Source organism: Flavobacterium sp., assembly GCF_044349645.1.
Lineage (GTDB): Bacteria > Bacteroidota > Bacteroidia > Flavobacteriales > Flavobacteriaceae > Flavobacterium.
Genome location: NZ_JBIKQP010000002.1, coordinates 57,672 through 115,342 on the forward strand (window position 1 = coordinate 57,672; position 57,671 = coordinate 115,342).

A 57,671-nucleotide genomic window follows, 5' to 3' on the forward strand; every position below is an offset into this window, starting at 1 on the left:
TATAAGTGATTAGGGATATTTTTTGTGGTACCTCCAGGGATCGAACCAGGGACACACGGATTTTCAGTCCGTTGCTCTACCATCTGAGCTAAGGTACCTTGCTTAGCGGGGGCAAATATAGTGCGAATTTTAATTTATACAAAACAATTATTAAAAAAAATCAATTCGTACCTTTGCAACATCTAATATTAAATTATGCTTTTAGCAGTCGATATAGGAAATACCAGAATTAAAGTAGCTGTATTTGAGGGTAGTACCCTTTTAGATCAGTTCTATTTTAATATTTCGAATCTTCAAAATGAGCTGCATTTTATTTTAAATAAACATAAAAAAGCATCCGAATTGGTGGTTGCCTCCGTTGGAAACATCCAAAAAGAAGCCTTTTTGGAATTTGAAAGTCAAGTTAAAATTCATTTTATTTCATCTGATTTTCCTTTTCCTTTTACAAATACCTATTCTACAACCAATACCTTAGGAATTGATCGAATGGTTTTGGCGAGTGGTGCCGTTTTAAAATATCCAAATCAGAATCGTTTGGTAATTGACGCTGGGACTTGTATCACCTATGATTTCATTGATGATAGCGACAATTATCTTGGTGGTGCAATTTCACCGGGAATTCGCCTCAGATTTGAATCCTTGCATAATTATACCGCTAAATTGCCATTATTGACTTTAGAATCACTAAAAGTCCAAGATTCAGAATTAGAAAAAATACCATTTATAGGAAACTCAACTTTCGAATCGATAAATTCAGGGGTTATCAATGGCGTTATTAACGAAATTGAAGGTTTTATTTCTCAATATGAAGCCGTTTATCCTAAATTTATTATAATTTTAACTGGTGGAGACGCAGAATTTTTGGCTAAACGATTAAAAAATACCATATTTGCCAATTCAAATTTTCTATTAGAGAGTTTGAACCAAACATTTCAACACAAAATCAAAAATGATTAAAAAATTTATAGTACCCGTTTTTTTATTTTTTACTTTAATTTCATTTGCCCAACAGGGAACTTCCTCTCCATATTCATTTTATGGAATTGGAGATGTAAAATTTAAAGGAACTGCCGAAAATCGTGCAATGGGTGGTTTGACAATTTACTCTGATAGTATTCACTTGAATTTTCAAAACCCAGCCTCTTATTCAAATCTAAAATTAACTACTTTTTCTTTGGGTGGAACCTATTTAACTACCGATTTATCAACTAATAAACAAAGCGAAAAGGCTAGAAGAACAGCTGTAGATTATTTGGCTGTTGGACTCCCTTTAGGAAAATTTGGAGTTGGTTTTGGTTTGATGCCCTATTCTTCTGTAGGTTACAATATTCAATCAAATATAGCTGCAACAGCTACTAATCCCGAAGAAATTAAACAATACTCTGGAACAGGAGGGATAAATAAAGTCTTTTTTGGTGTTGGCTATGCCCTTACAAAAAAATTAAGTGTTGGAATAGATTACAGTTACAACTTTGGAAAAATTCAAACGTATTCATTCCGATTTATTGAAGGAATTCAATATGGAACAAGAGAGAAGAATCTATCAGACATTACAGGAGGAACCTTAACAGCAGGACTTAACTATACTACTCCAATCAATAAGAAATTGAATGGTTTTGCAAGTGTAACCTACTCGCCTGATTCAAAATTAAGTTCATTGAACTCTAGAAATATTGCTACAATTCAATATTCCTCTTCAGGAGCTGAAATCCTTGTTGAGCCATTAGATGTGGATGTTGCCAATACAAATTTGACAATACCTTCAAAATTAGCGGTTGGATTTGGTGTTGGTCAAAATAAAAAATGGATGCTTGGAACAGAAATTACTTTTCAAAAAAGTAGCAGTATGGGGAACAGATTTAATGATATTAATAATGTAAATTATGAAAACTCAACCCGATTTGCACTTGGGGGTTTTTACATTCCTAACTACAATTCCTTTTCAAAGTATTATGAAAAAATAATTTATAGAGGTGGTTTTAGATATGAAAATACCGGGTTGATAATAAACAATACTTCCGTTAAGGATTACGCCGTAACTGCAGGTATTGGATTGCCTCTTATTGGTGTCTTTTCAAATATTAATGTTGGTTTAGAGTATGGACAAAGAGGAACTACCTCGGCTAATTTAGTTCAGGAAAATTATACCAATATTTCAATTGGATTTTCACTTAACGACAAATGGTTTCAAAAAAGACGTTTCTATTAGAATAATAGTAGTCTGATTATTTCAGATTTAAATCGTCCTCAATTATGACTTTCAATAAATTCACAATCAGAAATTTTAGCCTTTTACTTCTAATAGTAACAGCACTATTTTCATGTGAAAGTAATTTTAAGGAAGTGCAAAAACAAAATTTCTCAGAATTTGCTCCTAGCGGCGAGGCAGACGATTTCAATATGAAATATACCGATTCAGGTAAAATAAAGTCAATATTGATTAGCCCTAAAATGTTAGATTATGCTTCTGTAACTTACCCGTTTACAGAATTTCCAAAAGGAATAAACGTAACTTTATTTGATATAAATAATAAAAGAACTTTTGTAACCTCCAATTATGCGGTTTCCTATAAAGTTCCAAATTTAATTGATTTGCAAGGCAATGTGAGAATCACCAATGAAATAGGACAAGTATTAGAAACTTCTCAATTGTATTTTGATCAAAAAAATGAATGGTTTTATACCGAAAAAAAGTTTAAATTTACAGACCCAAAGGGAATATCTTATGGCGAAGGAATTGATTTTAGTAAAGATTTTAAAATTGTAAATTCCCAAAGTATTACCGGAGAAATCGATCAGGCTAATTAATAATTATTTATCATGAAATATTTAAAATACACTCCTTACATTTATCTTTTTGCTTCTATATTTTTTATCTATAAAGCATTAGATGTATGGAACCCAAACACTCAAGAACACCTCCTTTTCTTTGGGATTGCGTCACTTTCTTTGCTAATGTTTTTCTTTAGAAGACATTATGCTAAAAAATTCGAAGCAAGAAAAAATTCAAAATAGTATATGGAAATCACAATTATCATTATCTGTTTGATATTATGTGCGTTTTTCTCTGGGATGGAAATTGCTTTCATTACCTCCAATAAAATATATCTTGAAATAGAAAAAAAACAAGATAATTTCTTGTCTTATATTCTAACTAAATTAACCGAAAAACCATCCCAATTTATTGCTACAATGCTCATTGGATTCAATGTTGCAATAGTAGTATACAGTTTTTTTATGGGCGATTTATTAATGAAATGGTTTGAAACATTGGGAATTGAATTTTCTAGTTTGGTTAATTTATTATTGCAAACAGTACTTTCTACTTTAATTGTATTGTTCACTTCTGAATTTTTACCAAAAGTATTTTTCCAGATTTATGCGAATAGTTTTGTAAAGTTTTTCGCAATTCCTGCCTATATTTTTTATCTCCTTTTTTATGTTGTTTCCACTTTTATAATGTGGATATCGGATACTATTTTGAAACGTTTTTTTAAAACTGAAGGTGATTTTGTGCCCTTATTCTTCAGCAAAGTAGAACTTGGAAATTATATTTCAGAGCAAATGAATCATTTTGAAGACCATGAAAATGTAGATTCTGAAATTCAAATTTTCCAAAACGCACTAGAATTTTCCGGGGTAAAAGCTAGAGATATCATGACTCCAAGAACAGAAATTGCCGGAGTTGATGTACTTGATTCTGTTGATGATTTAAAGAATATGTTTATCAAAACTGGCTATTCAAAAATCATGGTTTACCAAAATTCTTTGGATGATTGCATTGGATATGTTCACTCATTTGAACTATTTAAAAAGCCAAAAACAATAAAATCAATTTTGATTCGCGTAGAATATGTTCCCGAAACAATTTTCATAAAAGAGGCTTTAGATTTACTTATCAAGAAACGAAAAAGTGTAGCAGTTGTTTTAGATGAATATGGTGGAACAGCAGGAATTATGACTATTGAAGATATAGTTGAAGAACTTTTTGGTGAAATAGAAGACGAACACGATTCTGAAGAAATAAGAATTGAGCAAGAAATTGAAGAAGGTGTTTTTCTGTTCTCAGCAAGATTGGATGTTGAATATCTTAATCAAACCTACAAACTCAATATTCCCGAAAGCGATTCTTATGGAACTTTAGGTGGATTTATTGTAGATTATACCAAAGGTATTCCACAAAAAGGAAATAAAATTAGCATTGGAAACTATAATTTTGTTGTTGAAGAAGCTTCAAATAATAAAATTGAATTAGTTAAAATGTCTATAATTGACTAATATTAAAAAAAATAAGGTATTTTATTGCAAAATATAACTATACAACTATTATTATTAAATAGATAATTGTATTTTCGCAGACAGAATTTTAAATAATAAAATAAAAAATGGCAGTTTTACAAAAAATCAGACAACGTTCACTTCTTTTAATACTAGTAATTGGGTTTTGTTTATTAGCATTTATAATTGGTGATCTTTTTAATAGTGGAAATCTTTCAACTACTTCTAATGATGTGGGAAGTGTTAATGGCAAAGCAATTTCATTTGAAGATTTCAGAATCAAAGTAAGTAATGTAGAAAAAAGCGGACAAGGTATTACTGCAACTCAAGCTGCAAATCAAGTTTGGGATCAAGAGGTTTCAATTTCATTATTAACTGCAGAATTTGATAAACTTGGAATTAGAGTGGGTGAAAACCATATAATGGAGATATTTAAAGCAGATCAAAACATTGGTCAAAATCCAACTTTCCTTAATGCTGCTGGAAAATTTGACATTGCAAAATTTAAAGAATTCTTTAAAGCAAACCCTGATCAAGCTCAAAACTTAAAAGACAGAGAAAAAGATGCTGCCCTAAATGCAAAGTTCCAAATCTATAATTCTTTAATCAAAGCAGGGGTTTATACAACTGATAGTGAGGGAAAATTTAAATACGGAATGGAATCCAATAAAGTAAACTTTGATTATGTTTCTGTTTTATTCTCAACAGTTAAAGATAGTGATATTAAAATTTCTGATGAGGAAATTACAAACTACATGAAAACAAACGAGAAAAAATACAAAGCGGAAGAATCTCGTGAAATTCAATACGTTTTAATTGAAGATAAAGCTTCTCCAGAAGACGAAAATGAAGTTAAAACTGCTGTAAACGCATTACTTTCTTCAAGAATTGTTTATAATCAAGCAACTGGAAAAAACGATACATTACCAGGATTTAAAGGTGCTAAAGATGTAATTGATTTTGTAAATGCAAATTCTGATAAACCTTATGATTCAACTTACATAGCTAAAAAAGATTTGCCAGCGCAATTTGCTGAGCAATTATTTAACTTGGCACCTGGTGAAGTTTTCGGACCTTACATGAATAGTAATTATGTATGTCTATCAAAAAATTTAGGTAGAAAAGCGGGAGCAAATGCTAAAGCTTCTCATATCTTAATTAGTTATGAAGGAACTCAAGTAGCTAACAAAAAAGAAAAACGTACTAAAGAACAAGCTAAAGCAAAAGCGGAACTTTTATTATCTCAAGTTCAAGCTAATCCAACTAGTTTTATGATGGTTGCATTAATGAATTCTGATGATTCTTCTTCTCAGCAAGGTGGAGATTTAGGTTATTTTGCTCCAGGTCAAATGGTTAAGCCGTTCAATGATTTCGTGTTTTCTAATCCAGTTGGAAAAATTGGATTGGTAGAAACTGATTTCGGTTACCATATTATTAATGTTACCGATAAACAAGATGCTGTTCGTTTAGCTACAATTGCTCAAAAAATTGAACCTTCTGAAGCGACATCTTCTATAACTTTCACTAAAGCAGGAAAATTTGAAATGGATGCAACTGAAGGTGATTTTGATAAAGTAGCTAAAGCTGCCAAAATTCAAGCAAATCCTACTATTAAAGTAAAAGTAATGGACGAAAGTTTTGGCACACTAGGAAACCAAAGACAAATTGTTCGTTGGGCATTTGAAGGCGAAACTAAAATTGGCGATGTAAAAAGTTTTGAAATAACTAATGTTGGATATGTAATTGCAAAAGTGAAAGCGGTTTTTGAAGCTGGTTTAACTCCAGTTGTAGATGCTAGACCAATGATTGAGCCAATCTTGAAAAACAAGAAAAAAGCAGAGATAATTAAGGCTAAAATGAAAGGTGCTACTTTAGAAGCTATTGCTGCGGCAAATAAAACTCAAGTAAAACCGGCTGTTGATATAACTCTTGAAAATCCTACTTTACCAGGCGTTGGTCAAGAAGCCAAAGTAGTTGGAACTGCTTTCGCATTAAAAGGAGATAAAATTTCTGCACCTATTGATGGAAACTTAGGAGTTTATGTAGTTAAAACTAAAACGGTATTCACTGCACCAGCTTTAAAAAGCTACTCTGATTATGTTGCAAAATTAAAATCTCAAAATGCATCAACTTCATCTAGAATTATTCCAGCTTTGAAAGTGGATGCTAAAATTGAAGACAACAGATCACAGTTCAACTACTAGAAATAGATTAACATAAAAAAAACCCGTCAATTTATTGATGGGTTTTTTTGTATAAAAAAGTCTTGTTTATAAAATCATATCTTTATAGGGCACAATTGTTTTGTAACCTTTGCTTTCAAAATAGTCAGTTGGGTTTTCCTTTGAAACTGCCATTACAAAATCGCCGCCCCAAGCGCCCAAACTTTTTATTGTTCCATCAAAATCAGGAAATGAATTATCCTTTACCGTAGGAAGTTCAAGAATTTCACTCATTACTTTTTCGTGTTTGAATAGCAATTCAGAAAATTCTTCCAATGAATTAGAATTTAATACTGCTAAAATAATTTCGTTTATTATCGGAAAATCAATATCCAAATTCTTCTTGCTTTTATAATAATTCTCAATCGCGGTTTTGCTACTTTGCTTCTTATTTAAGTAAACAAAATAAATGTTTTTCGAAAATTTAGGATTGAAATTTACTTTTTCAACTATTGGCAAACCATTTTTTAATTGGTATAAAATAGGAGTATTATTTTGCGCACAGGCAATGTCATATCCACTTCCTCCAAAACTATTTTTAAGTAACTTAAATGCATCAATTTCTATCCATTGAGCAATATTATTAATTAATGTCGATGAAGTTCCTAAACCCCATAATTTTGGAAATGTAAGCGCCGTAGAAATGGAATAACCTAATGAAGATTTTAAAAAGTCAGATTTTAACAAATAAGCTTCGTATAAAATGTTAATTAACGTATCTCTTTGCGATAATTTATTGGAAGCTTTGAAATTTATGATTTCATTAAAAGAAATAGTTTCTTCAAACCAAATACTATTATCGTTATCAAAACTTGTCCAATGAATTTGACCTAATTTACCCGATGAAACTTTTAAATATTGCCCATATTTTGTTGGCAATGCCAAACTTTTTGCTCCGTCAAGAACTAAATATTCGCCTGTAATTAATAGTTTCCCGTTACTGTAAAAAGTTTTTTCCATTTAATTATTGCAAGGTACCAAGCAATCTATTTTCTTAATTTTTCAATAAAATCAACTGCTGCCGAGTGAGAAACTACGGTGTCTTTAAAGTGATTTTTTATTAAAACGCGTTCTTCATCAGTTACCTGAAATTGATTTAATATATTGTTGAGGTGCATTTTCATATGCCCTTCCTGAATTCCTGTTGTTGTTAAAGAACGTAAAGCAGCAAAATTTTGTGCTAACCCTGCTACGGCAACAACTTCCATAAGTTCCTTCGCTGTAGGTTTTTCAAGCATTTCAAGTGATAATTTTACCATTGGATGAAGTGATGTCAATCCGCCGACAGTTCCTAAAGCCAATGGAATTTCTATCCAAAAACTGAAAATTTCATCTTCAATTTTAGCGTGTGACAAACTCGAGTAACTACCATTTCTTGAAGCATAAGCATGAATGCCAGCTTCAACGGCTCGAAAATCATTTCCCGTTGCTAAAATAACAGCATCAACTCCGTTCATGATTCCTTTATTATGAGTGACCGCTCTGAAAGGTTCTACCTCGGCAATTTGAACTGCTTGAACAAATTTTTCAGCGAAAACTTCTGGGTTCTCAATGTTTGAATCTGATAATTCAGCTACTTTACATGAAACTTCAGCGCGAACAATACAATTAGGAACATAATTCGATAAAATACTCATTACAACTTCAACATTTTTCTCACTTTCGGAAAAATTTGAGTAAGAATTCGCTTCTTCTTTTAGTGTTTTTGCAAATTGTTCTAAACAAGAGTTAATAAAATTGGCTCCCATTGAATCTTTAGTTTCAAATGTAGCGTGTAACTGAAAATAATTAGGGATTAGATTGGTTTTATTTCGAAGTTCAATGGATAAAATTCCACCGCCTCGTTTTTGCATGTTTTTGGTTACACTCTCAGTAGATTCATAAAATTTATTTTGAATTTCCTTAAAGAATTTTTCCAATTTTACAACATCGCCTTTATATATAAAATGTACTTGGCCAATTTTTTCAGTATTTAAAACGCACGCTTTGAACCCGCCACGAGTTGACCAATATTTCGCCGATTTTGATGCTGCAGCAACAACCGAACTTTCCTCAATTACCATCGGAATAGTTTTGTATTTTCCATTGATAAGAAAATTGGGAGCAACGCCTAATGGCAAATAAAAATTGGTGATTGTATTTTCAATGAATTCATCATGCAATTGTTGGATTTTTGAATCTGAATTCCAATATTTTTTTATTATAGAAATAGCTTCATTCGAATTAGAAAAATAGGTATTTGCAATCCAATTTATCTTCTCTTCTTTTGACAATTTTGAAAATCCAGCAATGGCATTATTCATTTGTATAAATTATTAATTCATGCAAATATACATTTTCGTGAATTCTAATAAAATAACTTCCCTATGAAATTACATTTTACGAAAAAAAAGGTGGTGATTTCAGAAATTTTCACTAAAATTGAATGATTTTTAAAAATACTAATTATGAAATTTATTTACAAATTATCTCTATTATTTCTATTTGCCTCTTTTTCAGTTGTAGCTCAACAAAAAATAACAATTGAGTCTATTTATTCAGGTGCTTTTAGAGCAAAAGGGATGGATGATTTACAAGCTTTAAAAAATACAAATCAATATACCGTTTTAAATTTTGATCGAACTTCAAGAAGTTTTCAAATTGACTTATACGATTTTGCAACTCTAAAAAAAGTGGCAACTTTAATTGATACTAAAGACCATAAATCGCTAGAAGGAATTGATAGTTATACCTTTAGTTCTGATGAAAAATCGATCTTAATTGCTAATAATTCAGATCAGATTTTTCGTCGTTCTTTTGTAGCCAACTATTATTTATATGAAATTGCTTCAAAAAAATTAACTCCATTATTTGACTTTAAAATTCAGGAACCTACTTTTTCTCCAGATGGAACCAAAATTGCTTTTGCAAAAGAAAATAACTTGTATGTCTATGACATTGCTTCTAAATCTACTGAGCAAATTTCAACAGACGGAGTTAGAAATTCTATAATTAATGGTATTACGGATTGGGTTTACGAAGAAGAATTTGCATTTGTAAAAGCATTCGATTGGAGTGGTGACAGCAAAAAAATCGCTTACATTAAATTTGACGAAAGTCAAGTGCCAGAATTTTCAATGTCAATGTTCTATAAAGATCTTTATCCGTCGGTTCAAACATTTAAATATCCAAAAGCCGGTGAAAAAAATTCTGAGGTTTCCCTTCATATTTATGATGTTGCTTCTGCAAATACCAAAAATATAGACTTAAAAAATTATTCTGATTTTTATATTGCAAGAATGAAATGGACAAATGACAGCAATGTTCTTTGTGCTCAAATATTAAATCGTCATCAAGATAATTTAGATTTACTTTTTGTAGATGGAACTTCTGGAACTACAAAAGTGGTGTTGAATGAAAAGGACAAAGCGTATGTTGATGTAACGGACAACTTAACATTTTTAAAAGACAAAAGTTTCATTTGGACTAGTGAAAAAGACGGTTTCAATCATATTTATGTTTATGATAAAAATGGGAAATTAAGAAATCAAGTTACAAAAGGAAATTGGGAAGTGACGAATTACTATGGTTTTGACGAAAAAAACCAAACTATTTTTTATCAATCAGTTGAAAATGGTTCTATTAACAGAGACGTTTACAGAATTGGATTAAATGGAAAAAACAAAGTTAGATTGTCATCCAAAACAGGGACAAATAATGCCACTTTTAGTCCGAATTTTCAATATTTCATCACTACTTTTTCAAGCGCAACTCAGCCAACTACCTTTACTTTAAATGATGCTAAAAACGGAAAAGAAATTCAAGTAATTGAAAATAACGAAGCTTTAGCAAATAAAATAAAATCCTATAACCTACCTTCCAAAGAGTTTTTTGTTTTAAAAACAGAAAAAGGAAATGAATTGAATGCATGGATTTTGAAACCTAAAGATTTTGATCCTACAAAAAAATACCCAGTATTTATGTACCAATATTCAGGCCCAGGATCGCAACAAGTGAATAACGATTGGAACTCAACTGACGATTATTGGTTCATGATGTTAACACAACAAGGTTACATTGTGGCTTGTGTTGACGGACGTGGAACAGGATTTAAAGGTGCCGATTTCAAAAAAGTAACCCAAAAAGAATTAGGAAAATACGAAGTAGAAGACCAAATTGATGCTGCCAAAGTAATTGGGAATTATCCATTTGTAGACAAAACAAGAATCGGAATTTTTGGATGGTCGTTTGGTGGTTTTATGGCTTCCAACTGTATTATGAAAGGGAACGATGTATTTAAAATGGCAATTGCAGTTGCTCCAGTTACCAATTGGAGATTTTACGATAGCATTTATACAGAAAGATACATGCAAACTCCAGCGGAAAATGCAAGTGGATACGATGAAAATTCACCTATTAACCATGTAGATAAATTGAAAGGGAAATTTCTTTTAATTCACGGTTCTGGTGATGATAATGTTCATGTTCAGAATTCAATGCAAATGATGGAAGCTTTAATTCAAGCCAATAAACAATTTGATTCACAAATTTATCCGGATAACAATCACGGAATTTACGGCGGTAAAACAAGAATTCAGTTGTACAATAAAATGACGAATTTTATTTATAACAATTTATAGTAGTATATTTAACCTTTAATATTCAATAAAATTAATTAATCTAAATTAACAAATATCAAAAAAATGAGTGAAACAGCAGTAAAATCGTCACATCCAAAAGGACTTTGGGTATTATTTGGAACTGAAATGTGGGAGAGGTTCAATTTTTACGGAATGAGAGCCATCTTAACCTTGTTTATGATTAATGCGCTAATGATGAAAGAGGCCGATGCTTCAATTATTTATGGTGGATTTTTAGGACTTTGTTATTTAACCCCAATGTTAGGTGGATTTATTTCTGATCGTTTTTTTGGAAATAGAAATTGTATTTTACTAGGCGGATTGATGATGGCAATTGGACAATTTCTATTGTTCTTTAGTGCAAGTATTTTTGGTTCCAATTTATCTTTGGCCAATACTCTAATGTGGTCTGCGCTTGGAATTATAATTTTTGGTAATGGTTTTTTTAAACCAAATATTTCATCAATGGTTGGTAGTTTATATCCAAAACAAGAAAAAACAAAACTTGATACGGCTTTTACTATTTTCTATATGGGAATTAACCTTGGTGCATTTTTAGGACAATTAATCTGCCCAATTGTTGGTGATGTTAAAGATTCTGGTGGAATTAGAGATATTCATGCTTTCAAATGGGGGTTTTTAGCAGCGGCAATCGCAATGTTAATTGGAACTGCTGTTTTTTATTTTTTGAAAAACAAATATGTAGTTACTCCTGAAGGAAAACCATTAGGGGGATTACCTTCTAAAAATGATGCTTCAGATTATGAAGAAGGGGAATCCCAAAAAGCAGTTTTTTCTCAAAAAGCATTAATTGGTGCAGTAATAGGATTTTTGGCATTAGGAGTTATTTTCCACTATTTAATTGGTCAGAACTGGATTTATACCGTTATTTATTCAAGTGGTATAACCTTGGCAGGATTAATTATTTCCGATAGTTCATTAACTAAAATTGAAAGAGATAGAATTTTTGTTATTTACATAGTAGCATTCTTTGTTATATTTTTCTGGGCTGCTTTCGAACAAGCCGGATCATCATTGACATTTATTGCAGATAATCAAACAGATAGAAATTTCTTCGGATGGAATATGCCTCCATCAATGGTTCAGATTTTTAATGGTGCATTTGTATTTATTTTTGCATTCCCATTTAGTGTTTTATGGGATTATTTGAGAAGTAAAGGTAAAGAACCAATTTCCCCTGTTAAACAATCTATTGGATTAGCATTAATTGCCGTAAGTTATTTTATTATTGCACATAATGTAAAAGATCTTGGAAATACCGGACTTCTAGGTATTCAATGGTTAATTTTATTATATCTTATTCAAACTTTTGCTGAGTTATGTTTGTCACCAATAGGATTATCTTTGGTGGGAAAATTGTCTCCAAAAAGATTTGCTTCACTTTTATTTGGAGTTTTCTTTTTGTCAAATGCAGCCGGTTATGCACTAGCAGGAACTTTAGGCTCAATTTTGCCTCCAACGGGAGATAAATATATTGCAGCAGAAAAAGCAAATATTGATTTGAAAGCTATTTTAGATGGTGAAAAAGTAGCTGACGGCGCTGAGTTGTTTGCTTTAGCTAAAATGAATTTTGCTAAAGTTAATGATGAAGCTGCTAAAGAAAATAAGCTTGATATTGAGAAAAAAATCAAAAATATTGCTCAAATAAAAAGCGATAAAGAATTAGCTGAAAAAAACAATAAACCATTTGTAAATAATTTTAAAGCAACTGATACAACGTTTACAACTCAAGAATTAGATATTATAAAGAGTAAAAAAGTTATTGTTGCCGAGTACCCTAGTTTCGCTGGGTTTACTATTAAAACATTATTTGATTTCTTTATGGTATTTGTTGTACTTTGTGGTATAGCAGCTGTTATTCTATTCGCATTAACACCAGTATTGAAAAAAATGATGCACGGAGTTCGTTAATCATTATTAAATTTTTTTATATCTTTCAAACCTACAAGAAAACCTTGTAGGTTTGTTTTTTTAAATTAAAAATTATGTGGAAAAGTCATCCTAAAGCACTGCCTTATTTATTTTTATCTGAAATGTGGGAACGTTTTGGTTATTATTTAATGATCGGAATTTTTACTCTTTATCTTAAAGATGTTGAAGCTGGTTTCGCTATGACAGAGAAAGAGGCTTCCGATTTGTATGGAACTTTTATTGCGTTGGTGTTTTTAACTCCGTTTATTGGAGGTTTAGTTGCCGACAGATATCTTGGGTATAAAAAATCAATCGTAATAGGTGGAATAATGATGGGGGCAGGTTATTTTATGATGGGAATTCATAGTTTGACCATGTTATATGTTGCAATGACATTAGTAATTGTTGGAAATGGTTTTTTTAAACCGAATATCTCTACTTTACTCGGTAATTTCTACAATGAAGATCGTTTCAAAGAAAAGAAAGATGAAGGGTACAACATTTTTTATATGGGAATAAATGTTGGCGCTTTCATTTGTAACTTTTTTGGCGCTGCTTTACAAATTTTACTTGGTTGGCAATATGCTTTTATGGCAGCAGGTTTAGGAATGTTTATTGGCGTTATCGTTTTTCTTCTTGGAACAAAACATTATGGTGATAAAACCGAGAAAAAAGGGATTCAAGAAGGCGATATGCCATTTTCTAAAATTGTACTATACATTTTAGTTCCATCAGTGGTATTTGGTATTATTGGCTGGCTAATTAAGGGAGTACAATCAGATATTAATCTTGATAGTGCCATTTTTGGTTCTGATAGTACTGATGCTTTTATTTTTGCGTGTCTCCCAATAGTTTACTTTTATGGGAGTCTTTATTTTAAAGCAAAGCCAGAAGAGAAAAGACCAATCGGAGCTTTGCTTTCTATTTTTGCTGTGGTGATTTTATTTTGGGCTGTTTTCAAATTAAATGGGTCTGCATTAAACACTTGGGCAGACAGATATACCGATAGACAAGTTACAGGAACTACAGAAAAAGTATTTTCTACTTTAGTTCAATCAAAAGAAATAACTTACGAAAAAGCTTCAACAGAATTATACGATGATAAGTTTCGACTTCAAAAAGAAGATGGAGAGGTAATAAAAGTTAATGATTACCCTATTTATTTTAGAAATACGAAAAAAGAGACTTTACCTAAAGAAGGAAGTACAATAAGCGTCTGGGTTACTAGTTTAAGCCAATCAATAAATCCAGGATGGGTAATTATTTTGACGCCTTTGGTAGTTGCTTTTTTTACCTTTTTGAGAAGTAGAAAGAAGGAGCCTTCAACGCCAACAAAAATTGCATTTGGTTTATTAATTTCAGCATTATCTGTATTAGTAATGGTGGCTGCAGTTCACATTGGGAATAACGGTATGGAAAAAGTATCGGTTTGGTGGTTGGTTGCAAATTATGGAATCATAACTATTGGGGAATTATTTCTAAGCCCAATGGGATTGTCAATTGTTTCAAAATTATCGCCAAAAAATATCACTGCATTGATGATGGGTGGATGGTTTTTGGCAACCTCCATCGGAAATAAATTATCTGGTGTTTTAGCCAGCATGTGGGATACTTATGACGACAAAGCCAATTTCTTTTGGGTAAATTTCGGTTTATTAATGTTTGCTACTCTACTAATGTTTGCTTTAGTGAAAAACTTAAATAAAGTAATGAAAGACCACGGAATCAATTAAACTATGGAAAAAGAGATTACATTAGAACAAATTCAGAACTTTAAAGGGAAATATCCAAAACAACTTTGGTATTTATTTTTTAGTGAAATGTGGGAACGATTTTGTTTCTATGGAATGAGAGGAATGTTGGTCATATTTATGGTTGGACATTTAGGGATGAATGAGGAAGTGGCAAATTTACAATATGGCGCAACTCAAGCATGGGTTTATGCATTTACATTTATCGGTGGTCTATTTGCTGATAAAATTCTTGGATTGCGAAAATCTCTTTTTTGGGGTGGGATATTAATGATAATTGGAAGTATAATTTTAGCCATAGATCCTGTAAAATTCTTTTTTGTTGGAATAGGTTTTACAATTGTAGGAACAGGTTTTTTCAAACCAAATATTTCTTCAATGGTTGGTCAATTATACAAAGAGGGTGATAATAGAACTGATGCTGGTTTTTCATTCTTTTATATGGGAGTAAATCTTGGTGCTCTAATTGGAGGTTACATTTGTATAGCAGTTGCTGAAGGGTCTTTATGGCAAAATTTAGTTCCAGAAAACTTACGATGGAATGTAGGTTTTGGGTTTGCTGCTCTTGTAATGATAATCAGTTTATTAACTTTTACGCAAACACAAAAAAGTTTGGGTCCAATAGGATTATCTCCACTTGGGCATATTGAAACATCAAAAAGAAAGACATTCGAATTAGCTACTTTTATTGGCTCATTATTGATTCTTCCAATTATAATTTTGATGGTTGAAAACACCGAATACACAAAATGGTTTATGATTTTTATAGGCCCCGCTTCATTAATTTACTTATTTATTGAAATGAGAAATTTCAGCTTTTCAGAAAATAAGAAGTTATTTGCAGCTATCATTTTTATGTTGTTTTCAATTGTGTTTTGGGCTTTCTTTGAACAAAGTGGCGGTTCGCTTAGTTTGTTTGCTGCCAATAATTTAAATAATACAATTGCTGGTTTCACCTTAAGTCCAAACGGAGTAAATAATTCTGCAAATTCCTTTTTTGTTATCGGTTTTGCAGCATTAGTCGGATTAGCATGGCTTTGGATGAGTAAAAGAAAAATCGAACCAAATACCGTAATCAAATTTGGTTTGGCATTTTTATTCTTAGCTGGCGGTTTTTGGGTGTTTTATTATACTAAATTCTTAGCTGGAGCTGATGGAAGAACCTCTCTTGGGTTATTTACTTTTGGATGGTTTGTAATCACTTTTGGAGAATTGTGTTTATCACCAATTGGGATGTCAGCGATGACAAAACTTTCACCACAAAAAACTCAAGCTGTAATTATGGGAATGTGGTTTTTAGCGAGTGCCTATGGTCAATATTTTGCAGGTATTTTAGGTGCCAATATTGCTAATGCTTCCGAAAGCGCATCAAACATAGATAAATTAAATATATATGCAGTTGGTTATCAACAACTAGCGATTTACGCATTAATAGCAGGAGTAATTTTAATTGTAATTTCACCTTTTATAAAAAAATTAATGCAAGAAGTCAAATAAATTTCCGATATTTCGGCGATAATTAAAGATTCTAAATTTAATATTCATTAAAATGAAAAAAACACTTATAGCGCTATTATTTATTCTTGGTTCTTACGCAATAGAAGCTCAAGAATTAGTTTGGAGTAATAACCTTAGAAATTCTGTTGAAGTTTCTAAGAAAACGAAAAAACCTTTAATGCTTTTCTTCACAGGAAGTGATTGGTGTGGCTGGTGTATTAAGCTTCAAAATGAAGTTTTCAGAACACCGGAATTTGTTAAATGGGCTAATGAAAATGTAGTTCTAGTAGAGCTTGATTTTCCAAGAAGAACCGCTTTAGCTCCAGAAATAACCGAACAAAATAATCAATTGCAGCAGTTTTTTGCCGTTCAAGGATATCCAACTGTTTGGTTTGTAAATGCAACATTAAATGAAGGAAAAATCAATATAGATAAACTAGGAAGTACAGGCTATTTGGCCGGAGGACCAAAAGTTTGGGTTGATAATGCCAATGGTATTTTGAAAAAGTAATATATTATTTTACTTTATAAAATCCCTTTTCAGCAGTAGCATGGAAAGGGATTTTCTTTTTCATGCAAATGGATTTCCAAAGCTGGATAGTAATTTTATAATTGGACGCATCAGCAACAATCAATTTCGGATGGTTTACTTGAATTAATCGCTCTAAATTTATTTTTGGAGACTGCCTTAAAATGATAATATCGGGATTTATTTCTTTTGAATAAATACCAAAACTATCAATTACCATTATCTTTTTATCATTGAAATAATATAAATTTTGCATTTTATTTATCCCTGTTATTGAGCTGTTATTTGCAATTAAGTATGACTTTAATACCGTGTTTGATGCGAGTTTATCAATAGTTCTTTCATTTCCATAAACAGTCACTTTATCACCATTTCTTTCAGTAATTAAAGTGTTTTTCCAACTATTAAAAACAATAAATTCCTTTTGGTTTTGAATTTCCCAACGCGTTATTAATAAAGTTGATTGAAAAAGTAACACACTTATAAAAGCAAATACAATTTTTGGATAAGTCGGTTTTTTAAATAAAATCACAAAAGCAATTATTAAAAGGTACAAACAAAATAAGGACTGCCAATTTATTGGAATATCCTTAATAATAAATTGCTCAAATGACGCCACCAAATTGATAATTTTATTCAAATAATAAATGCAAAATTCCAATGATTTCATAGTCAACATTGGAACAAAATCAAAAGTCGTCATTACCATTACTAGAACTCCCAATCCCATAATTAGAATTAAAAAAGGAATAATAATTAGATTGGTAATAAAAAACAAACCTGGAAATTGATGAAAGTAGTAAATACTTAATGGGAAAGCTCCAATTTGTGCTGCAAATGAAACCGTTAAAATATCCCAAAAGTAAGTTGCGATTTTGTTTTTTGGCATCCATAAATTAGAAATTAAAGGCTGTAGCCAAAGAATAAAAAATAAGGAAAGATAACTTAATTGAAATCCAACATCAAATAAAAAGGAAGGTTGAAAAAACAAAATTAGAAACATGGAAACCAATAAAGTATGAAAAATATTAGTGTTTCTTTTCAAATACATTCCCACAGCAACAAATGTGAACATTGTTACGGATCGAACAACTGAGGGCGAAAGTCCCGCTAATATTGCAAATCCCCAAAGGCTAATGATGATTGTAAATAACCGAATTGTATTTCCTGTTTTATTTTTTGGTAAGGGTTTTAATAAAAATGTTATGAAAAGCAAAATAAATCCGACATGTAATCCAGAAACTGATAATATATGAATTGCTCCAGCGTATTGATAATCTTTCAAAATTTCTTTTGAAATATTTTGTTGCTGTCCTAAAATAAGTGCGTTAACAACTTGTAATTCGTCTTTTGAGAAATTATTTTTTTGGAGGTTGGTAATTATATTATTTCTAATTCGATCGGAGTAATACCAAATATTTTTGTCAATTTTATCGCTAATTTTAATCGAATAAGCGTTGGTATAAATTTGGCCAAAAATGGATTTATTATTTAAATAGCTACCATAATCAAATTGGTTTGGATTCAGTGATTTTTTATTTAAAATGCACTTGCCATAAATCTGAAAGTTACTGCCTATTTGAATCCTAGAATCTCCATTAGCATCATGAATTTGAACTAATATTCTTCCGGAACAACTTTTATTATCTACTTTTTTTACTAATCCAATGTATTTATCAACTTTTGAGTTTCCTTTTAATTTTTCCCTTAAAACCAATTCAACAGAATGATAATCAGTTTCATTTTTTATTAAATGAACATAATTATTTTCGTTATAAATTTCATTATGAATTACATGATTAAAGCAACCAATTTGAAAAAACAAGAGATAGGTGGCTATTCCGAAATATATCTTTTGGATAAAATCCTTCTTTGATAAATATAAAGTGATTATAAAAACAACAAAAAATATTCCAATAAATGTAAAAGTGGTAGAAGGATTTGGATTGAAATAGCTTGAAAATACAATTCCCAATACAAACCAGATTGTGATTTTCATTAAAGGAAATTGAAGTATTTTCATTTTCCTAATGTAGTCAATTTAATCTTACTAAAACGAAGAATAGATTCTATTTACTTGAGCAAATGTTCTTTTATAATAAGGTTCTTTGGTGGAAGATATAATTACCCCTTTTGAAGTTGCAGAATGGATAAATTTAATCTCATCTTCCAAAACTTCCACAACCATTCCTACGTGATTAATAATCTTTCTGCCATTGGTTTTAAAGAAAATTAAATCCCCTTTTCTAATTTCATTAGGATTTAAAACAGAGCCCAATTTTGACATTTGGTTGGAAGAACGTGGTAAAATAAGATCAAATTTGCTGAAGGTATAAAACATTAATCCGGAGCAATCAAAGCCTTCAGGATTTGACCCGCCGCTTCTATATCGAGCGCCTAAATTTTCTGATGCAGCGTTTATTAGTTGCTCAACTAAATAACTCGAATCGGAAGTATTTATAATTAAATCGTCTGAATTTTCATCGGTGCTCAACCTGCTTTTTATGTCTTTTATTGGAGAGATTTCTGTTATTATTGGCTCAGTTTTTTCAATTACCTTCTTTTTTTTCTTTTCTGGTTTAGAAATAACAGCAACCTCAGGCTTCTTGTACAAACCTTGTTTTTCTGCTTCTGATTTAGACGTAACTATTACTGAAGTTGTTTTACAGCTCGTAAATACTAAGAATAAAATGAAAAGTGAAATAAGATTTCTCAAAGTTATTTTTTTTGCAAATTTATGCAATTAATTCTAATCAAATTATTGGAGATTATTTACAATGAGTTTTGCCGTTTTATGACTTGCTCCGCTACCGCCTAATTTCTTTTCTAGGGTGTTATAATTTTCTAAAACTTCAATGCGGTATTTTGAATCAAATAGTTTTTGAAGTTCGATTTTGATGTTTTTAGAACTGCAATTTTCTTGAATTAATTCAGTAACAACTTCTTTGTCCATAATTAAATTCACAAGAGAAATATATTTTAAAGTTACGATCCTTCTTGCAATTTGGTACGAAAGCCAACTCCCTTTATAACACACAACTTCAGGAACTTTAAAAAGGGCAGTTTCCAAGGTTGCAGTGCCGGATGTTACCAATGCTGCATAAGAAACACTTAATAAATCGTAGGTTTTATTTGAAATAAAATGGCAATTATTAGATATTAAAAAAGTAGAGTATAAAGAATATTCTTGACTTGGTGCACCAGCTATTACAAACTGATATTCTGGAAAATCAGCAACAACACTTAGCATTACACTTAACATTTTAGTGATTTCCTGCTTTCTACTTCCTGGTAAAATAGCTATAATTGGCTTGTCACTTAAATTATTTTCTTTTCTGAATTCAATTTCATTTATAGCTGGTCGATTTTGGATAGCATCAATTAATGGATGCCCAACAAATTCAACTTTATACTGATGTTTATTTTCATAAAAGTCTTTTTCGAATGGTAAAATCACGTACATTTTATCAATGTCGCGTTTAATGTCTTTTATTCTATTTTCTTTCCAAGCCCAAATTTGAGGTGAAATATAATAGTGCGTTTTCATTCCTAAGTTTTTCGCCCATTTAGCAATTCTCATATTGAAACCCGGATAATCTATGAAAACTAAAACATCTGGTTGGAATTCTAATATATCTATTTTACAGATTTTAATATTGTTTAAAATTGTTTTTAAATTCAATACTACTTCTAGAAATCCCATGAACGATAAATCACGATAATGTTTTACTAAAGTTCCACCCACAGATTGCATTAAGTCACCACCCCAAAAACGAATTTCTGCGGTTGGATCTTCATTGTATAATGACTTCATCAAATTTGAACCGTGTAAATCCCCTGAAGCTTCTCCTGCAATAATATAGTATTTCATAGGTTAAATCTATAAAAATAATGTGACAATTGTTAATACAATTATGGCTAAAATAATTCCTTTTGCCATTGTTTCTTTTCTCTTTTTTAATAACCCAAAAAACACTCCAATATTTAAAATGGTTCCTAATGTGATTATTTTTCCTAATTCGCCCTCAAATTTCAAGATCTGCAAACCACCAATAAACGAATAAGGAGTAAAGGAAATAATAAATAAGTAACTTCCAATAAATGAAGTTATTAGTCCAATTAATAATCCGTAAAATAAATCTATTTTTTTCATTTAATACCTAATTGAGCTACTATTTTCGATGTAAAAATAGTTAATTTTAATCTGACATTAATGCTTTTGAATCTTTAACAAAAAATTAGAGAATTAGATATTTTGAGTATCTTATTTTTGTATATCTTAGTTAAAAAAAATTAATGAATACATTTTTGAATTTTATGAAAAGGAATTATAAGATATTAGCACTGGTATTAGTAGCTTCTTTATCGCTATGGAGTTTTATTCCAAAGCAAAAAGGAGATCCTGAAAAAGACAAATTATTATTGGAATTATTAACATTTGTTATTGAAAAAGGGCACTATAGTCCAGCTGATATTGATGATAATTTTTCTAAAAGTTTATTTAAAGAATACATTAAAACACTTGACCCTACAAAAAGATTCTTTTTGCAATCAGATATTGATGAATTTTCTGAGTATGAAACTGACTTAGATGATCAAATAAAAAATAAAGATTTAACTTTTTTTGATTTGACTCATACCCGTTTGAAACAACGTATTGAGGAAAGTAAATCCTACTATAAATCAATTTTAGGCCAACCATTTGACTTTAAAGTAGAAGAAGAATTTAATTCCGATTTTGAAAAATTACCTTTCGCAAATTCAGTTTCTGAACTAAAAGAGAAATGGAGGAAGCAACTTAAATTATCTGTATTGTCTTCATTAACAGACCGATTGAAATTGGAAGAAGACATAAAAAATGGAGTAGTTAATGAGAAAAAGGATTCTTTAAGCGCGAAGAAAGCGGAAAAGCCGATAGATAAAACTCCAAAAACATTTGAACAAATTGAGAAAGAAACTCGAGAAAGTTCATTAAAATCAATGAACGAATTTTTTAGTTTAATTGATGACATGAAAAGAGAAGAATGGTTTTCGATTTTTGTAAATACTATTGCAGAACGATTTGATCCACATACTTCCTATTTTGCTGCGGAAGACAAAGAACGTTTTGATGTTAGTATGTCTGGGAAATTCTTCGGAATAGGAGCTCGTCTTCAAAAGAAAAATGATTTTACAGAAATTACGGAGTTAATTTCAGGTGGTCCTGCGTGGAGAGGAAAAGAATTAGAAGTAGGTGATATTTTTCTAAAAGTTGGTCAAGGCGATAAAGATCCTGTTGATGTTGTAGGGATGAAAATTGATGATGTCGTTAAAAAAATTAAAGGACCAAAAGGAACTGAAGTTCGCTTAACTGTTAAGAAAACAGACGGTACTATTAAAGTAATTACTCTTATTCGTGACGAAATAGAAATTGAAGAAACCTATCTAAAATCTAGTGTTGTAGAAAAAAATGGGTTGAAATATGGTGTAATTTATTTGCCTAAATTTTACATCGATTTTGAAAATCCTGACAATAGAGACGCCGGAAAAGATATGGCAATTGAAGTGGAAAGGCTTAAAAAAGAAGGCGTAAACGGAATTGTATTGGATGTTCGAGATGACGGCGGAGGGTCTTTAAAAACGGTTGTGGATATTGCTGGATTGTTTATTGAACAAGGTCCAATTGTTCAAATAAAATCGGCTTCAGGTCAAAAAGAAGTTCTTTATGATAGAGATAAAAAAGTTCAATGGGATGGACCTTTAGTTATTATGATAAATAACTTTTCTGCATCAGCATCTGAAATTTTAGCTGCAGCAATTCAAGATTATAAAAGAGGTGTAATCATTGGAAGTAAACAATCTTACGGTAAAGGAACAGTACAAAATATTATTGATTTAAATCAATTTATTAGAAATTCAAAATTAGGAGATTTGGGAGCTTTAAAAACAACTACTCAAAAATTCTATAGAATCAATGGCGGATCTACGCAATTAGAAGGTGTTAGCAGTGATGTTGTTATGCCAGATAAGTACTCATACATTAAAATGGGAGAACGTGATATTGATAATGCTATGCCATGGGATAAAATTGATGCTGCCGATTACAATGTTTGGAATAAAACAAATAATATTTCTGCTGCAATTGAAAATAGTAAAAAACGATTGGCTGAAAATAATCAATTTAAATTGATCGACGAAAATGCTAAATGGATCAATGAAAGAAGTGAGGATAACGTTTATAATTTACAAATTGATAAGTTCAAAGCAGAGCAAAAATTACTTGAAGAAACTTCAAAAAAATACAAAGCAGTTTTAGATTATCAAAACCAATTGACATTTAATTCTCTTCCATATGAAAATGAATTGATGAAAACAGATTCCGCTTTAAAAGAGAAAAGACAAAGATGGCATGAGAGTTTGTCGAAAGACATTTATATCGATGAAGCTTTGAATGTATTAAGTGATTTACAATCTAAAGATTTAGCTAAGAAAACCAATGTAACTCTAAAGAAAAAAGACAAATTAGTAAAGTCATAAAAAAAAAGTCCTGAGAAACCTCAGGACTTTTTTTTATCTAAATCTATACTAAGCGTTTGCAGTAACCGCATCACGATCAATTTTTCCTACAAGTCCAACTAGTACTTTTCCAGGTCCAACTTCTGTAAATAAAGTTGCACCATCTTTAACCATTTGTTGAACAGATTGTGTCCATTTTACAGGGGCCGTTAATTGTATAATTAGGTTTTTCTTAATTTCATCAGGGTCTGAAACCGCATTGGCAGTTACATTTTGATAAACTGGACAAATTGGAGTTGAAAAAGTAGTCATTTCAATTGCAGCAGCTAATTCTTCGCGAGCTGGTTCCATCATTGGCGAGTGAAAACCACCACCTACAGGTAATAACAATGCTCTTTTTGCCCCAGCTTCTTTCATTGCTTCACAGGCCTTTTCCACTGCTGAAAATTCTCCTGATATTACTAATTGACCAGGGCAGTTATAGTTTGCCGCTACAACAACTCCGTCAATTGAAGCGCAAACTTCTTCGACAACTGAATCTTCTAATCCCAATACCGCAGCCATTGTTGAAGGTTTTACTTCACATGCTTTTTGCATTGCTAAAGCTCTTTTTGAAACTAATTTTAAACCGTCTTCAAATGATAAAGTGCCATTTGCAACCAATGCAGAAAATTCTCCCAATGAATGTCCTGCAACCATTTCAGGTTTGAAATCTGATAATGTTTTTGCTAAAATTACCGAATGCAAAAATACTGCCGGTTGGGTAACTTTGGTTTCTTTTAATTCATCTGCAGTTCCTTCAAACATGATGTCTGTAATTCGGAAACCTAAAATTTCATTTGCCTTTTCAAATAAATCCTTAGCTAATTCTGAATTCTCATACAACTCTTTTCCCATTCCTGTAAACTGGGCTCCCTGACCCGGAAATATAAATGCTTTCATAATTATTTATCAATTTAAGATTTCACTTTTATCATTTTTGCTGCCTCTTTTGCCAACTCAATAATTTCTTCAATTGGAGTTTTCAAATCATCACTTACTAGTGAAACACCCATTCTTCGATAAGGTCTTGAAGTGGGTTTTCCAAATATTCTAAAGTCGGTTTTTGGTAATGAAGCAATTTTTTCTATCCCCTCATAGATTGGATTTATGCTATTTTCTGAAGCAAGAATAACGGCACTTGCACCTGCTTTTTCCAATTTTATTTCAAATATAGGCAAACTTAATATTGCACGTAAATGCAATTCAAATTCATTAAAATTCTGAGTACCTGCAAGGGTTACCATTCCTGTATCGTGAGGTCTTGGTGACAATTCTGAAAAGTAAACCCCTTCATCTGTAAGAAAAAATTCTACTCCAAAAAGACCTGCGCCACCTAAAGCTTCAGTAACTTTTCGAGCCATATTTTGCGCTTCATTTAAGTCGGATTCTGAAATTCTTGCAGGCTGCCAACTCTCTTGATAATCCCCTCGTTCTTGACGATGTCCAATTGGTGCACAAAAAAGGGTTGGATTATTATTTTGAACTACTGTCAATAAAGTGATTTCTGAATTGAATTTCACAAATGCTTCTACAATCACTTCTACAACATCTCCACGCGAACCTTCAACGGCATAATTCCATGCTTTTTCAATATCCGATTCTGTTTTTATTGTAGATTGCCCTTTTCCTGAAGATGACATTAATGGTTTTACAACACAAGGAATTCCGACTTCCAAAACTGCTTTTTTAAGTTCTTCAGAAGTTGTTGCGTATTTATATTTGGCAGTTTTCAAACCTAATTCCTTTGAAGCCAAATCACGAATAGCTTTTCGGTTCATCGTGAAATTAGCTGCTTTTGCCGAAGGAACTACTTTTATTCCTTGGCTTTCATAATCATAAAAACGTTCAGTTCTGATTGCTTCAATTTCTGGAACAATAAAGTCGGGTTGGTGTTTGTGAACAATTCTATCTAATTCTTTTCCGTCAAGCATGTTGATTACTTCAAATCCATGGGCAACTTGCATCGCTGGAGCATTTTCATAATTATCAACTGCTATTACAATTTGCCCAATTCTTTGAGCAGCAATTGTAAATTCTTTGCCTAATTCACCAGAACCTAGAAGGAGTATTTTCATAAAATTACAATGTTAATCGCTTTATTTATGCCAACGCTTGTTTGATTCTTCTTAGCGCTTCAATCAATAAATCCTCGCTAGTAGCATATGAAAAACGAATACAATTTGGATTTCCAAAAGCATCTCCTGTTACGGTTGCCACATTTGCTTCTGATAAAAGATACATTGAAAAATCATTCGCATCTTTTATAAATGTTCCGTTTAAAGTTTTTCCAAAGAAGTGTGAAACGTCTGGAAATACATAAAATGCCCCTTCTGGAACATTGATTTTAATTCCTGGGATATCTTTTAAAAGTCCCACGACTAAATCTCGCCTACTATGAAATGCATTAACCATGTGTTTTAAAACAGATGGATCTGCATCAACAGCCGTAATTGTTGCTCTTTGTGCAATACTATTTGCTCCGCTGGTTACTTGTCCTTGAATTTTTGTACAAGCTTTTGCTATAAATTCGGGTGCTCCAATATATCCAATTCTCCAACCTGTCATTGCAAATGCTTTTGCAACACCATTTACAGTTACTGTTTTTTCAAGCATTCCTGGGATAGATCCAATACTACAAAAAGTCCCTGAGAAATTAATGTGCTCGTAAATTTCATCGGCAACTACATAGATGTTTGGGTATTTTTCTAAAACTTTTGCCAAAGCTGTAAGTTCTTCTCTGCTGTAAACCGATCCACTAGGATTACATGGAGAACTGAACCACATCATTTTAGTTTTTGGAGTAATTGCAGCTTCTAATTGTGAAGGTGTAATTTTGAAATCACTTTCTATAGTTGTAGGAACTTCAACAGGAACTCCGCCTGATAATTTTATTATTTCAAAGTAGCTAACCCAATATGGAGCTGGTAAAATAACCTCGTCTCCATCGTTTAACATTACTTGTGCTATGTTGTATAAAGATTGTTTTGCTCCAGTTGAAACTACAATTTGCGATGGTTTGTAATCCAAATTGTTGTCTCTTTTGAATTTTCTGCAAATTGCTTCTTTCAATTCTAGGTAACCTTCTACTGGGGAATAGGTGCTAAAATTCTCGTCTATTGCTTTTTTTGCGGCCTCCTTAATGAAATCGGGAGTGTTGAAGTCGGGTTCACCTAAACTTAAACTAATAATATCTTTTCCTTGTACTTTTAATTCTCTGGCTAAAGCGGCCATAGCCAATGTTTGTGACGTCGATAAATTATTTATCCTATCTGAAAGTGCATTCATTCTTGTTGTTTGTTGTAGTTATTTATTGTTGTGTTTAATTTTATGCTGATAATTCTGGTTTCATTCCTAAGTCTTTCAGATGTTTGAAATGGGCAATTACTGCTGATCTCATTGATTTGTATTCATAATATGGAAGATTAGCTTCTTGGGCTGCTTCTTTCACAAATTTTGAAATTTTAGTATAATGAACATGACAAATATTTGGGAATAAATGGTGTTCAATTTGATGATTTAATCCTCCTGTATACCAATTTACAATAAAGTTTTTTGGAGCAAAATTTGCCGTAGTAAATAGTTGGTGTATTGCCCATGTGTTCTCCATTTCACCATCATCGTTTGGTAATGGATTCGCAGTTTCTTCAATTACGTGTGCTAATTGGAATACAATACTCAAAATTAAACCTGCAGTGTAGTGCATTACAAAAAATCCAAAAAGCACTTTCCACCAAGAAACTCCAATAATCATTGGGATTACAATCCAAATAGAAAAGTAGATTATTTTTGTAATTACCAATGTGGTCCATAAAATTTTTGGACTTTTAGGTTCTCCGTAAGACAATTTTCTTTTTAAATACTGACTCATTTGTTTGAAATCAGTAGTTAAAGCCCAGTTAAAAGTCAGTAATCCATATAAAAAAACGGAGTAATAATGTTGAAATTTATGAAAGTAGGACCATTTAGCTTCTTTAGTAAATCTGATAATTCTGCCAGCATCTAAATCTTCATCATGTCCTGGAATATTTGTGTAAGTATGGTGCAAAACGTTGTGTTGAACTTGCCAGTTGTAAACGTTTCCGGCTAAAACATAAATTGTCCCACCCATAAATTTATTAACCCAGCTTTTATTAGAATAAGAACCATGATTTCCATCGTGCATTACATTCATTCCTATTCCTGCCATTCCAATACCAATAACAATTGAAAGTAAGGTAAACAACCAGAAAGGCATATTTGTTAATGTTATAATTAAAATATAGGGAGTAATAAAAATTGAGAAAAGTATAATTGTTTTAAGGTACAATTTCCAGTTTCCCGTTTTTTCAATATTATTTTCCTTGAAATAATTGTTTACTTTAGAATTCAATGTTCTAAAAAACTTCATTCCATCTTGTTTTGCAAATGTAGGGACAGTATTGTTCATAATATATTTGATATTCAACAAAGATAATTATTATATAAATTTATTCAACCAATTTGAAGTTAATATTTTAACTTAAAATAGTACTTTTGTTAAAAAAATAAATGGAATTTATTCAAAAGTACTTTCCTGAATTAACTGAAGTTCAGATAAGTCAATTTCAACAGTTGGAAGCGTTATATTACGATTGGAATTCAAAAATTAATGTTATTTCTCGAAAAGACATCGATCAATTGTATGTGAAACATGTTTTGCACTCATTGGCTATTGCCAAAATTCAAAAATTTGAACCTGGAACTTATGTTTTAGATGTTGGAACCGGTGGAGGTTTTCCTGGAATTCCTTTGGCAATTCTATTTCCCGAAACTCGTTTTTACCTTATTGATGTTATTCTAAAAAAGATAAATGTGGTAAAAGCAGTTGCTGAATCGTTGGATTTAAAAAATGTAAAGGCAGAACAAATACGGGCCGAAAATGTAAAAGGAGATTTTGATTTCATTGTTAGTCGTGCAGTAACCAATATGCCCGATTTTGTTTCTTGGATAAAAGATAAAATCAAGAAACAACAAAAACACGAACTAAAAAATGGTGTTTTATATTTAAAAGGTGGTGATTTAACAGAAGAATTGGCTACGTTTCCAAACGCAAAAGAATACAATATTTCCAATTTTTTTGAAGACGAATTTTTTGAAACTAAGAAAGTAGTTCACTTGCCTTTGAAATATAAAACATAAAAAAACCACAAGTATTGAATCTTTACTTGTGGTTTTTTTATTCATAAATCTAATTTCATAAATCTAAAATTACTTCATTCTCCTAAAAACGGATATCTGTAATCTTCAGGGGTAACAAACGTTTCTTTTATTGTTCTAGGTGACGCCCAACGCAATAAGTTTAATGCTGAACCCGCTTTATCATTTGTTCCTGAAGCTCTTGCACCACCAAAAGGTTGCATTCCTACAACTGCACCTGTTGGTTTATCATTCACATAAAAATTTCCTGCAGCATTTTGTAAAGCGATAGTTGCCTGTTCAATTGCATAACGGTCTTTACTAAAAATCGCACCTGTTAATGCATAATCTGAAGTTTGATCCACTAATTCTAAAGTAGTTTCCCAATCGGCATCTTCATAAACATAAATAGTTACTACTGGTCCGAACAATTCGGTTTCCATAGTGGTGTATTTTGGGTTGGTAGTAACAATAATAGTAGGTTCAATGAAATAACCAACAGACTTATCATAATTTCCACCAAAGATTATTTCAGCATCGGTATCTTTTTTCGCTTGTTCGATGTAACTTACTAATTTATTAAATGAACCTTCGTGAATTACAGCTGTTATGAAATTTCCAAAATCTTCTGGAGATCCCATTTTCATGGATTTTACGTCGTTAATTAATTGTTGTTTTACTGCAGGCCATAAACTTTTAGGAATATAGGCTCTTGAAGCTGCTGAACATTTTTGACCTTGAAATTCAAATGCACCACGAGCTATTCCCGTTACAACTTGTTTTACATTGGCACTTGGATGCGCCACAATAAAATCTTTTCCACCAGTTTCTCCTACAATTCTTGGATAAGTTTTATAGTGGTGAATATTTGTTCCAATTTTTGCCCAAATATCTTTGAACACGTGAGTTGATCCAGTGAAATGCACTCCGGCAAAATCACGACTTGCTAAAACAGTATTGGTAATCATTTCAGCATCCCCAAAAACAACGTTGATAACGCCGTCCGGAACACCAGCTTCTTTGAAAACATCGATGATAATTTTTGCAGAAAATACTTGGCTATCACTTGGCTTCCAAATTACAACATTTCCCATCATAGCTGCACTTGCTGGTAAATTTGCAGCAATTGCAGTGAAATTAAAAGGAGTAATTGCATAAACAAAACCTTCTAATGGGCGGTATTCAACTCTGTTCCAAACTGCAGAATCGGAGTTGGGTTGGTCGTTATAAATTTGAGTCATAAACTCCACATTATAACGAAGGAAGTCGATTAATTCACATGAAGCATCGATTTCAGCTTGGAAAATATTTTTTGATTGTGCAATCATGGTTGCAGCGTTAATTTTTGCTCGGTATGGACCTGCGATTAATTCAGCTGCTTTTAAAAATATTGCTGCACGTTGTTCCCAAGCCATATTTGCCCATGCTTTTTTTGATTCTAATGCGTTGGCGATTGCTTTTTCAATATGAGATTTTTCAGCTAAATGATAGGTTCCTACGATGTGTTTATGATCGTGTGGCGCCGACATTTTTCTGGTGTTTCCAGTTTTAATTTCTTCACTTCCAATATATAGTGGAACGTCAATTTGGGTGTTCCACATTTCTTTATAGGCTGCAAGTACTGCTGCTTTTTCTGGAGAATTTGGTGCATACGACTTTACTGGTTCGTTTACCGCTTTTGGTACATTAAAGAATCCTTTTAACATGATAGTTTTTATTTAATAATACCCAATTTAATTGTTTAATTTGGGTGATAAAATTTTTACAAAAGTACAAATGAAAAATTGATAAATTACAATTTAGATTTAGAAATTATACCGGATTTCTAGCCCAGACGGAAATGGAAACCCCGGAATTCTAAATACTATTTTTTTATGTTTTTTTTAAAGCGACCAAAGGAAGCTTTTAAAAAAGCAATAGAAAAAAGGATTTAGAATGAGGAGTTGTAATGGACTGCTGGAAATAGCTTCCTTTTAATTTAGTGCAAATGGTGCGCTCAAACGAAATGTTGGAACTACGACTTTGAAATTTCTAGTTGAGGTAAAATTCACCATGTTAAAATAGCCTTGCATTGCACCAAAAGGGGAAGTTAGTAAGCATCCAGAGCTATAAGTGTGAGATTCTCCTGGTTTTAATACTGGTTTTTTTCCAATAATTCCTTCTCCATCAACGATTTCTGTTTCTTGAAGTGAGTCAAAAATTTCCCAGTGGCGGGTCATTAATTGTACAGAATCTTTACTATGATTTTCAATTGTTATATGGTAACTGAAGGCAAATTGAATCTTGTAGTTTTTGAAGTAAGTGCCCTCAAAACTGGTAGATACAGAAATTTTAATTCCCCTTGTGATTTGTGATACCATAGTAACAAACTGATTTTAGGTAAAATTATAAAAAATTTATGAGTTATTCAATAAATTAAAAATAAAATTAATTGGTAATATTCTCAGAATTTGTAACCCCTTTTCCAATAATTCTATCGTAGCGTTGGTTGTTTTCTCTATAGTAAATGATGGCAAAATAGTTGTTTTCAGTTTGCCAAAAATTCCCATCAATGGCATTTTCGTAATCAATTTTTTTATTTCCGTCTGCAACTACATATTGATAATTGGTAAATCCTTGTTTGATCATTATTGCTTTTTCGTAGACTCCTTTTTCTTGATTGTAATCCATTTTAAATTCATCTGAAAGGGCATAATTATTAAACATTCCATTAATATAAATGTTCTTTTTTTCATAAAATGATGGCGCAGACAGTGTGAAAAATACCCATGAATAGTCTGCTTCTATGGCATTATTAAAGGCATTTGCATTTAGTGGAACAAAATTTCCATTGGCATCAGGATTGTAAGTATAGGCTTTATTTGTTCTTGCTTCGTTTGTATATAAATGGGTATTGTATACGCCATTACTTGCATCTACACGGGCGATAAAATTGGTGGAAGCTATTATTATTTTGTTTTCAAAATATAAAAATTCATTACCACCCCAAAATTGTGTTTCTGTATCGTACTTATAGATTAGGTCGTTTCCAATGGTGAACATTGGTTTGATATTGGTAATTGCTTCGTTTAATTTACCGTTTTGTAACAAAAGTACTTTTACGTTTTGCAGTGGACTTTGAAAAAGTAGATTGGGTGATTTAATTGAAAAATCTAGGTTTTGTTTGTAATTAACATCAGTTATTGTCCGCGGTCTTTTTATTTGCATTGGCACTGTTACCAAGTTTTCATAAATCATTAATTTTCTTGAAAACACCACCTCTCTATCTTCATTTAAAATTTTAATCATATAATTTCCGCTAACCAGAAGCTGCGTATTTTTATTTGGAAAACCAATTCTATAATGAGAATACAATTGAAGTGCGTTTAATGAATTGGTATATTCTTGAATTCGTATTCCATCAAACCCCTGTAGGTACTCATTTTTTGATAAATCGGAATGTTTCCAATCGTAATTGCAGTGTACAATTTCATAATAATAATTGGCTTCATTTCCATACAAATCATCAAATTGAATTTCAAAAGGCTCATTTAAACCAAATAGTGCAATGGAATTTTGATTGTTTTGAACAAAAGTGATTGTTTTTATGTTAAATGGGGGTTCTATTTCTTTTTCCACTTGCGCAAATGTGAGAAATGAAATTAGAAGGAGTGCTATATATAACCAAAGGGTTTTAAACATAATAGTATTTTTGCATTTGTAAATATATGAAAATAACCTTTGAAAATAAAGTTAATATATTCGCTATTTGAAGCATACCGGAATAATTTCTCCTTTTGCTAGGCAATATTTTTCAACTAATTCTGGTTTTAATTTGGCTGTATAGTCTTCTTCAACGACTTTAAATCCGATGCTTCGTAGTTTGTCAAAGTAATCACGGCCATATATTCTAACATGGTCGTATTGTCCAAAAATAGCAGCTCGTTCTTTTTGATTTGTAATTGAATCGTCAGAGAAAGTTATATCGCGAGATAAATCTTGTGGTATTTGGAAAATTCCCATTCCGCCCGGTTTTAATACTCGAAATAACTCTTGCATAGCTTTTGTATCATCGGGGATGTGTTCCAAAACATGATTGCACAAAATAATGTCGTAGGAATTATCTTCAAATGGTAAGTTGCAAATGTCCGCTTTTACGTCTGCCAAAGGGGAAAATAAATCGGTTGTGGTATAATCGATATTTTTTTGGGTTCTAAACAGTTTGTAGAATGCCTGTTCGGGAGCAAAATGCAGGACTTTTTTCTTTTTAGTTGAAGAAAAAAAATCGGTTTCATTGTTAAGATATAGCCACATTAAACGATGTCTTTCTAGTGAAAGGGTACTTGGTGAAAGCACATTATTGCGTTGGTTTCCGTATCCATAGGGCAGAAACATTTTAAAACTTCTTCCATCAATTGGATCGGTAAAAGTATTTCCTTTTAATAAAAAAGCTAAAATAGGGCGTGCAATATAACTCAATCGAATTAGGATTGGCCTTGGGATGGTATTTAGAATTAATTTGAAGAGTTTTTTCATTTATTACATCACCAATGGGGTTCTTCTAAATTCATCTTCTTCATTGCTTACAATCCCTAAAGCTTCATAAACATAGGCAAATGTTGATAGTAATTCTGGTTTTCCGTCAATAATTGCAACATCATGTTCAAAGTGAGCGCTTGGTTTTCCATCGGCAGTTAATATTGTCCAACCGTCTTTTAATTGCTTGATATTTTTTGTCCCCATATTGATCATTGGTTCAATAGCAACAACCATTCCTTCAACAAATAATTTTCCACGACCTTTTTTACCATAATTTGGCATTTCAGGATCTTCGTGCATTTTTTGACCTAAACCGTGGCCAACTAGTTCTCTCACAACGCCATAACCATGAGCTTCAGTATATTTTTGAATGGCATTACCAACGTCTTCTACGCGGTTCCCGATTTTAAATTCGCGGATACCAACATATAAAGATTCTTTAGTTACCTGTAATAATTTTTTAGTTTCAGGTGCTACTTCGCCAATTTCAAACGAATAGGCGTGATCACCGTGGAATCCGTATTTAAACGCACCGCAATCAACCGAAATTACATCGCCGCTTTCAAGTGGAATATCATTTGGAATACCATGAACAACTTGTGCGTTTGGACTCATGCAAAGTGAATTTGGGAAGCCATACAATCCCAAAAAACTTGGAACTGCGCCATGGTCACGAATAAACTCTTCTGCTAATTTATCTAGGTGCAATGTAGTTACTCCAGGCTTTATTTCCCTAGCTATCATTCCTAATGTTTTGGATACAATTAAAGCACTTTCGCGCATTAATTCTATCTCTTCTCTTGTTTTTTGGATTATCATTTTTCACCGAATAGATTACAAAAGTACAATTTTATAATTATTTAATCGGGATTGGCCATAATTTTAAAAAGTTCAGAATTCGATACAAAATATCTGTTTTCTAAGGCTATTTGTGATAATTTAGCAGTCACCAAATTATTTTCTCTTGAATTAATTAAAAACAGAGAACTTTCTCCAAAAAGAAATAACTTCTCTTCTGATTTTAGCATTTTGTCATTGTCATCAGCCAATGATTTTGCAAATTCTATTTGCTTTAAATAGGAGGTAAGTTCTATTTTTTGTGCATTGATTTTATTTTGTAATTGCAATCTTTCAAACTCTAATAAAAACTCTGTTTCTTGAACTTTGAATTTTGCGAGTTTTAAATTTCCACGTTCTTTTCTTAAAAATAATGGAAAGTAAAAATTCATTCCGATCTTGTAATCATTAAATTGATAGTTATCAAAATAACTTGGTTCAGACAAATAAGAGTAACCTAAATCAATTTTTGGCAACAGCATATTTGCTTTTAATTTTTTATCGACATTTAAAATTTCAATTTTATTTTGAAGTGCGTTTATTTTCGGATGAGCATTCAATGAAAATTGATTGTTCATTAAATCATTCGTTTTTAATGTTTCTTGTATTGTTAATTCTAAATTTATTTCAGGAATTAATTCATCTGCTAATTCTAACGGAATATTATTATCTAACCATAAATAATTAGACAGTTCTAATTTTGCTTTTGCTAATTTTAGTCGTGAATCTTCTGCGCTTAGCAATCTATTTTTTACAATAATTCCAGCTTCAATGCTATCAATCGCTGCCTTGTCTCCTTGTTTTATTAATGATTGAATTCCATCAAACCTGACTTGAGCGTTTTTAGTATATTCTTCGTATAATTTATATTCACTAAATGTTTTTTTCCAATTAAAATAAGCAATAGATGCTTCATAAAGTATTCCAATGGCCTCAATTTTTCGCTCCGCTTGACTCAATTTCAATTGAATTTTAGCTTTTCTTAGGTTGGCCATTCGCTCATTTATAAACAAGCCCTGCCCTAAAGGAATTGAAATTCCAAGCGAAGTTAAACCTTGATTTGGGACAGTATTGTCTGGATTTAAATAGATCCCTTCACTATTATCAAAACCTGCTTTGATATCAATTCCATACCAGGTTGGTATTTTAAAACTACTGTTCAAAATGGAATAATATTCGTTGTTTTTGAATTGTTTTTTTGAAAAATCCACCTCAATATTTGGATCAAATCCGCCTCTAGCGATCATCAAATTTGCTTGTGCTTTATTGATTTCCAAATTAGCGTTTTTTACCAACGGATGGTATTTTTTTACATATCCAATAAATTCATTGTACGTAAATTCTTTAGACACTAAATTTTGCCCATTCAAATTAAACCCAATAAACAGGAATAGGAAAAGTAGTTTTCTCATTATTTTTTTTCTTTTTCTTTTGTTGTTCCAGGCTTGTAATAATTTGGTGGAAATCCATTTAATGTTCTCCATAATTCAAACCAAACTGGTACATTGTTTAAAAGCGCGATTGTTTTTGCTCCAGCACCAATACTTAATTGTTTTGGCCACTTAACATCATTTTTATCCGGAGCTATCAATACTCTGTATTTGCCGTTTTCACTAATAAAATTTTCAATTGCAACAATTTTACCTCCAAAAGTACCATAGGAAATATCAGGCCATCCCGAAAAGACAATTGTTGGCCATCCGTCAAACCAAACTCGAACTTTTTCACCTTTAGAAATCAAAGGTAAATCAATTGGGTTTACATAAGTTTCTACTGCGATTTCAAAACTTGCAGGCATGATAGTAACAATTGGAGTACCTTCTTTAATGGTTTCTCCAATTCCCGATTGCAAAGCCCTGTTTATATAGCCACTTTGTGATGCCCTTATATAATACATGCCATTTCTAATACTATAATTTGCATATTGATTTTCCAATTTATTTACCTGAGCTTCAGTATCATACTGGTTGCTCATGGCCGTAAATTGGTCACTTTGAGCTTTTGATTCTTTTTCAGAATACTCAGCATCAATACGATTCGTTTCTACTTTTGCATTGATAAGCTCATTTTTACTTGATAATAATTTATTTTCCTGAGTAATTATTTTAGCTTCTGCTTCTTGTAATTTCAATCTTTTTTCCTCAACATCAGTTAGAGGTTTCAAACCTTCTTTATTAAGTTGAATGGCTCGATTATACTGTGTTGTTGCTATTCTTAATTGTGTTTTTATGGCTGCCAAATCCATACTGTCACTTTTTATTTTAAAAATTGCCTGTTTGATTTTATTATTTGCTTGCTCTTTCTTTAATTTCTTTTCGGCTGTTATCGCTTTTATTTGTTCAGAAAGTGAAATTACTTTTGATCCATAAGATTCATAAGACTGTTTTTTTGCGTTTACTTGGTTTTTTGTATTTTTAACTAAGTTAGGATCCATATAATCCTCTTTTACCTCAGAAATAAAAAGGATCGTGTCACCTTTGTTTACAAAGTCACCTTCTTTAACATACCATTTCTCTAGTCTACCAGAAATAACACTCTGAATTGACTGAGGTCTTTGTCCTGGTTTTAAAGTGGTTACGCTTCCTGTTCCTGAAATATTTTGAGTCCATGGAAGAAAAAGAGCAATTAGTACCAATATAGAAACGCCAAAAATTATTCTATTTAATATTTTATAATGCGGTCTATTAATTAGATTTTTAACCGTTTGATATTTATCTAAATTTGGTAATTTCGAGTTATTTTCAGATATATTTAGCATGATTATTTGTTGTTTATATCAAGTTGAATACTTCCTTTTTGCATTGTTATTATACGATCGCATTTTGTATTCCAATACGGATTTTTAGACGATACAATAATGCTCCATTTATTTTCTTTCGAAGTTAAAAAATCAATAATTTCAATAGCTTCAGCTTCATCCATTGTGCTTGTTGGATCTTCATAGAATAGCATTTTTGGTTTTCGAATAATACTTCTTGCCAATAGAATTTTCTGAGCGTTAGAAGAGGATAGTTGTTTGCTTTCAGGAAAAATTGGAGTTTCTAAGCCCTTTGGTAATGATTTTATAAATGAAGTTAATTGAACACTTTCCAACGCCCATTTTAAATCCTCAAAACTAACATTTGGATTATTGAATGTAATATTTTCTAAAAGTGTTCCTTCAAATGTTGATTCACCATGTAAAATACATGCGATTTGTGATCTAAATTGATTGGTATCTAATTTTCTAAATGTTTCGTCATTTATATATATTGATCCAGTTTTTGGTTCTAAAACACCACATAATATTTTTATAAATGTTGATTTACCCGATCCATTTTCACCATTAATGATGATTTTTTCACCTTGGTTAATTTTTAGAGATATATCATTAATTATTTTTTTGTTGGAATCAGGAAATTTAAATCCAATATTTTCCGCCTCTAAATTTATGCTTGAATAACAAGTAGGATTACTTGAATTTATTTCTACTTCAAGTTCTAAATCGGTTATTTCACCAATTTTTTCAATTGACGTTAAAACGTCGTAAAATGTTTCTAATCCTAATATAATTTTTTCAACAGAATTAATAACAAGTAAAATAATAATTTCAGAAGCTACAAATTGTCCAATATTCATTTTTTGCGAAAGCACTAAGAAACCTCCAATCAATAATAATCCAGCAGTAATAATAATTTTAAAAACAATCAATTGGCTGAATTGTCTTTTAATTATATTAAAGTGTTTTTCTCTGTAATTCAAGTAATCAGTTACCAATAAATTGTTTTTTTGAAGAGCAAAATCATAGTTGGTTTCATTTTTAAAACTATAATTATTACGAGCTATTTCATGCAACCAATTGGCTACTTTATATTTAAATTTTGATTCTTTCATACTGGTTCCAAGTCCTGCCGAGTAAGAAAATCTAAACACAATATATAATAGTATAAATAATAATATTCCAAAAATTATAAAAAATGGATGGTACAATGATAAAAGGATTACTCCAAAAGATATTTGAAGTAATGCTGCTGAAAAATCTAAAAGTAATTTAGAAGTTCCTTTTTGAATTGTCAAAGTATCAAAAAAGCGACTAGCAACTTCAGGCGCATAACTATTATAAAGTTGAGTTTGTTTTATTTTAGGTAAGCGAGCAGCAAATTCAAAAGAAGAACGAACAAATATTTTTTGTTGTAAATTTTCAGAAATTCGAAGCTGCATTAGGGATAATATTCCTACTAATGCCACTCCAATAACAACCAATATTATCAAAACAATCCATGATGCACTAACCCTTCCTGATTGAATAAAATTAATAATTGCCTGGATTCCTAATGGCAATGATAAACTAATTAAGCCAGAGAATATTGCATAAAAAAACAGTTGAGAAACGTCTTTTTTATCTAATTTTAGTAGGTTGAAAAATCTATTTAAGGGATTCATATCTTTATTAGTTTATATTTTTAAAGTAGTTTCAATCAAGTTCACGTAAAAATGCGTTGGTGTTATTTCATCATCACAATTAGTAATTGATTTTAAATGATCTTTCAGGAAATATTGATGCAAGCTCCCTTCTACAATTGAAGAAATTAGCGATTTTGCATATTGATATTCTGGATTCACCTCATTGACAATTGCAATTATTCTGGAAATCACTCTTTTATAAATTAAAAAAAATCCTTCTTTATTTTCTAGGTCTATTTCCTTAGTGTGTAATGTTTTAGTAAACTCTGCGATGATTATTTTATTCAGAATGGACTCATTTATGTATACTGTAGTTGAATCATCACTGACTTTCTCAGTAACTATAGTAATTGCTTTTTTTAGTTTTTCTTTTGGGTCAGTAATATTCGCAGTTGCAAAAACTAGTTTGTATTCCATCCAGCTCCAATACCAGGATGATAAATAAACTAATAATTTATGTTTGTTTTCAAAATATCGATAAATTGAACTTTCATTTGAACCGATTTTCTCACCTAATTTTTTAAATGTAAAGTTGTCAAATCCTATTTCGTCAATTAATTTAATACTTTGTTCCAGTATTTTTCTACCTAAATCGGATGTTTCAGGATCTTTCACATAAATTTTATCGTTAATCTGAATTTTAAAATTTGCTAATACTGTATTCATAATTAATATTATTTTATGCAAAGATAATAGTATTACTATTAATATTGAAATTTTAACTTTTATTTATAAAAAAAAGAGCTTCAATTTTGTGAAGCTCTTTAAATAGTGTAGAAATTAATTTTTATAATAAAGAATGGCTTGTCATAGCATCTGGCTTTTCAATTCCCATAAGTTGTAATATCGTTGGAGCGATATCTCCTAAAACACCATTTTCTATTTTTTTCAATTCTTTGTCAACTAAAATAATAGGCACTGGGTTCGTTGTATGAGCTGTATTTGGCGAACCATCAGGATTGATCATCGTTTCGCAATTTCCATGATCGGCAATAACAATTGTGGTATAATCATTTGCTAAAGCTGCTGTAATCACTTTTTCAACGCATTGGTCAACGGCTTCACAAGCTTTAATTGCAGCACTCATAACTCCTGTATGTCCCACCATATCGCCATTGGCAAAATTCAAACATACAAAATCAACAGCGCCTTTTTCTATTTCTGGAACTAGGGCATCCGCCAATTCAAATGCGCTCATTTCTGGTTGTAAATCGTAGGTTGCCACTTTTGGAGAGTTTTTTAGAATGCGGCTTTCGCCAATAAATGGTTCTTCTCGACCTCCAGAAAAGAAGAATGTCACATGTGGATATTTTTCTGTTTCGGCAATTCTTATTTGAGTTTTATTTGCTTTTTCTAATACTTCGCCTAATGTTTCAGTGATATTATCTTTGTTGTAAACTACTTTTACATTTTGATAGGTTTCATCGTAATTGGTGAGTGTAACATAATATAAACTCAATTTATGCATGTTTTGCTCATGTAAATCTTGTTGAGAAAGTGCCTCTGTTAATTCACGACCTCTATCGGTTCTGAAATTGAAGAAAATAACCACATCGTCTTCTTCTATTGTTGCTAATGGATTCCCATTATTATCTAAGTGAACTAACGGAGCTATAAATTCATCAGTGATATTATTATTGTAACTAGCTTCAATTGAAGCCACTAAATCACTCGTTCCGGTTCCTGTTGCGTGAACCAATAAATCGTAGGCTAATTTTACTCTTTCCCAACGTTTATCACGATCCATGGCATAATAGCGACCTATAATTGAAGCTATTTTAACCGGAGTTTTTGAGATATAATTTTCAAGATCTTGGATGTATTTTTTTCCTGATTTAGGATCTACATCACGACCATCTGTGAATGCATGGATGTATACTTTTTCAAGTCCGTATTCTTGTGACGCGTCAATTAAACCTCTTAAATGCGAAGTATGGGAGTGAACTCCACCATCAGAAACTAATCCTAATAAGTGAACTTTTTTATTTTGCTTTTTAGCATAGGTAAAAGCATCAATTAAAACTTGTTCTGTTGCTAGGGTATTTTTGGCAACAGCCAAATTGATTTTTGCTAAATCTTGATATACAATTCTTCCAGCACCAAGATTCATATGTCCTACTTCAGAATTTCCCATTTGGCCTTCCGGCAAACCTACGTTTAATCCGTCGGTTCTAAGTTGAGCATTTGGGTAGTTTTTGTAAAGCGAATTGATAAAGGGAACATTGGCATTGTCGATAGCTGAAACCTTTGGATCTGGAGATTTTCCCCATCCGTCAAGGATCATTAATATCACTTTTTTATTCATGATGTGTTTTTTTTAGCCCAGATGGCAGTGGAAATCATTTTTGTTTTTTCTTAAAAACAAAAATATTGCAACGTACAGCTGGAAATAGCTCCAAATTTAAGAAATTAAAATAACTTTTTTACTTGATTGTAATCGATAAAATACCTCATACTTATAGAAAAAGTATGGTTTAATGCATCGTTATTTAGCAGATTGGTAACGTTACTTCCGAAGTCACTATTGATAGTTCGTGAAAAATTGGCTGCATTATTTCGATACAAAACAGATATTTGACTTCCAGGAGCAAACCACCAAGTGTAGGATAAATCCACATTCCATGAGGTAAAATTGGAGTTTTTATTGGTTGTATAATTGGTAAAATCGTTCAATCTCCCTTTATTATCCAATGCTAGAAAGTTTTTATTTTCGGCAAATGACCAATAATGTCTTACGGAAAGATTAAATGTCATGGTGCTATTTACGGCATATTTTCCTGATAAAGTATTGGAATAGGTAAATACATTTCTGTTGGCAAAAATTATTGCATTTGGAGTTGTGGAATTGCCATCATTATCAATACTATCAACGAAACCTTTATTATTATTTTGTCGTAAGAAATTAAAATTAAAATTCAACAGGAACTTATCGCTAAAACGATATCTTGGTCCCATTGAGAATCCGTAACTGTTTCTACCTTCCTCATTAAAATTTGCATAAGAAGGATTAAAATCGAATGCGAATTTATAATTATAATTGGACGAAAAATAGAACCAAGCACCAACTCTTGAAGGGATAATTACATATCTATTTTCAGCTCTTGGCTCATAGAAATCATAATTTTCTAATGGGTTGGCATTTATTCCGAGTCCAAAATAATGGTTTTTTTTATTGTTTATATTTACATTTAAATTAAAATTATTTCCTTGAACGAATCCAGTTTCTTTTTGAAATTGTGTAAAGGCATTTAGATTTAAATTAAATGAATTAAAGTACTTAGTAGATTTCAGAATTCTATAGTTGGCATTCCCGTATAAACTATAATAATTTGTTTGAAAATTGATTCCTAAATCATTGATATCATAATCTTTAGTCATTATATCAGCTCCAAGGCTGTAACGGTATTGACCGCTTGTTTCTCCAATATTTATACTTGATGCTATTCCAGTTTTTGCGCCACCTTCGTTTACATAACTGTACTTAAAATCCCCCGAAAGGTTGTAGGTATTTTCTTTAGTATTTAAATCCCAAACCAAAGCCGATACATTCCCATCTCTAAAACCACCGTCTCTGGTAACATTAGTATTGATAAAACTTATAGATGAATTTTTCCGAAAACGTTGGTCGAGCACTAAAACACTATAATTTGTTAAAGGTTCAATTACTTCACTTCGAACAGATTGGTCGATGTTGTTTCTAATTTTTGCGGTGGTTATTTCTGTAACGGCATTTAATACTCCAACTCCTAATCCACTTTTTGTTCGTCCAGAAACTTTAAGCGCATTAATTAAATTTACAGTTGCAGGATTCTCAATTATTTCTTCATTATTTTCAACTGTTGGATAAGCAGATGGGCTTCCGCCAATTCTTCTTGAATAGAACAAACCACCTTTGTTAAATAAGTCGGTTCCTTCGGTAAAAAAAGCTCTATTTTCGTTGAATTGCTGTTCAAACGGACCTAAATTCAATATTTGATCATCGAATTTAGTTTGACCAAAATCGGGAATTAATATGGCGTCAAGCGTGAATGCATCGTTAATTCCATACTTTATATCCATCCCGCCTTTCAGAGTTCCTTTCGTTTTTTGAGCGTCATTGGCATTCAAATAAAACGAAGAATAAGGCATAAAGAATAGACGAGTAGGGGTTTTGATATTTTCAATTCCCTCTAAATTTCCAGCTTGTTGTATTACATTATTTAATTTGTTATCAACTTTATTCCAAACATAAATAGAGTTTTTTCGTTTTAAATCTCTAACAAAATTGATTCCCCAAGTTTGAACTTTGTTATTTGAAAATCGTAGCGCAGCATAGGGGATCTTCATTTCTACAACCCAGCCTTTTTCGGTAATTTTGGCTTTACTTAACCAAATGGCGTCCCAAGTAAAATCTTCGCCATTAGTATCGGTTGCCAAACAATCCATTTGCGTTCCGGAGGCAGTACAAAAAAATCGAAAATCTTGTTGTCCGTCATTAAAACCGTTAATGAAAACTCCAAAATTATCGCTTGTACCTTGATCATCGCGAAGAGTAAGTTCCTTTAAAATTTTGGAAGGTTCGTCATCATATAAAATGGCTCCTATATATATTGCTTCATTATCGTAAAGAATTTTCACCTCGGTTTCATTTCCTTTTTCAACTTCCTTACCATTATCAGGAGCAAACATGAAAAAATCTTTAGCTATAGCTGCAGTTTGCCAGGGGGTTTCATTTAAATTTCCATCAATGGTAATTCCACCATTGATCAAATTTGTTTTAAGTATTTTTTTCTGGGAGTAGCTTAACGTGCATGTAATTAAAATAAGGAGTAGAAGTGCTTTTTTCATATAGGTTTAATTCAAGGCGCAAAATTATCAATTCATCCCAATAATAACAATTATATTATAGTTTTATTATGAATATACTAATAGATAACCCTTTGAAAGCAGAATTTTAATCAATAATTGAATGGTAAAATTTTATTGGGTTTTTATGATATTAATGTAATTGGTGTTAATTAACACGTTAAAATTTTAGAATTACAAGTTTTACTTAAATTTAAATTCTAAATTTGAAACAAGTAGGAAAATACAGCAATACAATAATAATTAATGACTTATAAATTTTTCCCCATTTTAGTTTTCATTTTATCTACATTTTCATCAAATAAAATAGAAACTCCTTCAAAATTACCTTCATCATTAATTTCAAAAACTGAAAATTTCTCTACAGAAATTATTGACGTTTACAATCATTTAAATCATAATAATTTTGCTTTACCAAAATTAGAAAGTTTCCAAAAAGCAATGCTGGGATTTTATGAAATGAAGAAGAAAGGAAATTTCAAAAAAGACATTCTAACTTTAATTGATTTTAGTTTGTCTTCCAATGAAAAAAGACTTTGGGTGATTGATTTGTCTACCAATACAATTGTTTTCAATTCTTTAGTAGCACATGGCAGAAATACAGGCGATGAATTTGCTAAGAATTTTTCTAACTCCGCAGCATCTTTTAAAAGCAGTTTGGGATTTTATTCAACTGGTGAAGTTTATAATGGGAAGCATGGAAAATCTATAAAATTTGATGGTTTAGAAAAAGGGATTAATGACAATGCCAAAAATCGAGGGATTGTGATTCATGCCGCCGATTATGTTTCTGATTTTTTTATAATAGCTCTCAATCGATTGGGAAGAAGTCAAGGATGTCCTGCTTTGCCAATTGAATTTACAGAGAAAATCATCAATAAAATAAAGGGTAAATCGTGTTTGTATATTTATTATCCGAATTCTAATTCTTGATTTTATATTTTTTTAAACAAAACGTAATGAGGTCCAACATCTGGGATTTCAAATTGACCTCCAATAACTTCATATCCTGATTTTTTATAGAAACCCACAGCTTTTTCACGAGCATTGAACCAAATTAATTCTCCCTTTTTGATTCTAATTTCATTTTCGCAATAGTGTAATAACTGTTCTCCAAAACCCCTTTTTTGAAATTCTTCTAAGACGGCCATTCCGCGAATTTGATATTGATTTTCTTCAGTAAACAATTTATTTTGAACCTTAAATGATGAGATTATTGCTACCAGTTGCTTTTCTAAATATAAACCGAAATGAGAGGTTGTTGGTAAATCATCGCCTTCAAAATGACATGTTGCTATTGGTTTGCCAGTTCGTAAAACAGGATGTCTTACAATTATTGTTTCAAAAGCAGTGATTTTATTTATTTCAATCATAATTTAATTTCTTTATTTTTTTGCGAATTGTTATCATAACAATATCAAAATAAATTATTTACGTTATAAAGATGGGCTTAAAAAGGCTAATTTTTAAAGTGTCTTTAAATTTTTTTTCAAAAAAACTTGCAATAAACCCAACTTATTATCTATATTTGCACCGTTGTTAATGCGAAAGTAGCTCAGTTGGTAGAGCTCCAGCCTTCCAAGCTGGTTGTCGCGAGTTCGAGCCTCGTCTTTCGCTCTAAAATCCTCAAACTATTAGTTTGGGGATTTTTTATTTTAAGTCACTAAGATCACTTTCCGATTCAATTTCTATAGGCGCTGTATTCTTTTGAAATAATCTTGCTTGAAGACCACCTTTCAAAGTTATTTTATTGCCTTTAACTTCTAACCAACTTCCTTCACGAAGCCCAATAACGGGTGGAGAATTCAAAAAGTGAAATTCATTAATTCTCATTTCTCGAGTTTCACCATTGTGTTTCAATTGTAAATCGGCATCCAAATAGTGCGGATTGATATTGAAAGGAACAATTCCTAAAGTTTGAAAACTTGGCGGGTAAATGATCGGCATATCGTTAGTGGTTTGCATTGTCAAGCCACAAATATTACTTCCCGCGCTTGATCCTAAATAGGGAGTTCCTTTTTTTATGGCTTCCGCCAATACATCCATGACTTTATTTTTATACAATTGGAAAACCAATAAAAAAGTATTTCCACCACCTGTAAAAATTCCTTCGGCTGCTTCAATTGCAGCAATTGGATTTTCAAACTCATGTATTCCTTTAACTTCAATATTCAATTTGGCGAAAGCTTTATAAACTCTTTCAGTATATTCTTCATAGGACAATCCACCGGGTTGCGCATAAGGGATAAACAAAATCGATTTGCAATTCTGGAAGTGTAATTTCAATTCTGGAATTAAATAGTCTAAATAAGTTCCCCCGTATAAAGTTGAGGTGCTGGCAATAATGCAATTTTTCATTTGTTATCATTTTGGAATTCAAAGTTACCCATTTTATCATTTTATTTTAAATATTAGAAAATTATATATTAACATAACTTTACCAATCCAAATTATAATTTTTAATTTCTCTTAAATACTTTTACAAATAATAAAATTAGTTTCAAATTATGAAAAAATGGGTTGTCCTATTTTTATTTTTAGGTACTTTTTCGATGTGGTCGCAAGATCGTAACGAAAAAATCCTTCAAGGAATAATTGCAGCCGATGACGCCTTGCTTTCAGAAATTGAAGTGGTGAATTTAGGCAATGAAAAAGTGACCGTAACCAATAGTAAAGGCGAGTTTTCTATATTGGCTAAAGCCGACGACATTTTAGTATTTTCATCAAAATCTCTGGAAATGAGAAGGGTACTTATTGATGAAGACGATTTAAAATCGGGGACAATAACCGTAAATATGTACCCAAAAATCAATGAACTTGATGAGGTGATTGTTAAGAAAAGTCCTATTGAAGGGGTGAGTATAATTCCTGGACAAAAGCAATATACGCCTGCTGAAAGAAAATTAAACACAGCAACCAACGGAATTTTAGATGCCCCAATAAATTGGATGTCTGGTCGAACTGCAATGCTTAAAAAAGAAGTTGCCGTAGAACGAAAAGAACGTCTTTTAGATAAAATAGGAATACTTTATGAAGATAAATACTACATTGAAACATTAAAAATCCCTGAAATTTATATCGATGATTTTCAACGATATATTATAGAAGACAAAGAATTTACTGCCGCATTAAAAGTCAAAAACAGAACCATGATGCTGTTTTTAATATCTAAATTAGCCGTAAACTATAATGCTATTCCAAAATAGAAATGGTTTAATTACTTTTGGCAAATGAAGAAAATTACTTTTTATACCATAATAGCAATAATTTTTTTGACATTATCCTCTTTTGGGATTCATAAGTTTTATGTTTCCATCTACCAAATTAACTATGTGTCAGAGAAAAAAATGCTACAAATTACTTCCCGACTTTTTGTTGATGATGTAAATGCTGTTCTTTATAAAAAATACGGCAAAAAGACCAATTTAGGTGAAAAAAATGAATCTCAAGAAGATATCAGTTTGATGAAAAAATATATCTTAGATAATTTTTCATTGAAAGTAAATGGTGAACCAAAGCCAATAAATTATTTAAGTAAGGAAATGGAAGGTAATGTGATTATTTGTTACTACAACATAAAAGAAATTTCAAAAATAAAATCTTTAGAAGTCAAAAATTCCGCCTTAATTGAATTAAATTCAGAGCAACAAAATATTATTCAATCCACAATTTACGGAGAAAAGCAGAGTTTATTGCTCACAGAAGGGACTTTAAGTGGAATGTTAAAATAACTAGATAAAAAACTCAAATAAATTAATTACTTTAGCATTTGAAAGCTAAAATATCATCAATTATGAAAAACATTATTACTTTATTACTATTGTTCTTTGTGACATTTTCAACCTTTTCACAAGAAGTGAAAGAAACTCCCAAAACTAAAGAATTAGGGCATGAAGATAAAAACAAGTTTCGTCAAATGTACGATTTGTTAGCTACACCCAATATGTATAGAACTGCTTCAGGTGCTCCAGGACCAGAATATTATCAGCAGCAAGCCGATTATAAAATGGACATTGAGTTGGATGATAAAAACACCAAAATTTATGGCACAGAGACCATTACCTATACTAATAATGCTAAAGAATCTTTAGATTATTTATGGATTCAATTGGATCAAAATAGAGCTGCTAAAACTTCTAAATCTCCTTTAGTTGAAAATTCAAAAATTGATCCAGCAATTAGTGTTGGAGGTTTTTCAAAAAAATATTTAGAAGAAAAATTTGATGGAGGCTTTAAGATTGACTACGTAAAAGATAGTAAAGGTAATTTAATGTCTTATACAGTTAATGAAACGATGATGCGAATTAATTTGGTAAAACCATTAGCTCACGGAGAAAAAATTGCTTTGAATATCAAGTGGAATTACAATATTAATAATTACATGATTGATGGAGGTCGTTCTGGCTACGAAAACTTCAAAGACGGAAATAATTTATATGTTTTAGCTCAATTTTATCCTAGAATGGCAGTTTATAATGATGTTGAAGGATGGCAAAACATGCAATTTTGGGGAAGCGGTGAGTTTGCATTGCCATTTGGAAATTATGAGGTTAACATAACAGTACCTGCTGACCATATTATGGAAGCCACTGGAGTATTGCAAAACAGAGCTGAGGTTTTCACACCAGAGCAAGTAAAGAGATACGCTCAAGCAGAAAATTCTTTTGAAAAACCGGTTGTTATTGTAACTCAAGCTGAAGCAACTGAGGCTGAAAAAGGTTTTTCTGACAAGAAAAAAACATGGAAATTTAAGGCTGAAAATGTTAGAGATTTTGGTATTTCAACCTCTAGAAAATTTATTTTGGATGCAATGGCTGTAAAATTAGGTGGTAAAACAGTAATGGCAGTTTCATTGTATCCTAAAGAAGGAAATCCATTATGGGAGGAATATTCTACAAGAGTCGTTGCACATACTTTAAAAAGTTATTCTAGCTTAACATTTGATTATCCTTATCCAAAAGCAGTTTCCGTTAATGCGCAAGATCAAGGGATGGAATACCCAATGATTTGTTGGAATTTTGGTCGTCCAGATGAAGACGGAAAATACACCGACAGAGTAAAATATGGGATGTTAGGAGTTATTATTCACGAAGTTGGTCATAATTTCTTCCCGATGATTGTGAATTCTGACGAGCGCCAATGGACATGGATGGATGAAGGTTTGAACTCTTTTATGGATTACAAAGCAAAATTGGAATGGGAATCAAATTATCCTGTAGAAAGAGGTTCGCCAAAATCAATTGTTGCCTACATGAGCGGTGATCAAAAAAACTTAGAGCCAATTATGACCAATTCTGAAACTATTAAACAATTTGGAAACAATGCTTATGGGAAACCAGCGGCGGGATTAAATATTTTACGTGAAACAATTATGGGTCATGAATTATTTGATTATGCTTTCAAAACCTATGCAAATAGATGGAAATTCAAGCACCCAACTCCTGAAGATTTCTTTAGAACGATGGAAGATGCATCGGCAACAGATTTAGATTGGTTTTTCAGAGGATGGTTTTACACAACTGATTTTACAGATATCGGGATTAAAGAAGTGAAGCAATATTTTGTAAGTAATGATGCTCCAAAAGACTTTAAAGCGCCAACATCTTCAAGAAGAAACCGATTGAGAGCAACAGGCCCGATGGTTTTTATGGTAAATAGCACTAGTGAAAATTACAAGCCTGAAATGAACAAGCCATTAGATATAAAGGAAATTAAGGCATTGGATGAATTTATTAAAACTAATTTCAAGCCGGAGGAAATTGCAAAATTTGATTCTCCAAAATACTTCTATGAAGTTACTTTTAATAAGCCAGGAGGATTAGTTATGCCAATAATTGTAGAGCTAACATTTGAAGATGGAACTACTGAAAACCATAAATTTCCAGCTCAAATTTGGAGAATGAATGACGATGAGGTCACTCGAACTTTTGCAACCAAAAAAGTGATATCGAAAATTGTAGTTGATCCAAAATTAGAAACTGCCGATATCGATGTTACAAACAATACCTGGCCAAAAGTTGAAGCAAAATCTAAATTTGATTAAAATATTTTTATTATTAATACACTTTAAGCTTTATATAAACTTAGTAACTTTGCAATAAAATAAATTGATATGTTTGGAATAGGCGGAGGAGAATTAATACTAATATTATTTGTGGTTCTAATGCTTTTTGGGTCAGATAAAATCCCAGATATTGCAAGAACAATGGGTAAAGCTATGGCGCAATTGAAAAACGCAACAAATGATATTAAAAGTGAAATTCAAAAAGGAGCTGAAGCAAATGGCTTAGATTCTAAATCGATAACAGATATTACTGGAAATATCAATCAAGAAATTAGTAAAGCAAAAGAAAATTTGCTTAATGAGGTGACTCCCGTTATTGAAAATGCTAAAATTGATATTGAGAAAGTAGAAACTATTGAAAACGAGGGTCCAATAAAAAGACAATCTTAATGCTTGATAAAATCCTAGCACTCGATAAAGAACTGCTTATTTTTTTAAATGGGCTAGGATCATCAACCTTCGATCCGTTTTGGTTGTTTATTACAAAACAAAGTAATTGGACTCCATTTTTTCTTGTTTTACTCTATTTTATTTATAGAAAAATTGGTGTTAAGCAAACCTTATATTTATTACTATTTGTAATGGTTTTAATCATTATTTCCGATCAATTTACAAATTTTGTAAAGGAGACTTTTCAGCGTCTTCGTCCTTGTAGTGATCCAAATACCTCTACATTGATTAGAGTAGTTAAATCAAGTGAAACCTACAGTTTTTTCTCTGGACATGCCTCAAATTCAATGGCAGTCGCCACGTTTTTATACTTTATTCTAAAAGACAAATTCAAGTATTTTTTGCTGTTATTTTTATGGCCATTAATTTTTGCTTTTAGTAGAATTTACCTAGGATTACACTACCCAACAGATATAATTTGTGGATATTTTAATGGACTTATTTTAGGTTTTTTATTTTATAAATTATATGGATTTCTCCAATATAAAAAAGTAATTATTTAACTCTAGAAACGGTTAATCCATCACGAATAGGTAATAAAACAGTTTCAATTCTAGGGTCATTTTTCAATAATTCATTGTATTCTAAAAGAACTTTTGTGCTACTATCGTTTTTTTGTAACGGTTCTAAAACTTTTCCACTCCATAAAACATTATCTGATAATATGATACCACCTTTATTCATTTTAGGCAGTATTAATTCAAAATAGTTGAGGTAGTTTTCTTTATCAGCATCAATAAAAACCAAATCAAATTTTAATTCTAATGTCGGAATAATAGCAATTGCCTCACCCAAATGTTGAAAAATCTGACTTCCCCAAGGTGATTTATCAAAGTATTTCCTTTGGATAGTTTCCAATTCTTCTTTTATGTCAATGGTGTGTAATTGACCATTTTCTTGCATTCCTTCGCACAAACACAAAGCGGCATAACCTGTAAAAGTTCCAATTTCTAGAATATTAACCGGTCGAATTAATTTCGAAAGCATGCTCAATACTCGCCCTTGAAAATGCCCGCTCAACATTCTTGGTAATAGAATTTTTTGATACGTTTCCTTATTTAAAGCTGCTAATAAATCAGGTTCTTTTTCAGAATGTTTTTCGATATAATCTTCTAATTCTTGGGAAATAAAATGCATTTTTTGATTGTATTTATATTTTTTGTCAAAGTTATCAATTTATCAAATAAACAAATCCACAAATTAAACTAAATTTGCACCATGCAAATCGAGAAAAAAGACATAAGAGCATTAACAAAAGAGCAGTTGCGTGATTTTTTTGTTGCAAATCAAGACAAAGCCTTCCGTGGAAACCAGGTTTATGAATGGTTATGGAGCAAAGGAGCACACAGTTTTGATGATATGACCAATGTTTCCAAAGAGACTCGGTTGATGCTGGAAAATCATTTTGTTATCAACCATATTAAGGTAGACACAATGCAACGCAGTTCCGATGGAACGGTAAAAAATGCGGTTCGCCTTCATGATGGTTTAGTTGTAGAAAGTGTTTTGATTCCAACAGAAACAAGAACAACAGCTTGTGTTTCTAGTCAAGTAGGTTGTAGTTTAGATTGTAACTTTTGCGCTACAGCAAGATTAAAAAGAATGCGAAATTTGGAACCTGGAGAAATATATGACCAGGTAATCGCTATTGATAAAGAAAGCCGATTGTATTATAATCATCCGCTTTCAAATATTGTTTTTATGGGAATGGGCGAGCCTCTTATGAACTACAATAATGTTCTGAAAGCGATTGCTATGATCACCTCAAACGAAGGTTTGGGGATGTCTCCAAAGAGAATTACACTTTCTACTTCAGGTGTTCCAAAAATGATAAAAAAGCTTGCTGATGATGAGGTTAAATTTAAATTGGCGGTATCATTACATTCCGCAATTGATGGAATTCGTTCCCGAATAATGCCGTTTTCAGCTAATTTTCCTTTAGCAGATTTAAGAGAATCATTGGAATATTGGTATTCCAAAACAAAAAGCAAAATTACCTATGAATATGTAGTTTGGAAGGGAATTAATGACAACAAAGAATCAGTTGATGCCTTGGTAAAATTCTGTAAATATGTACCTTGTAAAGTCAATTTAATTGAATACAATCCGATAGATGACGGTGAATTCCAACAAGCTTCTGAAGAGTCCATTAATGCTTATATAAAAGCCCTAGCTGCAATTGATATCGTTGCAAAAGTGAGACGAAGTAGGGGAAAAGATATTGATGCTGCCTGTGGACAATTAGCTAACAAAGAAGTATAAAAAAAAACGTTCAGAATTTCTGAACGTTTTTTTTATGTAAAAGTCTATTATTATTAAAATGTAAACGAAATTGGCGTACCTCCATCAATTGAAATAGTAGCAATGTTATCACAAGTTCGATCACCATAATCTAGAACTGCAGTATGATTTGGTCTAGTGATATTTACAATTCCAGAAACCACTCTATGATCACAATTCAATCTAACTCTAATTGGATTAGTATTTGAAATTGTATTTGAGTGAACATTTCCATTAGGGAAAGTTGTTGTCCAGTTTCCAGTAATTACATATACATTATCAGCTAATATTGCTGTTCCAAACCCTTCTACACATTCTCTAGTTCTTGTTCCAACTCTTGTGTAAACACCTCTTGAATTAGTAAATGTCATATTCATATCTAACACACTAATTGGGTGTGTATTTGATTGATAAATTGAAGAACCTAATGATCTAGTAACTGTTCTATTTCCTTGAACTAGGAAGTCATTATAACGAAAACCATCAAAAGTATAGGTAATCACATAATTGGTAGTTGAGTAAGGTAAAGCACCACTAATATAAATTATTCCTTTAAGGATTGCACCATTTGGCAATGCACAACCTGTAGTTCCAAAATTAATTTTTCTTCTCCAAGTTGTAGCAGTAACAGTACGTGTTACAACTGCACAAGCCGGTAATGAATTAATTTCTGTAGGAGCTATACTTTTCCCTGCAGGATTTTCTGAAAAATATTGATCGTCAATAATTTCAGATAAATCGTTAGCCGCTTGATCTAATTTAGCATTTGTTTGAATATCTTCTACAGTAAACTCGTTAGCAAGATCATTGTTGTCCTTAGAGCAACTTGCAAATAAAATCACCGCAAACAATACAGTTAATTTTAAAATAGATTTTGTTTTCATATTTATTTTTTTTAAATTCTTTGTTATAAGACTAAAGCAAATGTAAAAAGTTTAATTGTAATTAAAAAATTTTTTCAATCATAGGTTCAAAATAGTATCTTTGGGGAACTATGAATATAATTGCCGAAATAAAAAAACCTATTCTATCAGAAATGGATCTTTTCGAAATAAAATTTCGAGAATCGATGGTTTCTAAAGTCGGCATTCTCAATAGAATTACCTATTATATTGTAAATAGAAAAGGAAAACAAATGCGTCCTATGTTTGTTTTTCTAACTGCAAAAATGCTTTCAAATGGCATTGTAAACGAAAGAACCTATCGTGGTGCATCTGTTATCGAATTAATTCATACCGCCACACTAGTTCATGATGATGTAGTTGATGATAGTAATCGCAGACGCGGATTTTTCTCCATAAATGCACTTTGGAAAAATAAAATTGCAGTATTAGTTGGAGATTATTTGTTATCGAAAGGGTTGTTACTTTCTATCGATAATGGCGATTTTGATTTATTAAAAATTATCTCAGTAGCCGTTAGAGAAATGAGCGAAGGGGAATTACTTCAAATAGAAAAAGCCCGAAGGTTAGATATAACGGAAGCCGTTTATTATGAAATTATTCAAAAGAAAACAGCCACTTTAATAGCTGCTTGCTGTGCTCTTGGCGCAAAATCTGTAATTGAAGATGAAATTCAGGTTGAAAATATGAGAAAATTTGGAGAGCTTATTGGAATGGCATTTCAAATAAAAGACGATTTGTTTGATTATACTGAAGAGGCAATTGGAAAACCAACAGGAATTGATATTAAAGAACAAAAAATGACTTTGCCCTTAATCCACGTTTTGAATGCTTGTTCTTCAAAAGAAAAAAGTTGGCTTATCAATTCTATTAAGAATCATAATAAAGATAAAAAGAGAGTTAAGGAAGTTATATCATTTGTGAAAAACAACAATGGACTTTCCTATGCCGAACAAAAAATGATTCAATTCCAACAAGAAGCTTTAAAATTAATTGAAAATTATCCGCAATCCGACTATAAAGATTCTTTGATCATGATGGTAAATTATGTCATTGAAAGAAAAAAGTAATACTAGATTACACAAAAACTTTGTAACTTTGAGCCTTAATCCTTGAACCTAAATTTAAATTGATTTCAAAAGCTACAATAGATACTGTTTTCGAAACTGCTCGTGTAGAGGAGGTTATTGGTGATTTTGTACAATTGAAACGTGCGGGAAGTAACTTTAAAGGTTTAAGTCCCTTTTCTGATGAGCGTTCACCTTCGTTTATGGTGTCGCCAGTAAAGCAAATTTGGAAGGATTTTAGTTCCGGCAAAGGTGGAAATTCAGTTGCATTTTTAATGGAACACGAACATTTTACGTACCCAGAAGCCATTAGATATTTAGCAAAAAAATACAACATCGAGATTGAAGAAACTGTTCAATCAGATGAGGAAAAAGCCAATACAGATGTTCGAGAAAGCATGTATTTGGTTTCCGAATTTGCCAAAAATTATTTTCAAGATGCACTTTTAAATACTGAAGAAGGAAAGGCAATTGGATATTCTTATTTTAAGGAAAGAGGTTTTACCAATGAAACTATCAAGAAATTTTCTCTTGGATATTCACCAGAAGCTTGGGATGCTTTCACAAAAGAAGCTTTAGGGAAAGGGTATAAATTAGAATTTCTAGAAAGCACCGGTTTAACAATTCCTAGGGATGACCGACCTTTTGACCGATTTAAAGGTCGTGTTATGTTTCCTATTCAAAGCATGTCGGGAAGGGTTTTGGGATTTGGCGGAAGAATTTTGACCAATGATAAAAAAGCGGCGAAATATCTCAATTCACCTGAGAGTGATATTTACCATAAAAGCAAGGTTCTTTATGGAATTTATCAAGCAAAACAAGCAATCGCAAAACAAAACAATTGTTTTTTGGTTGAAGGTTACACCGATGTAATTCAGTTCAATCAAACGGGAATTGAAAATGTGGTTTCTTCTTCGGGAACAGCGTTAACGCCTGACCAAATCCGATTAATAAATAGGTTGACAAAAAATGTAACCGTTCTTTTTGATGGTGATGCTGCAGGTTTACGAGCATCCATTCGAGGAATCGATTTAATCTTGGAGGAAGGAATGAACGTAAGAGTTTGTGAATTTCCTGATGGTGAGGACCCAGATAGTTTTGCAAAGAAAACGCCATATGAAGATTTGGTAGTTTATTTAGAAGAAAACGCTAAAGATTTTATACAGTTCAAAGCTTCTTTATTAATGAAAGATGCCAAGAATGATCCTATAAAAAAAGCAGAATTAATTCGTGATATAGTAGCAAGTATTTCTAAAATTCCAGACCGAATTCAACGTGAAATTTACATTCAAGAATGTTCCAGAATCATGGATATTTCAGAGCAAGTTTTGTTGAGCACCTTAGCACAATTAGTTAAAAAAGACATTTCTGATATTGGTAAAAAAATAAAGCAAGAACAAAAATCATTTGAAGTCATAAAGAGTGAATCTGTAACTCAAGTGGAGAAAGTTGATGTTTTGTATCAATTAGAGCGAACAATAATTAAAATCCTACTTCTTTACGGAAATAGTAAAGAAGAATTTGAAGATGTTTTGTTGAAAACGAATGCCAACGGCGAGGTTGAAAATTCTATTGAGAAAAAAGAATATTTTGTTTACCAACGAGTTTATTTGAGTTTACAGGAAGACGAAGTTGAATTAGCAAATCCACTTTTTAGAGATATTTATCTTAATTTGGTCAATTATTTTAATCAAAATGAGACGTTTAATATTGAGCATTATTTAATGCAATTGCCTCAAGAATTTGCTCAAGAAGTTACTGACATTTTAATGGAGGACGAAAAATTAGCTTTACATGATTGGGGTGCTCAGAATATATTTGTAAAACAAAAAAACGAAACGATAAGTCAATACGTTTCAGAAACTATTTTAACAATGAGATGGTATTTAGTAGATAAAATCATTGAAGAATTAAAAGGTTCAATTCTACCTGATCCAACTGCAGATAATTCAGAAACCATGTCTTTAGCTATGGATTATTCCAAACTCATTAATTCTTTTTCTATGAAACTAGGCAGAGTATTGTCGAGATATAGTAATTAAATTATTTATAAGCAAAAAAAAACCTGTTCATTTCGAACAGGTTTTTTTATTAAATAAAATGGTGATTAATTAACGACTAATTTTTTAGTTGCGGTTTTTTCACCCTCAGTAATTTTAACTATATAGATACCACTATTTAAATTAGCTATATTTATTGTAGAATTTACAGTTGTAGTTCTAATTACTTCTTTTCCTAAAACGTCAAATATTGAAATAGTTTTTTCGTTATTTAAGTTTGATTCAACATTTAAAACACCATTAGAAACCGGATTTGGATAAACTTTTAATCCTGCGATTTCGTTGTTTTGTGTTTGAAGTACTGTAAAATCTGCTAAATTTCTAGGAATAAATTGTGGAGTTAAAACAGGTGGATTGGCAGATGAAACATTATCATAACCCAAAGCAGTAATGTTAAAACCGCTTGTTGGGATTACAGTTCCGATATAGTCTGCTTCTGCAAATCCAGATCTTAATACACCGTTTGTAGTACCATCAAACACATTATAATTAGTACTTGTTGTAAATACTTGACCTGCAGTTAATGGAGTTACAACACCAGCTGAAATAGTTCCGGTGATTGTAATTGTATTAAATCTTACGAGTTTACTTTCGTAATTATTAACATTGGCATTTAAAGCTGCGATTGTAATATTTTCAGGAGTTAAAGTATTTCCTGATGAAACTACAGTTTGGTTTTGTAAAGGTACCAACTCTAAAATTCCATTAAAATCAATTAATTGACCTGATACATTGTTCATGCTATCACCCACTGCAAATGGCGTTGTAATTTTTCCAGCACTATCATCAATTAATATTCCACCAGTTGCATCTTGAATAAATTTTTGATTTCTTGTTGTTGAAACAGTAACAGTTCCCGCAGGCGTTCTAACATGAGAAACTACGGCATTTCCAGTTAATGTATAATAGGCATTTAACGTACCAGCTCTTAAGGCAGCTATGTTGGCAACATTTGTAGAAGCCGCAATTGTAAATTGAGTAGTTGCACTTGCTACAGGAGACAAAGGTGCGTGATTATTATCTACTAAACTTACTACAATTGTGTGACTTCCAACAGTTAATCCATTTAGTACAATTGGAGTGGTATCGTATTTCATTACAGTAGCTCCACCATCCACAGCGTAGTGTATATGACCTGTTCCTGTTCCATTGGCAACTGTAAAGTTTGAAACTGAAACATTTACGGTAACGCTTGTAGTTAAAGGATTGTAAATAGTTGCATTAACAGGAGAAGTAATTGCTATATTTGGTGCTGTAGAGCAAACACTTGCTGTTGTTGAGGAATTTCTTGGGGTAGGCGCTCCAACGCTAAAATCAGTATTGTTAGCATTATTATCTGAACAACCACCGTTTAATCTTATTGCAGCAGTAGTATTTGATAAAGCCGCTGTTGCAGCAGTACCTTCAAAACAATTTCCTGTACCATATCCAACATAGTCAATTGTTGTTCCTGTTGGAGGACAACCTGCGGGAATTGCAGTAGCTAAACTCGAAAGAGCTACTCTTCCACCAGTTGAGGAAAGTGCTAAAAAACCAGCTGCTGTAGAATCAAAATCCGCTGTTGGCAAAGCAGTTCCGTTTGAACCTGCTGCTCCAAATGCAATTAAATAATATTTTCCAGGTTGAATAATTGCTCCTGCAGGAATGGTATTAAACAGCCAGGCACCAGAACCAGTTGCAGAATTA

Annotated in this window: 48 protein-coding genes and 2 tRNA genes (1 of these 50 only partly in view); 23 read left to right on the forward strand and 27 right to left on the reverse strand. The window is 31.6% G+C overall.

Translation table 11 applies throughout. From position 1 onward, the window contains the following. Positions 1-25 precede the first annotated feature (25 nt). Positions 26-98, reverse strand: a tRNA-Phe gene (locus AC9UFV_RS00765). A 97-nt stretch (positions 99-195) separates the two neighbouring features. On the opposite strand from AC9UFV_RS00765, the gene AC9UFV_RS00770 reads away from it, so the two are divergent. The 6 genes from AC9UFV_RS00770 (at position 196) to AC9UFV_RS00795 (ending at position 6,482) form a co-directional block, all read left to right on the forward strand. Next, positions 196-957 carry a type III pantothenate kinase gene (locus tag AC9UFV_RS00770; RefSeq protein ID WP_509571775.1) on the forward strand — a complete coding sequence of 254 codons (762 nt, stop codon included), beginning with the start codon at positions 196-198 and terminating at the stop codon, positions 955-957. Further along, positions 950-2,209 (forward strand): BamG family beta-barrel-assembly machinery protein, encoded by a 1,260-nt coding sequence (bamG, locus tag AC9UFV_RS00775; RefSeq protein WP_509571777.1) that lies wholly within the window; start codon positions 950-952, stop codon positions 2,207-2,209. Before AC9UFV_RS00770 ends, bamG begins: the two co-directional genes overlap by 8 nt. A gap of 44 nt (positions 2,210-2,253) precedes the next feature. After that, positions 2,254-2,808: an LPS export ABC transporter periplasmic protein LptC gene (lptC, locus tag AC9UFV_RS00780; protein ID WP_509571779.1), complete on the forward strand. Its 555-nt coding sequence runs from the start codon at positions 2,254-2,256 to the stop codon at positions 2,806-2,808. Positions 2,809-2,820: 12 nt separating this feature from the next. After that, positions 2,821-3,015: a hypothetical protein gene (locus AC9UFV_RS00785; RefSeq protein ID WP_509571781.1), complete on the forward strand. Its 195-nt coding sequence runs from the start codon at positions 2,821-2,823 to the stop codon at positions 3,013-3,015. A 3-nt stretch (positions 3,016-3,018) separates the two neighbouring features. Then, positions 3,019-4,278, forward strand: coding sequence for a hemolysin family protein (locus tag AC9UFV_RS00790; protein WP_509571783.1), 1,260 nt, complete (start codon positions 3,019-3,021; stop codon positions 4,276-4,278). A 107-nt stretch (positions 4,279-4,385) separates the two neighbouring features. Next, positions 4,386-6,482, forward strand: a complete 2,097-nt coding sequence (locus AC9UFV_RS00795; RefSeq protein ID WP_509571785.1) for a peptidylprolyl isomerase — start codon at positions 4,386-4,388, stop codon at positions 6,480-6,482. A 66-nt stretch (positions 6,483-6,548) separates the two neighbouring features. Here the strand turns inward: AC9UFV_RS00795 and AC9UFV_RS00800 are convergent, their stop codons facing one another. Further along, a complete protein-coding gene (locus tag AC9UFV_RS00800; RefSeq protein WP_509571787.1) occupies positions 6,549-7,460 on the reverse strand; it encodes a GYDIA family GHMP kinase in 912 nt (303 codons plus the stop codon). A 26-nt stretch (positions 7,461-7,486) separates the two neighbouring features. Next, a complete protein-coding gene (locus tag AC9UFV_RS00805; RefSeq protein WP_509571789.1) occupies positions 7,487-8,803 on the reverse strand; it encodes a hydroxymethylglutaryl-CoA reductase, degradative in 1,317 nt (438 codons plus the stop codon). A 144-nt stretch (positions 8,804-8,947) separates the two neighbouring features. On the opposite strand from AC9UFV_RS00805, the gene AC9UFV_RS00810 reads away from it, so the two are divergent. The 5 genes from AC9UFV_RS00810 to AC9UFV_RS00830 all read left to right on the forward strand — a co-directional run bounded on the left by AC9UFV_RS00810 (position 8,948) and on the right by AC9UFV_RS00830 (position 16,810). Beyond that, positions 8,948-11,119: a S9 family peptidase gene (locus tag AC9UFV_RS00810; protein ID WP_509571791.1), complete on the forward strand. Its 2,172-nt coding sequence runs from the start codon at positions 8,948-8,950 to the stop codon at positions 11,117-11,119. A 63-nt stretch (positions 11,120-11,182) separates the two neighbouring features. Continuing rightward, the gene (locus tag AC9UFV_RS00815) at positions 11,183-13,051 is read left to right on the forward strand and encodes a peptide MFS transporter (RefSeq protein WP_509571793.1); all 1,869 of its coding nucleotides are present in this window, start codon (positions 11,183-11,185) and stop codon (positions 13,049-13,051) included. Between the two features lie 74 nt (positions 13,052-13,125). Further along, on the forward strand, positions 13,126-14,784 hold the full coding sequence (locus AC9UFV_RS00820) for a peptide MFS transporter (RefSeq protein WP_509571795.1): 1,659 nt from the start codon (positions 13,126-13,128) through the stop codon (positions 14,782-14,784). A 3-nt stretch (positions 14,785-14,787) separates the two neighbouring features. Beyond that, positions 14,788-16,299 (forward strand): peptide MFS transporter, encoded by a 1,512-nt coding sequence (locus AC9UFV_RS00825; protein WP_509571797.1) that lies wholly within the window; start codon positions 14,788-14,790, stop codon positions 16,297-16,299. 52 nt (positions 16,300-16,351) lie between these two features. Continuing rightward, on the forward strand, positions 16,352-16,810 hold the full coding sequence (locus tag AC9UFV_RS00830) for a thioredoxin family protein (RefSeq protein WP_509571799.1): 459 nt from the start codon (positions 16,352-16,354) through the stop codon (positions 16,808-16,810). Between the two features lie 4 nt (positions 16,811-16,814). Here the strand turns inward: AC9UFV_RS00830 and AC9UFV_RS00835 are convergent, their stop codons facing one another. From AC9UFV_RS00835 to AC9UFV_RS00850, 4 genes are read right to left on the reverse strand one after another with little or no spacing between them, the layout of a single operon-like run. Next, on the reverse strand, positions 16,815-18,827 hold the full coding sequence (locus AC9UFV_RS00835) for a ComEC/Rec2 family competence protein (RefSeq protein ID WP_509571801.1): 2,013 nt from the start codon (positions 18,825-18,827) through the stop codon (positions 16,815-16,817). Between the two features lie 51 nt (positions 18,828-18,878). Next, the gene (locus AC9UFV_RS00840; protein ID WP_509571803.1) at positions 18,879-19,544 is read right to left on the reverse strand and encodes a C40 family peptidase; all 666 of its coding nucleotides are present in this window, start codon (positions 19,542-19,544) and stop codon (positions 18,879-18,881) included. Positions 19,545-19,586: 42 nt separating this feature from the next. After that, a complete protein-coding gene (gene lpxB, locus AC9UFV_RS00845; RefSeq protein ID WP_509571806.1) occupies positions 19,587-20,699 on the reverse strand; it encodes a lipid-A-disaccharide synthase in 1,113 nt (370 codons plus the stop codon). 9 nt (positions 20,700-20,708) lie between these two features. Next, entirely contained in the window at positions 20,709-20,981 is a 273-nt protein-coding gene (locus AC9UFV_RS00850) for a hypothetical protein (protein WP_509571808.1), read from the reverse strand. Positions 20,982-21,124: 143 nt separating this feature from the next. Here AC9UFV_RS00850 and AC9UFV_RS00855 point away from each other — a divergent pair, with 143 nt between their 5' ends. Continuing rightward, entirely contained in the window at positions 21,125-23,344 is a 2,220-nt protein-coding gene (locus tag AC9UFV_RS00855; RefSeq protein WP_509571810.1) for a carboxy terminal-processing peptidase, read from the forward strand. Between the two features lie 48 nt (positions 23,345-23,392). Here AC9UFV_RS00855 and fabD read toward each other — a convergent pair whose 3' ends face one another. Genes fabD through AC9UFV_RS00875 form a run of 4 tightly spaced genes read right to left on the reverse strand, consistent with a single transcriptional unit; the run spans position 23,393 to position 27,791 of the window. Continuing rightward, on the reverse strand, positions 23,393-24,265 hold the full coding sequence (gene fabD / locus AC9UFV_RS00860; RefSeq protein ID WP_509571812.1) for an ACP S-malonyltransferase: 873 nt from the start codon (positions 24,263-24,265) through the stop codon (positions 23,393-23,395). A 14-nt stretch (positions 24,266-24,279) separates the two neighbouring features. Then, the gene (gene purT, locus AC9UFV_RS00865) at positions 24,280-25,440 is read right to left on the reverse strand and encodes a formate-dependent phosphoribosylglycinamide formyltransferase (protein ID WP_509571814.1); all 1,161 of its coding nucleotides are present in this window, start codon (positions 25,438-25,440) and stop codon (positions 24,280-24,282) included. Between the two features lie 25 nt (positions 25,441-25,465). After that, positions 25,466-26,650 carry a pyridoxal phosphate-dependent aminotransferase gene (locus tag AC9UFV_RS00870; protein ID WP_509571816.1) on the reverse strand — a complete coding sequence of 395 codons (1,185 nt, stop codon included), beginning with the start codon at positions 26,648-26,650 and terminating at the stop codon, positions 25,466-25,468. A 40-nt stretch (positions 26,651-26,690) separates the two neighbouring features. Continuing rightward, positions 26,691-27,791, reverse strand: a complete 1,101-nt coding sequence (locus AC9UFV_RS00875) for a fatty acid desaturase family protein (protein WP_509571818.1) — start codon at positions 27,789-27,791, stop codon at positions 26,691-26,693. A gap of 101 nt (positions 27,792-27,892) precedes the next feature. Between AC9UFV_RS00875 and rsmG the strand changes: the two genes are divergently transcribed. Next, positions 27,893-28,522 (forward strand): 16S rRNA (guanine(527)-N(7))-methyltransferase RsmG, encoded by a 630-nt coding sequence (rsmG, locus tag AC9UFV_RS00880; protein WP_509571820.1) that lies wholly within the window; start codon positions 27,893-27,895, stop codon positions 28,520-28,522. A 74-nt stretch (positions 28,523-28,596) separates the two neighbouring features. Here the strand turns inward: rsmG and pruA are convergent, their stop codons facing one another. From pruA to AC9UFV_RS00935, 11 genes are all read right to left on the reverse strand, one after another. Further along, the gene (gene pruA / locus AC9UFV_RS00885; RefSeq protein WP_509571822.1) at positions 28,597-30,225 is read right to left on the reverse strand and encodes an L-glutamate gamma-semialdehyde dehydrogenase; all 1,629 of its coding nucleotides are present in this window, start codon (positions 30,223-30,225) and stop codon (positions 28,597-28,599) included. A 267-nt stretch (positions 30,226-30,492) separates the two neighbouring features. Beyond that, the gene (gene apaG, locus AC9UFV_RS00890; RefSeq protein WP_509571824.1) at positions 30,493-30,879 is read right to left on the reverse strand and encodes a Co2+/Mg2+ efflux facilitator ApaG/CorD; all 387 of its coding nucleotides are present in this window, start codon (positions 30,877-30,879) and stop codon (positions 30,493-30,495) included. Positions 30,880-30,946: 67 nt separating this feature from the next. Next, positions 30,947-32,200 carry a type IX secretion system plug protein gene (locus AC9UFV_RS00895; protein ID WP_509571826.1) on the reverse strand — a complete coding sequence of 418 codons (1,254 nt, stop codon included), beginning with the start codon at positions 32,198-32,200 and terminating at the stop codon, positions 30,947-30,949. A 63-nt stretch (positions 32,201-32,263) separates the two neighbouring features. After that, positions 32,264-33,034 carry a class I SAM-dependent methyltransferase gene (locus tag AC9UFV_RS00900; protein WP_509571828.1) on the reverse strand — a complete coding sequence of 257 codons (771 nt, stop codon included), beginning with the start codon at positions 33,032-33,034 and terminating at the stop codon, positions 32,264-32,266. Between the two features lie 3 nt (positions 33,035-33,037). Continuing rightward, the gene (gene map, locus AC9UFV_RS00905) at positions 33,038-33,856 is read right to left on the reverse strand and encodes a type I methionyl aminopeptidase (RefSeq protein WP_509571830.1); all 819 of its coding nucleotides are present in this window, start codon (positions 33,854-33,856) and stop codon (positions 33,038-33,040) included. 41 nt (positions 33,857-33,897) lie between these two features. Continuing rightward, complete coding sequence (locus AC9UFV_RS00910) at positions 33,898-35,286, reverse strand: TolC family protein (RefSeq protein WP_509571831.1); 1,389 nt, start codon at positions 35,284-35,286, stop codon at positions 33,898-33,900. Beyond that, positions 35,286-36,632, reverse strand: a complete 1,347-nt coding sequence (locus AC9UFV_RS00915; RefSeq protein ID WP_509571833.1) for an HlyD family secretion protein — start codon at positions 36,630-36,632, stop codon at positions 35,286-35,288. Before AC9UFV_RS00915 ends, AC9UFV_RS00910 begins: the two co-directional genes overlap by 1 nt. A 2-nt stretch (positions 36,633-36,634) precedes the next feature. Continuing rightward, positions 36,635-38,296 (reverse strand): peptidase domain-containing ABC transporter, encoded by a 1,662-nt coding sequence (locus AC9UFV_RS00920; protein ID WP_509571835.1) that lies wholly within the window; start codon positions 38,294-38,296, stop codon positions 36,635-36,637. Between the two features lie 12 nt (positions 38,297-38,308). Then, entirely contained in the window at positions 38,309-38,983 is a 675-nt protein-coding gene (locus AC9UFV_RS00925; RefSeq protein ID WP_509571837.1) for a TetR/AcrR family transcriptional regulator, read from the reverse strand. A gap of 121 nt (positions 38,984-39,104) precedes the next feature. After that, positions 39,105-40,622, reverse strand: coding sequence for a 2,3-bisphosphoglycerate-independent phosphoglycerate mutase (gene gpmI / locus AC9UFV_RS00930; protein WP_509571839.1), 1,518 nt, complete (start codon positions 40,620-40,622; stop codon positions 39,105-39,107). 104 nt (positions 40,623-40,726) lie between these two features. Next, positions 40,727-43,144 (reverse strand): DUF5916 domain-containing protein, encoded by a 2,418-nt coding sequence (locus AC9UFV_RS00935; protein ID WP_509571841.1) that lies wholly within the window; start codon positions 43,142-43,144, stop codon positions 40,727-40,729. A 264-nt stretch (positions 43,145-43,408) separates the two neighbouring features. Here AC9UFV_RS00935 and AC9UFV_RS00940 point away from each other — a divergent pair, with 264 nt between their 5' ends. Continuing rightward, the gene (locus tag AC9UFV_RS00940; protein ID WP_509571843.1) at positions 43,409-44,095 is read left to right on the forward strand and encodes a murein L,D-transpeptidase catalytic domain family protein; all 687 of its coding nucleotides are present in this window, start codon (positions 43,409-43,411) and stop codon (positions 44,093-44,095) included. Positions 44,096-44,097: 2 nt separating this feature from the next. Here AC9UFV_RS00940 and AC9UFV_RS00945 read toward each other — a convergent pair whose 3' ends face one another. Further along, positions 44,098-44,535 carry a GNAT family N-acetyltransferase gene (locus AC9UFV_RS00945; RefSeq protein ID WP_509571845.1) on the reverse strand — a complete coding sequence of 146 codons (438 nt, stop codon included), beginning with the start codon at positions 44,533-44,535 and terminating at the stop codon, positions 44,098-44,100. Between the two features lie 171 nt (positions 44,536-44,706). On the opposite strand from AC9UFV_RS00945, the gene AC9UFV_RS00950 reads away from it, so the two are divergent. Next, positions 44,707-44,779 (forward strand) — tRNA-Gly (locus AC9UFV_RS00950). Between the two features lie 33 nt (positions 44,780-44,812). Here the strand turns inward: AC9UFV_RS00950 and pepE are convergent. Beyond that, the gene (gene pepE / locus AC9UFV_RS00955; RefSeq protein ID WP_509571847.1) at positions 44,813-45,520 is read right to left on the reverse strand and encodes a dipeptidase PepE; all 708 of its coding nucleotides are present in this window, start codon (positions 45,518-45,520) and stop codon (positions 44,813-44,815) included. A gap of 149 nt (positions 45,521-45,669) precedes the next feature. On the opposite strand from pepE, the gene AC9UFV_RS00960 reads away from it, so the two are divergent. From AC9UFV_RS00960 to AC9UFV_RS00980, 5 genes are all read left to right on the forward strand, one after another. Continuing rightward, on the forward strand, positions 45,670-46,368 hold the full coding sequence (locus AC9UFV_RS00960; RefSeq protein ID WP_509571849.1) for a peptidase associated/transthyretin-like domain-containing protein: 699 nt from the start codon (positions 45,670-45,672) through the stop codon (positions 46,366-46,368). A 24-nt stretch (positions 46,369-46,392) separates the two neighbouring features. Continuing rightward, positions 46,393-46,893, forward strand: a complete 501-nt coding sequence (locus AC9UFV_RS00965) for a DUF6702 family protein (protein WP_509571851.1) — start codon at positions 46,393-46,395, stop codon at positions 46,891-46,893. Positions 46,894-46,955: 62 nt separating this feature from the next. Next, positions 46,956-49,205 carry a M1 family metallopeptidase gene (locus tag AC9UFV_RS00970; RefSeq protein ID WP_509571853.1) on the forward strand — a complete coding sequence of 750 codons (2,250 nt, stop codon included), beginning with the start codon at positions 46,956-46,958 and terminating at the stop codon, positions 49,203-49,205. Between the two features lie 69 nt (positions 49,206-49,274). Then, a complete protein-coding gene (locus tag AC9UFV_RS00975) occupies positions 49,275-49,616 on the forward strand; it encodes a Sec-independent protein translocase subunit TatA/TatB (protein WP_509571855.1) in 342 nt (113 codons plus the stop codon). Further along, positions 49,616-50,179: a phosphatase PAP2 family protein gene (locus AC9UFV_RS00980; RefSeq protein WP_509571857.1), complete on the forward strand. Its 564-nt coding sequence runs from the start codon at positions 49,616-49,618 to the stop codon at positions 50,177-50,179. The genes AC9UFV_RS00975 and AC9UFV_RS00980 overlap by 1 nt, the downstream gene beginning before the upstream one ends. Here AC9UFV_RS00980 and AC9UFV_RS00985 read toward each other — a convergent pair. Next, positions 50,172-50,813: an O-methyltransferase gene (locus AC9UFV_RS00985; protein ID WP_509571859.1), complete on the reverse strand. Its 642-nt coding sequence runs from the start codon at positions 50,811-50,813 to the stop codon at positions 50,172-50,174. The genes AC9UFV_RS00980 and AC9UFV_RS00985 overlap by 8 nt on opposite strands. Positions 50,814-50,894: 81 nt before the next feature. Between AC9UFV_RS00985 and rlmN the strand changes: the two genes are divergently transcribed. Then, positions 50,895-51,938 (forward strand): dual-specificity RNA methyltransferase RlmN, encoded by a 1,044-nt coding sequence (rlmN, locus tag AC9UFV_RS00990; protein WP_509571861.1) that lies wholly within the window; start codon positions 50,895-50,897, stop codon positions 51,936-51,938. A gap of 53 nt (positions 51,939-51,991) precedes the next feature. Here the strand turns inward: rlmN and AC9UFV_RS00995 are convergent, their stop codons facing one another. Further along, positions 51,992-52,840, reverse strand: a complete 849-nt coding sequence (locus AC9UFV_RS00995) for a hypothetical protein (protein ID WP_509571863.1) — start codon at positions 52,838-52,840, stop codon at positions 51,992-51,994. A gap of 110 nt (positions 52,841-52,950) precedes the next feature. On the opposite strand from AC9UFV_RS00995, the gene AC9UFV_RS01000 reads away from it, so the two are divergent. Beyond that, positions 52,951-53,928, forward strand: coding sequence for a polyprenyl synthetase family protein (locus tag AC9UFV_RS01000; protein ID WP_509571865.1), 978 nt, complete (start codon positions 52,951-52,953; stop codon positions 53,926-53,928). Between the two features lie 59 nt (positions 53,929-53,987). Next, positions 53,988-55,967 (forward strand): DNA primase, encoded by a 1,980-nt coding sequence (dnaG, locus tag AC9UFV_RS01005; protein WP_509571867.1) that lies wholly within the window; start codon positions 53,988-53,990, stop codon positions 55,965-55,967. A 65-nt stretch (positions 55,968-56,032) separates the two neighbouring features. On the opposite strand, the gene AC9UFV_RS01010 is transcribed toward dnaG, so the two are convergent. After that, on the reverse strand, positions 56,033-57,671 hold the 3' portion of the coding sequence (locus AC9UFV_RS01010) for a T9SS type A sorting domain-containing protein (protein WP_509571869.1). Its footprint extends 188 nt past the window's final position; 1,639 of the gene's 1,827 nt are visible here — the last part of the coding sequence; its start codon lies off the right edge, out of view — the gene reads right to left on this strand; it ends in the stop codon at positions 56,033-56,035.

Excerpts from the sequence above, each read along its gene's own strand:
- AC9UFV_RS00785 (WP_509571781.1), top strand. The coding sequence starts at position 2,821 with ATGAAATATTTAAAATACACTCCTTACATTTATCTTTTTGCTTCTATA.
- AC9UFV_RS00935 (WP_509571841.1), bottom strand. The coding sequence starts at position 43,144 with ATGAAAAAAGCACTTCTACTCCTTATTTTAATTACATGCACGTTAAGC.
- lpxB (WP_509571806.1), bottom strand. The coding sequence starts at position 20,699 with ATGAAATACTATATTATTGCAGGAGAAGCTTCAGGGGATTTACACGGT.
- AC9UFV_RS00795 (WP_509571785.1), top strand. The coding sequence starts at position 4,386 with ATGGCAGTTTTACAAAAAATCAGACAACGTTCACTTCTTTTAATACTA.
- purT (WP_509571814.1), bottom strand. The coding sequence starts at position 25,440 with ATGAAAATACTCCTTCTAGGTTCTGGTGAATTAGGCAAAGAATTTACA.
- AC9UFV_RS00815 (WP_509571793.1), top strand. The coding sequence starts at position 11,183 with ATGAGTGAAACAGCAGTAAAATCGTCACATCCAAAAGGACTTTGGGTA.
- AC9UFV_RS00965 (WP_509571851.1), top strand. The coding sequence starts at position 46,393 with ATGAAGAAAATTACTTTTTATACCATAATAGCAATAATTTTTTTGACA.
- AC9UFV_RS01000 (WP_509571865.1), top strand. The coding sequence starts at position 52,951 with ATGAATATAATTGCCGAAATAAAAAAACCTATTCTATCAGAAATGGAT.
- AC9UFV_RS00850 (WP_509571808.1), bottom strand. The coding sequence starts at position 20,981 with ATGAAAAAAATAGATTTATTTTACGGATTATTAATTGGACTAATAACT.
- AC9UFV_RS00835 (WP_509571801.1), bottom strand. The coding sequence starts at position 18,827 with ATGAAAATCACAATCTGGTTTGTATTGGGAATTGTATTTTCAAGCTAT.
- map (WP_509571830.1), bottom strand. The coding sequence starts at position 33,856 with ATGATAATCCAAAAAACAAGAGAAGAGATAGAATTAATGCGCGAAAGT.
- AC9UFV_RS00960 (WP_509571849.1), top strand. The coding sequence starts at position 45,670 with ATGAAAAAATGGGTTGTCCTATTTTTATTTTTAGGTACTTTTTCGATG.
- AC9UFV_RS00790 (WP_509571783.1), top strand. The coding sequence starts at position 3,019 with ATGGAAATCACAATTATCATTATCTGTTTGATATTATGTGCGTTTTTC.
- fabD (WP_509571812.1), bottom strand. The coding sequence starts at position 24,265 with ATGAAAGCATTTATATTTCCGGGTCAGGGAGCCCAGTTTACAGGAATG.
- AC9UFV_RS00910 (WP_509571831.1), bottom strand. The coding sequence starts at position 35,286 with ATGAGAAAACTACTTTTCCTATTCCTGTTTATTGGGTTTAATTTGAAT.
- AC9UFV_RS00875 (WP_509571818.1), bottom strand. The coding sequence starts at position 27,791 with ATGAACAATACTGTCCCTACATTTGCAAAACAAGATGGAATGAAGTTT.
- AC9UFV_RS00770 (WP_509571775.1), top strand. The coding sequence starts at position 196 with ATGCTTTTAGCAGTCGATATAGGAAATACCAGAATTAAAGTAGCTGTA.
- gpmI (WP_509571839.1), bottom strand. The coding sequence starts at position 40,622 with ATGAATAAAAAAGTGATATTAATGATCCTTGACGGATGGGGAAAATCT.
- bamG (WP_509571777.1), top strand. The coding sequence starts at position 950 with ATGATTAAAAAATTTATAGTACCCGTTTTTTTATTTTTTACTTTAATT.
- pepE (WP_509571847.1), bottom strand. The coding sequence starts at position 45,520 with ATGAAAAATTGCATTATTGCCAGCACCTCAACTTTATACGGGGGAACT.
- AC9UFV_RS00915 (WP_509571833.1), bottom strand. The coding sequence starts at position 36,632 with ATGCTAAATATATCTGAAAATAACTCGAAATTACCAAATTTAGATAAA.
- AC9UFV_RS00995 (WP_509571863.1), bottom strand. The coding sequence starts at position 52,840 with ATGAAAACAAAATCTATTTTAAAATTAACTGTATTGTTTGCGGTGATT.
- AC9UFV_RS00970 (WP_509571853.1), top strand. The coding sequence starts at position 46,956 with ATGAAAAACATTATTACTTTATTACTATTGTTCTTTGTGACATTTTCA.
- AC9UFV_RS00895 (WP_509571826.1), bottom strand. The coding sequence starts at position 32,200 with ATGTTTAAAACCCTTTGGTTATATATAGCACTCCTTCTAATTTCATTT.
- AC9UFV_RS00825 (WP_509571797.1), top strand. The coding sequence starts at position 14,788 with ATGGAAAAAGAGATTACATTAGAACAAATTCAGAACTTTAAAGGGAAA.
- AC9UFV_RS00985 (WP_509571859.1), bottom strand. The coding sequence starts at position 50,813 with ATGCATTTTATTTCCCAAGAATTAGAAGATTATATCGAAAAACATTCT.
- AC9UFV_RS00810 (WP_509571791.1), top strand. The coding sequence starts at position 8,948 with ATGAAATTTATTTACAAATTATCTCTATTATTTCTATTTGCCTCTTTT.
- AC9UFV_RS00925 (WP_509571837.1), bottom strand. The coding sequence starts at position 38,983 with ATGAATACAGTATTAGCAAATTTTAAAATTCAGATTAACGATAAAATT.
- lptC (WP_509571779.1), top strand. The coding sequence starts at position 2,254 with ATGACTTTCAATAAATTCACAATCAGAAATTTTAGCCTTTTACTTCTA.
- AC9UFV_RS00900 (WP_509571828.1), bottom strand. The coding sequence starts at position 33,034 with ATGAAAAAACTCTTCAAATTAATTCTAAATACCATCCCAAGGCCAATC.
- AC9UFV_RS00830 (WP_509571799.1), top strand. The coding sequence starts at position 16,352 with ATGAAAAAAACACTTATAGCGCTATTATTTATTCTTGGTTCTTACGCA.
- rlmN (WP_509571861.1), top strand. The coding sequence starts at position 50,895 with ATGCAAATCGAGAAAAAAGACATAAGAGCATTAACAAAAGAGCAGTTG.
- rsmG (WP_509571820.1), top strand. The coding sequence starts at position 27,893 with ATGGAATTTATTCAAAAGTACTTTCCTGAATTAACTGAAGTTCAGATA.
- AC9UFV_RS00800 (WP_509571787.1), bottom strand. The coding sequence starts at position 7,460 with ATGGAAAAAACTTTTTACAGTAACGGGAAACTATTAATTACAGGCGAA.
- AC9UFV_RS00975 (WP_509571855.1), top strand. The coding sequence starts at position 49,275 with ATGTTTGGAATAGGCGGAGGAGAATTAATACTAATATTATTTGTGGTT.
- apaG (WP_509571824.1), bottom strand. The coding sequence starts at position 30,879 with ATGGTATCACAAATCACAAGGGGAATTAAAATTTCTGTATCTACCAGT.
- AC9UFV_RS00855 (WP_509571810.1), top strand. The coding sequence starts at position 21,125 with ATGAATACATTTTTGAATTTTATGAAAAGGAATTATAAGATATTAGCA.
- AC9UFV_RS00940 (WP_509571843.1), top strand. The coding sequence starts at position 43,409 with ATGACTTATAAATTTTTCCCCATTTTAGTTTTCATTTTATCTACATTT.
- pruA (WP_509571822.1), bottom strand. The coding sequence starts at position 30,225 with ATGTTAAAAGGATTCTTTAATGTACCAAAAGCGGTAAACGAACCAGTA.
- AC9UFV_RS00920 (WP_509571835.1), bottom strand. The coding sequence starts at position 38,296 with ATGAATCCCTTAAATAGATTTTTCAACCTACTAAAATTAGATAAAAAA.
- AC9UFV_RS00870 (WP_509571816.1), bottom strand. The coding sequence starts at position 26,650 with ATGAATGCACTTTCAGATAGGATAAATAATTTATCGACGTCACAAACA.
- AC9UFV_RS00980 (WP_509571857.1), top strand. The coding sequence starts at position 49,616 with ATGCTTGATAAAATCCTAGCACTCGATAAAGAACTGCTTATTTTTTTA.
- AC9UFV_RS00945 (WP_509571845.1), bottom strand. The coding sequence starts at position 44,535 with ATGATTGAAATAAATAAAATCACTGCTTTTGAAACAATAATTGTAAGA.
- AC9UFV_RS00820 (WP_509571795.1), top strand. The coding sequence starts at position 13,126 with ATGTGGAAAAGTCATCCTAAAGCACTGCCTTATTTATTTTTATCTGAA.
- AC9UFV_RS00805 (WP_509571789.1), bottom strand. The coding sequence starts at position 8,803 with ATGAATAATGCCATTGCTGGATTTTCAAAATTGTCAAAAGAAGAGAAG.